This is a genomic window from Bacteroides rodentium JCM 16496, assembly GCF_000614125.1.
In the GTDB taxonomy this organism is placed as follows: Bacteria; Bacteroidota; Bacteroidia; order Bacteroidales; family Bacteroidaceae; genus Bacteroides; species Bacteroides rodentium.
The window spans coordinates 1-57671 of sequence record NZ_BAKJ01000006.1; the positions used below are offsets into that span (position 1 = coordinate 1).

At 46.5% G+C, this 57671-nt stretch carries 36 protein-coding genes and 14 pseudogenes (1 of these 50 running past the window's edge); 25 read left to right on the forward strand and 25 right to left on the reverse strand.

What is annotated here, in order from left to right:
- A pseudogene (locus JCM16496_RS03885) lies at positions 1–368 on the reverse strand (fimbrillin family protein); the annotation flags it as partial.
- 346 nt (positions 369–714) lie between these two features.
- On the opposite strand from JCM16496_RS03885, the gene JCM16496_RS03895 reads away from it, so the two are divergent.
- The 3 genes and pseudogenes from JCM16496_RS03895 to fmt all read left to right on the forward strand — a co-directional run bounded on the left by JCM16496_RS03895 (position 715) and on the right by fmt (position 4197).
- Positions 715–1278: an L-threonylcarbamoyladenylate synthase gene (locus JCM16496_RS03895; protein WP_025832443.1), complete on the forward strand. Its 564-nt coding sequence runs from the start codon at positions 715–717 to the stop codon at positions 1276–1278.
- An 8-nt stretch (positions 1279–1286) separates the two neighbouring features.
- A pseudogene (locus JCM16496_RS03900) lies at positions 1287–3075 on the forward strand (chloride channel protein).
- A gap of 150 nt (positions 3076–3225) precedes the next feature.
- Complete coding sequence (gene fmt / locus JCM16496_RS03905; protein WP_025832445.1) at positions 3226–4197, forward strand: methionyl-tRNA formyltransferase; 972 nt, start codon at positions 3226–3228, stop codon at positions 4195–4197.
- 156 nt (positions 4198–4353) lie between these two features.
- Here fmt and JCM16496_RS22630 read toward each other — a convergent pair whose 3' ends face one another.
- Complete coding sequence (locus tag JCM16496_RS22630; protein WP_025832447.1) at positions 4354–4677, reverse strand: hypothetical protein; 324 nt, start codon at positions 4675–4677, stop codon at positions 4354–4356.
- Between the two features lie 16 nt (positions 4678–4693).
- Between JCM16496_RS22630 and JCM16496_RS21380 the strand changes: the two are divergent.
- The 11 genes and pseudogenes from JCM16496_RS21380 to glmM form a co-directional block, all read left to right on the forward strand.
- Positions 4694–7802: pseudogene (locus tag JCM16496_RS21380) on the forward strand (efflux RND transporter permease subunit); the annotation flags it as partial.
- 103 nt (positions 7803–7905) lie between these two features.
- Positions 7906–8526 carry a TolC family protein gene (locus JCM16496_RS25215; RefSeq protein ID WP_244440230.1) on the forward strand — a complete coding sequence of 207 codons (621 nt, stop codon included), beginning with the start codon at positions 7906–7908 and terminating at the stop codon, positions 8524–8526.
- Positions 8493–9017, forward strand: coding sequence for a TolC family protein (locus JCM16496_RS25220; RefSeq protein ID WP_244440231.1), 525 nt, complete (start codon positions 8493–8495; stop codon positions 9015–9017). Before JCM16496_RS25215 ends, JCM16496_RS25220 begins: the two co-directional genes overlap by 34 nt.
- Before the next feature lie 19 nt (positions 9018–9036).
- Positions 9037–9936 (forward strand): efflux RND transporter periplasmic adaptor subunit, encoded by a 900-nt coding sequence (locus tag JCM16496_RS03925; protein WP_025832450.1) that lies wholly within the window; start codon positions 9037–9039, stop codon positions 9934–9936.
- Between the two features lie 45 nt (positions 9937–9981).
- Positions 9982–11043, forward strand: a complete 1062-nt coding sequence (locus JCM16496_RS03930; RefSeq protein ID WP_439644513.1) for a sensor histidine kinase — start codon at positions 9982–9984, stop codon at positions 11041–11043.
- A 13-nt stretch (positions 11044–11056) separates the two neighbouring features.
- Entirely contained in the window at positions 11057–11821 is a 765-nt protein-coding gene (locus JCM16496_RS03935) for a LytR/AlgR family response regulator transcription factor (protein WP_025832454.1), read from the forward strand.
- An 89-nt stretch (positions 11822–11910) separates the two neighbouring features.
- Complete coding sequence (rpe, locus tag JCM16496_RS03940; protein ID WP_025832457.1) at positions 11911–12561, forward strand: ribulose-phosphate 3-epimerase; 651 nt, start codon at positions 11911–11913, stop codon at positions 12559–12561.
- 58 nt (positions 12562–12619) lie between these two features.
- Positions 12620–14655: pseudogene (locus tag JCM16496_RS03945) on the forward strand (ComEC/Rec2 family competence protein).
- An 86-nt stretch (positions 14656–14741) separates the two neighbouring features.
- Positions 14742–15779 (forward strand): DHH family phosphoesterase, encoded by a 1038-nt coding sequence (locus tag JCM16496_RS03950; protein ID WP_025832458.1) that lies wholly within the window; start codon positions 14742–14744, stop codon positions 15777–15779.
- Between the two features lie 103 nt (positions 15780–15882).
- On the forward strand, positions 15883–16485 hold the full coding sequence (gene bamK, locus JCM16496_RS03955) for a BamK family beta-barrel-assembly machinery protein (RefSeq protein WP_025832460.1): 603 nt from the start codon (positions 15883–15885) through the stop codon (positions 16483–16485).
- Between the two features lie 25 nt (positions 16486–16510).
- A pseudogene (glmM, locus tag JCM16496_RS03960) lies at positions 16511–17898 on the forward strand (phosphoglucosamine mutase).
- A gap of 143 nt (positions 17899–18041) precedes the next feature.
- Here glmM and JCM16496_RS03965 read toward each other — a convergent pair.
- Complete coding sequence (locus tag JCM16496_RS03965; RefSeq protein ID WP_025832461.1) at positions 18042–18557, reverse strand: NUDIX hydrolase; 516 nt, start codon at positions 18555–18557, stop codon at positions 18042–18044.
- Positions 18558–18562: 5 nt separating this feature from the next.
- Positions 18563–19791, reverse strand: a pseudogene (locus tag JCM16496_RS03970) (S-adenosylmethionine:tRNA ribosyltransferase-isomerase).
- 126 nt (positions 19792–19917) lie between these two features.
- Here JCM16496_RS03970 and JCM16496_RS03975 point away from each other — a divergent pair.
- Positions 19918–21050, forward strand: a pseudogene (locus tag JCM16496_RS03975) (DUF2027 domain-containing protein).
- A gap of 69 nt (positions 21051–21119) precedes the next feature.
- Here JCM16496_RS03975 and JCM16496_RS03980 read toward each other — a convergent pair.
- The 14 genes from JCM16496_RS03980 to JCM16496_RS04040 all read right to left on the reverse strand — a co-directional run bounded on the left by JCM16496_RS03980 (position 21120) and on the right by JCM16496_RS04040 (position 35187).
- On the reverse strand, positions 21120–21845 hold the full coding sequence (locus JCM16496_RS03980; RefSeq protein ID WP_025832462.1) for an FHA domain-containing protein: 726 nt from the start codon (positions 21843–21845) through the stop codon (positions 21120–21122).
- 10 nt (positions 21846–21855) lie between these two features.
- Complete coding sequence (locus tag JCM16496_RS03985) at positions 21856–22578, reverse strand: hypothetical protein (protein WP_025832463.1); 723 nt, start codon at positions 22576–22578, stop codon at positions 21856–21858.
- A 5-nt stretch (positions 22579–22583) separates the two neighbouring features.
- Complete coding sequence (locus JCM16496_RS03990; RefSeq protein WP_128809437.1) at positions 22584–23105, reverse strand: hypothetical protein; 522 nt, start codon at positions 23103–23105, stop codon at positions 22584–22586.
- A 184-nt stretch (positions 23106–23289) separates the two neighbouring features.
- On the reverse strand, positions 23290–24285 hold the full coding sequence (locus tag JCM16496_RS03995) for a hypothetical protein (RefSeq protein WP_025832465.1): 996 nt from the start codon (positions 24283–24285) through the stop codon (positions 23290–23292).
- 34 nt (positions 24286–24319) lie between these two features.
- Positions 24320–24970, reverse strand: coding sequence for a porin family protein (locus JCM16496_RS04000; RefSeq protein ID WP_128809438.1), 651 nt, complete (start codon positions 24968–24970; stop codon positions 24320–24322).
- A 16-nt stretch (positions 24971–24986) separates the two neighbouring features.
- Entirely contained in the window at positions 24987–26288 is a 1302-nt protein-coding gene (locus JCM16496_RS04005; protein ID WP_159102433.1) for a WG repeat-containing protein, read from the reverse strand.
- Between the two features lie 236 nt (positions 26289–26524).
- The gene (locus JCM16496_RS04010; RefSeq protein ID WP_128809439.1) at positions 26525–28165 is read right to left on the reverse strand and encodes an FHA domain-containing protein; all 1641 of its coding nucleotides are present in this window, start codon (positions 28163–28165) and stop codon (positions 26525–26527) included.
- Positions 28166–28179: 14 nt separating this feature from the next.
- On the reverse strand, positions 28180–28755 hold the full coding sequence (locus JCM16496_RS04015) for an FHA domain-containing protein (protein ID WP_025832474.1): 576 nt from the start codon (positions 28753–28755) through the stop codon (positions 28180–28182).
- A 14-nt stretch (positions 28756–28769) separates the two neighbouring features.
- On the reverse strand, positions 28770–29852 hold the full coding sequence (locus JCM16496_RS04020) for a PP2C family protein-serine/threonine phosphatase (RefSeq protein ID WP_025832475.1): 1083 nt from the start codon (positions 29850–29852) through the stop codon (positions 28770–28772).
- 7 nt (positions 29853–29859) lie between these two features.
- A complete protein-coding gene (locus tag JCM16496_RS04025; protein WP_025832476.1) occupies positions 29860–30855 on the reverse strand; it encodes a serine/threonine-protein kinase in 996 nt (331 codons plus the stop codon).
- 2 nt (positions 30856–30857) lie between these two features.
- Positions 30858–31472 (reverse strand): tetratricopeptide repeat protein, encoded by a 615-nt coding sequence (locus tag JCM16496_RS21385; protein WP_128809440.1) that lies wholly within the window; start codon positions 31470–31472, stop codon positions 30858–30860.
- A 2-nt stretch (positions 31473–31474) separates the two neighbouring features.
- Positions 31475–32389, reverse strand: a complete 915-nt coding sequence (locus JCM16496_RS21390; RefSeq protein ID WP_128809441.1) for a serine/threonine protein kinase — start codon at positions 32387–32389, stop codon at positions 31475–31477.
- 59 nt (positions 32390–32448) lie between these two features.
- Positions 32449–33189, reverse strand: coding sequence for an FHA domain-containing protein (locus tag JCM16496_RS04035; RefSeq protein ID WP_025832477.1), 741 nt, complete (start codon positions 33187–33189; stop codon positions 32449–32451).
- Between the two features lie 777 nt (positions 33190–33966).
- Positions 33967–35187 (reverse strand): ATP-binding protein, encoded by a 1221-nt coding sequence (locus JCM16496_RS04040; RefSeq protein ID WP_025832478.1) that lies wholly within the window; start codon positions 35185–35187, stop codon positions 33967–33969.
- Between the two features lie 244 nt (positions 35188–35431).
- Between JCM16496_RS04040 and JCM16496_RS04045 the strand changes: the two genes are divergently transcribed.
- Together JCM16496_RS04045 and JCM16496_RS04050 are read left to right on the forward strand one after the other, a co-directional pair.
- Positions 35432–37459, forward strand: coding sequence for a tetratricopeptide repeat-containing sensor histidine kinase (locus JCM16496_RS04045; protein WP_025832479.1), 2028 nt, complete (start codon positions 35432–35434; stop codon positions 37457–37459).
- 132 nt (positions 37460–37591) lie between these two features.
- Positions 37592–38344: a LytR/AlgR family response regulator transcription factor gene (locus JCM16496_RS04050; protein ID WP_025832480.1), complete on the forward strand. Its 753-nt coding sequence runs from the start codon at positions 37592–37594 to the stop codon at positions 38342–38344.
- A gap of 137 nt (positions 38345–38481) precedes the next feature.
- On the opposite strand, the gene JCM16496_RS04055 is transcribed toward JCM16496_RS04050, so the two are convergent.
- The 7 genes and pseudogenes from JCM16496_RS04055 to hemW form a co-directional block, all read right to left on the reverse strand.
- Entirely contained in the window at positions 38482–38835 is a 354-nt protein-coding gene (locus tag JCM16496_RS04055; protein ID WP_025832481.1) for a hypothetical protein, read from the reverse strand.
- A gap of 291 nt (positions 38836–39126) precedes the next feature.
- Positions 39127–40269, reverse strand: a complete 1143-nt coding sequence (locus tag JCM16496_RS04060) for a DUF4249 domain-containing protein (protein ID WP_025832483.1) — start codon at positions 40267–40269, stop codon at positions 39127–39129.
- A gap of 15 nt (positions 40270–40284) precedes the next feature.
- A pseudogene (locus JCM16496_RS04065) lies at positions 40285–42962 on the reverse strand (TonB-dependent receptor).
- A gap of 63 nt (positions 42963–43025) precedes the next feature.
- Positions 43026–43538, reverse strand: a complete 513-nt coding sequence (locus JCM16496_RS04070) for a DUF4974 domain-containing protein (protein WP_128809442.1) — start codon at positions 43536–43538, stop codon at positions 43026–43028.
- A gap of 186 nt (positions 43539–43724) precedes the next feature.
- Positions 43725–43892 carry a hypothetical protein gene (locus tag JCM16496_RS22635; RefSeq protein WP_159102434.1) on the reverse strand — a complete coding sequence of 56 codons (168 nt, stop codon included), beginning with the start codon at positions 43890–43892 and terminating at the stop codon, positions 43725–43727.
- Between the two features lie 364 nt (positions 43893–44256).
- Complete coding sequence (locus JCM16496_RS04075; protein WP_025832485.1) at positions 44257–44802, reverse strand: RNA polymerase sigma-70 factor; 546 nt, start codon at positions 44800–44802, stop codon at positions 44257–44259.
- 20 nt (positions 44803–44822) lie between these two features.
- Positions 44823–45953 (reverse strand): radical SAM family heme chaperone HemW, encoded by a 1131-nt coding sequence (hemW, locus tag JCM16496_RS04080; RefSeq protein WP_025832487.1) that lies wholly within the window; start codon positions 45951–45953, stop codon positions 44823–44825.
- 666 nt (positions 45954–46619) lie between these two features.
- On the opposite strand from hemW, the gene JCM16496_RS04090 reads away from it, so the two are divergent.
- From JCM16496_RS04090 to JCM16496_RS04125, 8 genes and pseudogenes are all read left to right on the forward strand, one after another.
- Complete coding sequence (locus JCM16496_RS04090) at positions 46620–47504, forward strand: glycoside hydrolase family 16 protein (RefSeq protein WP_025832489.1); 885 nt, start codon at positions 46620–46622, stop codon at positions 47502–47504.
- Positions 47505–47609: 105 nt separating this feature from the next.
- Entirely contained in the window at positions 47610–48863 is a 1254-nt protein-coding gene (locus JCM16496_RS04095; protein WP_025832490.1) for a DUF2264 domain-containing protein, read from the forward strand.
- Positions 48856–50186: pseudogene (locus JCM16496_RS04100) on the forward strand (alpha-l-rhamnosidase). The gene JCM16496_RS04095 and the pseudogene JCM16496_RS04100 overlap by 8 nt, the downstream one beginning before the upstream one ends.
- Before the next feature lie 17 nt (positions 50187–50203).
- A pseudogene (locus JCM16496_RS04105) lies at positions 50204–51330 on the forward strand (glycoside hydrolase family 88/105 protein).
- Between the two features lie 140 nt (positions 51331–51470).
- Positions 51471–52502 (forward strand): annotated as a pseudogene (locus JCM16496_RS04110) (glycoside hydrolase family 43 protein); the annotation flags it as partial.
- A gap of 28 nt (positions 52503–52530) precedes the next feature.
- Positions 52531–54476 (forward strand): annotated as a pseudogene (locus JCM16496_RS04115) (glycoside hydrolase family 97 protein).
- Between the two features lie 228 nt (positions 54477–54704).
- A pseudogene (locus JCM16496_RS04120) lies at positions 54705–57244 on the forward strand (alpha-L-arabinofuranosidase family protein).
- Positions 57245–57360: 116 nt separating this feature from the next.
- Positions 57361–57671, forward strand: a pseudogene (locus JCM16496_RS04125) (glycoside hydrolase family 127 protein); it runs 1695 nt beyond the window's last position.

Genomic DNA, 57671 nt, shown 5'->3' on the forward strand with positions numbered 1-57671 from the left:
GACTTTAGGTTGCCGGATAATGTTCCTTGGGGATAGTATCCTTTGATATAGACTGTACTGCCGTCGGTAGGGTAATATTGCGCGGGAGTGAGCGAAAAAGCGGCAGAGGCCGTGCTCGAAGCGGTAAAGGTTCCGGTCGCTGTCCATAAGCCGGTACTATAGTCACCGCTGCTTGCAGAAGCTACAAAGTTGGCAGTGACAGATTGGCCAGTGTTTACCGGACCTTTTGTTTGGATACTCGATACACCTGCACTTACTGTGATTTCAACAGGAGCTTCGTTTTTTGGGGGAACACATTCGTTCTCTTCATCGGTGCTACAACCGGCCATAAGGGTTGCAGCCATTGTTATTAGTATAAACTTTTTCATACGTCAAGGTTTTTAATTGTTCATTAATCGTTTTAAATTGAAAGGGCTGTTATTACTAAACTTGCACTTTTGCTATTATAACAATATGGCCAAGGAGATGTTTTGCTATTTGAGTTCTTTTATTTGGAAAACTTTTCTATGTTTCGTCTTTCACCGATTTCCTTGAAGGAATGGGCATTTATGAAAGGCTGTACATTCATAGGGCGGTTCTTTAAGTCCGTTCTTTTTAGAGCCTGTTTAAATGGAAAATTTAAACAGGCTCTGAGAATATACCAAAACAAAACTTCTCACTTTCGAACAAAAACACTATTTTTGCATGCTAATCCGTGAACTTATATATCAAGAAATGATAGAAGACATTAAAAAAGCCTGCCAGGTGATGAGCGAAGGCGGGGTAATTCTGTATCCGACAGATACAATTTGGGGCATAGGTTGTGACGCAACCAATGAAGAAGCGGTGCGCCGTGTATATGAAATCAAGCAACGCTCTGACAGTAAGGCGATGCTGGTATTGGTAGATTCCCCGGTAAAGGTGGATTTCTATGTGCAGGATGTTCCGGAGGTTGCCTGGGATTTGATAGAACTGGCTGACAAGCCCCTTACTATCATTTATTCCGGAGCGCGTAATCTGGCTCCCAACTTGCTTGCCGAAGATGGCAGTGTAGGTATCCGCGTCACCGGTGAGGCATTTTCGAAGCGGCTTTGCCAGCAGTTCCGTAAGGCGATAGTCTCTACTTCTGCCAATGTCAGCGGACAACCGTCTCCCGGCAACTTCAGTGAAATAAGTGAAGACATCAAGTCGGCGGTGGATTATATAGTAGGATACCGCCAGGAGGAAACGGGACGCCCGAAACCGTCCAGCATCATCAAGTTGGGCAAGGGCGGAGTCATTAAGATTATTCGCGAATAAAAGGGAAAATGGCAGAGGACAAGAGGGGTTTGTTGCAGCGCTTCATCATATGGCGCGAAAAGAATATCAAGGAAAAGCAGTTCATACTGATTCTCAGTTTCCTTGTAGGTATCTTTACGGCATTCGCCGCACTGATACTGAAAGTCATCATACACTGGATACAGAACTTCCTGACGGACAATTTCAATGCGACGGAGGCCAACTACCTTTATCTGGTCTATCCGGTAGTGGGTATCTTCCTGACCGGATTGTTTGTACGCTACGTGGTGAAGGACGACATCAGTCATGGTGTTACCAAAATACTATATGCCATTTCGCGGCGGCAGGGACGCATCAAACGGCATAACACTTGGTCGTCCATCATAGCCAGTTCCATTACCATCGGTTTTGGTGGTTCGGTCGGGGCGGAAGCGCCTATTGTGCTGACGGGTTCGGCTATCGGTTCCAATCTGGGAACCATCTTCAAGATGGAGCATCGTACGCTGATGCTATTGGTGGGATGTGGTGCTGCCGGTGCGGTTGCAGGCATTTTCAAGGCACCGATTGCCGGTCTGGTATTTACGCTGGAGGTGCTGATGATAGATTTGACAATGTCCTCCTTGTTGCCGTTGCTGATATCTGCGGTGACGGCTGCAACTGTCTCCTATATCGTGACGGGTACGGATGCCATGTTCAAATTCCACCTGGACCAAGCTTTCGAATTGGAGCGTATTCCGTATGTCATTATGCTGGGTATCTTCTGCGGATTGGTTTCCCTTTATTTCACCCGGGCCATGAACTCTGTGGAAGGCGTGTTCGGAAGGTTGAGAACTCCCTATAAGAAGCTGATAATGGGCGGTGCCATGCTGAGTATCCTGATATTCCTTTTTCCTCCGTTGTATGGCGAAGGTTACGATACGATAGAGTTGTTGCTGAATGGGATGAGCAATGCCGAGTGGGACACGGTGATGAATAATTCCTTCTTCTACGGACACGGCAATCTGTTGCTGATATACCTCATACTGATTATTCTGTTCAAGGTCTTTGCCTCGAGTGCCACGAATGGCGGTGGTGGTTGCGGCGGTATCTTCGCACCTTCGTTGTATCTGGGGTGTATTGCCGGTTTTGTCTTTTCACATTTCAGCAATGAAATAGAGATGACGGCTTATCTGCCGAGAAGAACTTTGCTTGATGGGAATGGCAGGGGTCATGAGTGGGGTCATGCACGCTCCGCTGACCGGCGTGTTCCTCATAGCCGAGCTTACGGGAGGATACGACCTGTTCCTGCCACTGATGATTGTTTCCGTCAGTTCCTATCTTACCATCATCATGTTTGAGCCTCATAGTATCTACTCCATGCGTTTGGCCAAGAAGGGGGAGCTGCTTACACACCATAAGGACAAGGCCGTGCTTACCCTGATGAAGATGGAGAATGTGGTGGAAAAGGATTTTGTGACCGTGCATCCCGAAATGGATTTGGGTGAACTGGTAAAGGCTATTTCCGCCTCGCATCGCAATGTCTTTCCCGTGACGGACAAGGAAGGGGTGCTGATTGGCATTGTCCTGTTGGACGATATCCGGAACATTATGTTCCGCCAGGAGTTATATCATCGCTTCACGGTGGGAAAACTGATGACTTCGGCTCCGGCACGTCTGTATGATACGGACAGTATGGAGCAGGTGATGCGCACCTTTGATGATACGAAGGCGTGGAATCTGCCGGTGGTGGATGCGGAAAACAAATACTTGGGCTTCGTGTCCAAGTCGAAGATATTCAACTCGTACCGTGAAGTATTGGTACATTTCTCCGAAGACTGAGGGGATGTACAATTTACCAATTACAATGTACAATTGGCCATTCGGGGTAATGCGTGTGTGTGTGTACATTGTAAATTGTAAATGAGTAAATGGGCACCTGAGCAGCCTCGCAAATGGTACATTGTAAATGGTAAATAGTAAATAATAATGGTGTTGGAAAAGAAAGATTTAAGAATAGTCTATATGGGGACTCCCGATTTTGCGGTGGAGGCTCTTCGTTGCCTGGTAGAAGGAGGCTACAATGTGGTGGGTGTCATTACGATGCCGGACAAGCCTGCCGGACGGGGGCATAAGCTCCAATTCTCTCCGGTGAAACAGTATGCACTGGAACATAATCTTCCGCTTCTTCAGCCGGAGAAGCTGAAGGATGAGGCTTTTGTGGAGGCGTTGCGTGCATGGAAGGCCGATTTGCAGATAGTCGTTGCCTTCCGTATGTTGCCGGAGGTGGTATGGAACATGCCGCGATTGGGCACCTTCAACTTGCATGCTTCCCTGCTTCCGCAGTATCGCGGCGCAGCCCCTATCAACTGGGCGGTGATTAATGGTGATACGGAAACGGGCATCACCACTTTCTTTCTGAAACATGAGATTGATACCGGTGAGGTTATTCAGCAGGTACGGGTACCCATTGCCGATACGGACGACGTGGGTATCGTTCACGACAAACTGATGCTGTTGGGCGGTCGCCTGGTGGTAGAAACCGTAGATGCCATTCTTGCCGGTACGGTGAAAAGTATTCCTCAAGAAGAAATGGCCGTCGTGGGTGAACTGCGTCCGGCACCGAAAATCTTCAAAGATACTTGTCGTATTGACTGGAACCGCCCGGTGAAGCGTATTTACGATTTTGTACGCGGTCTTTCTCCCTATCCTGCCGCTTGGACGGAGCTGGTCCAACCCGGTGGAGAATCTGTTGTGGTAAAAATCTTCGAGACGGAAAAGATAGGGGAATCCCATCAACTGGCTCCCGGAACCTTGCAGACAGACGGGAAGACCTATATCCGCGTTGCTGCCGAAGATGGCTTTGTCGGCATCCGCTCCCTCCAGCTTCCGGGCAAGAAGAGACTGAAAACGGATGAACTGCTACGCGGCTTCCGGTTGACGGAAGAGTATAGGATGAAATAATCTTCTCAATATCCGCTCATACTGAATACAGTTTTATCATTCCACCCTCACTACCCTCACCCTTTCTCTGCACTTCCCTATTCATCGGTGTTGCAGAGGTGGGTGAGGGCAATTTTAAAGGGTGAGGGCAAAGATTGCCCTCACCCTTGTGCATAGTCAATATCTCCATACTTTGAAGTCCTGACTCCTCACTGTCAAGTTACTGTATGTCCACTGCAAAGTTGCTGCATCCTTTTTGCAGTGACGCTGCAATCTGCTTTGCAGTACGACTGCAACTGCTTTGCAGTGCCACTGTAACTGCTTTGCAGTACGACTGCAACCCGTTTGCAGTGCCACTGTAACAGGTGTGCAGTAAGTTTGCAGTAAGGGGGTGAGAGGCTGTCTTGCCTTCTTCTTTTTCTGCTTCATTTCCCATTTATTCCGCTTCACTTCTTTTTTCTGTCCCGGTACTTTGGAATTCTCTACATTTGCTTCCGTCATTTAAAACCCGATAAAAATGTTTAATGCAATAGTACGTTTTTCTGTCAGAAAGAAATTGTTCGTCGGATTGACGACACTTTTTCTCCTTATCGGAGGAATTTATGCAATGGTTACGTTACCCATTGATGCGGTACCGGATATTACCAACAATCAGGTGCAGATTGTGACTGTTTCACCCACGTTGGCACCACAGGAAGTTGAACAGTTGATTACTTTTCCCGTAGAAATTGCGATGAGCAATATTATGAATGTGGAGGAAATCCGTTCGGTCAGTCGTTTCGGTCTGTCTTTGGTGACGGTTGTTTTCAAGGAAAGTGTGCCTACTTTACAAGCACGGCAACTCATCAATGAGCAAATACAGACTGTGTCCGGGGAAATCCCCCCGGAACTGGGTACACCGGAACTGATGCCCGTGACGACCGGCTTGGGCGAAATCTATCAATACACGCTCAATGTGGCTCCCGGATATCGGGATAAGTATGATGCGATGGAATTGCGCACTATCCAGGACTGGATTGTGAAACGCCAATTGTCCGGCATTCCCGGTATTGTAGAGATTAACAGTTTCGGGGGATACCTGAAACAGTATGAAGTGGCGGTTGACCCGGATGCTCTTTATTCTTTGAATATAACTATTGGTGAAGTCTTCGAGGCGATGAACCGCAATAACCAGAACACCGGTGGAAGCTATATTGAAAAGGTGAACCGTGCCTATTATATACGTTCCGAGGGTATGATTGGCAGTCTGAAGGACATTGAACGTATTGTTGTGGCCAACCGTAACGGCATTCCTATCCATATCAGTGATGTGGCTACGGTGCGTTTGGGCAGTGCCAAGCGTTTCGGCGCCATGACTATGGACGGCACCGGCGAATGTGTGGGCGGTATAGCCATGATGCTGAAGGGAGCTAATGCCAATGTGGTGACCACAGAACTGGAAAAACGTGTGGAGAAAGTGCAGAAGATGCTTCCCGAAGGTATCAGTATCGAACCTTATTTGAACCGTTCGGAGCTGGTCAACCGTAATATCTCTACTGTTATCCGCAATTTGATAGAAGGTGCAGTCATTGTGTTTCTGGTACTTATCATTTTCTTGGGCAATGTACGTGCCGGGCTGATAGTGGCTTCGGTCATTCCGCTTGCCATGCTTTTCGCTTTTATACTGATGCGTATTTTCGGTGTCTCAGCCAATCTGATGAGTTTGGGCGCAATAGACTTTGGTATTGTAGTGGATGGCTCTATTGTTATTTTGGAAGGTATTTTGGCTCATATCTATGGTAGCCGTTTCCGGGGGCGTACATTGTCGCAAGAAGAGATGAACCGGGAAGTGGAAAATGGCGCAGGGGGTGTGATGCGTTCCGCCACTTTTGCCGTTCTCATCATCCTGATTGTGTTTTTCCCCATATTGACCTTGACGGGAATTGAAGGCAAATACTTTACTCCTATGGCAAAGACATTGGTGTTCTGTATTATAGGAGCCTTGCTGCTTTCCCTTACCTATGTACCCATGATGGCTTCCCTTTTCTTGAAGCGGACTATCAAGGACAAAAAGGTCTTTGCCGATTATTTCTTTGAAAAGCTGAACCGGGGGTATCAACGGGCGCTTGAATGGTGCCTGCATCATGTGCGTATTACGGTTTCTGCGGCTTTTCTGGCATTGGCAATCAGCTTGTTCCTATTCACTAAGCTTGGGGCAGAGTTTATCCCGACTTTGGACGAAGGTGATTTTGCCATGCAGATGACGCTTCCTGCGGGCAGTTCGTTGACCGAAAGCATTGAAGTGTCCCGTTTGGCGGAACAAGCCTTGAAGAAGGAGTTCCCCGAAATCAGACACGTGGTTGCCAAGATTGGTACGGCAGAGGTGCCTACAGACCCGATGGCGGTGGAAGATGCCGATGTGATGATTGTGATGAAACCTTTTAAGGAATGGACCAGCGCTTCGAGCCGTGCAGAGATGGTGGAGAAGATGAAAGCTGCCCTTGAACCGCTTTCGGACCGTGCCGAATTCAATTTTTCGCAACCCATCCAGCTTCGCTTCAACGAATTGATGACGGGAGCAAAAGCAGACATTGCTGTCAAACTTTATGGAGAGGACATGGAGGAACTTTATAGTAAGGCGAAGGAAGTTGCCCGGTTTGTGGAGAAGATTCCCGGTGCTTCCGATGTAATTGTGGAGCAGGCCATGGGATTGCCCCAGTTGGTGGTACAGTATAACCGTGCGAAAATAGCCCGTTACGGCATCAATATCGAAGAGTTGAATACCATTGTCCGCACGGCTTATGCGGGCGAGAGTGCCGGAGTGGTTTTTGAGAATGAACGTCGTTTCGACTTTGTGCTCCGGCTGGATAATGACAAAGTGAAGGATTTGAATCTTGACAAACTCTTTGTGCGCACTACGGACGGTATACAGATACCCGTCAGCGAGGTGGCTACCATTGACTTGGTGGACGGTCCTTTGCAGATTAACCGTGATGCGACGAAGCGTCGCATTGTGATAGGGGTAAATGTGCGTGGGGCCGATATTCAGCAGGTAGTGAACGATATTCAGCATACGCTGGAACAGAATATCAGTTTGAAGCCCGGTTATTATTTCTCCTATGGAGGGCAGTTTGAAAACCTGCAGAATGCCATTAACACCTTGTTGGTGGTGGTTCCGGTAGCTTTGTCGCTGATTCTGCTGTTGCTCTTTTTCGCATTCAAGTCAGTTACTTATACATTGGTGGTGTTCAGCACGGTACCTTTGTCGTTGATTGGCGGAATCTTGGCCTTGTGGTTGCGCGGACTGCCGTTCAGTATATCGGCGGGCGTAGGATTTATAGCCTTGTTCGGCGTGGCGGTACTCAACGGTATTCTGATGATTAATCATTTCAACGGGGTGCGTAGGAGTACACGTTATAGCATGACCACTTCGCGTATCATCCGTGAAAGTTGTTCCCATCTGCTCCGTCCGGTGTTCCTTACGGGACTGGTTGCTTCGTTGGGGTTTGTACCTATGGCAATTGCTACTTCGGCAGGGGCGGAGGTCCAACGTCCGTTGGCAACGGTGGTCATAGGAGGGTTGCTTGTTTCCACGGTGTTGACTCTGTTGATAATTCCCGTATTCTATCATATTGTAAATTCAACGGTTATGTTACGTCATGGTAAAATGAAAAAATGGTTTGGTTTTGCGGTGTCCTTCTTCTTGCTGTGTAGTTTCCCGATAGGGCCAATGCCCAGGAAGCGCAAACGATGAGCCTGGAGCATGCCATTGAGATGGCTGTACAGAATAATCCCCGCCTGCGGATTGCTGCGACGGATGTCAAACGCATACGGGCTGCTCGTGGCGAAGTTGTGGAATTGGCGTCTACCGAATTCAGTTATTCATGGGGACAACTGAACGGGACAGAACGGAAGGATAAGGAAACGGCTGTCACCCAGCCGATAGGTTCCATTTTGGCACCTTTCTACAAGAATGCACTTGTAAACAGGCAAGTGGCAACGGGCAATTATTACAAACAAATGGTAGAAAAAGAAGTGAAAGCGGAAGTGAAGCGTGCCTGGGCCTATTATTTGTATGCTTACAATCTTCGGGACATGTACCGGGAGCAGAGCATGTGGGCAGACCGTTTGCAGCAAGCCGGAGAACTGCGTTACCAACAAGGGGATATCACGTTGCTTGAGAAAAGCATGACCACTACGATTGCTGCGGACATGCGCAATAAATTGTTTCAGGCTACCGAGGAGTTGAAGCTTGCCGCATCCCGCCTGCAATGGGTATGCTATTCGGATGTTCCCGTCACACCGGACGAAACATCCGTCCGGCTTTATCCCGTTAGGTGGATAGCCTGCCGCTTTCGTCTGCCCATCTGAACTATTTCCACAGCCAGGTTGACGAAAAGCAAGCGATGCTGAACATTGCACGTAGCCGTTTCTTTCCGGAGTTGTCCGTAGGGTATGTTCGCCAGAATATTCTTCCGGACAAGGGCTTGGATTCCTGGATGGTCGGTGTGTCGTTTCCCGTTTGGTTTTTGCCGCAACGCAGTAAAATCCGTCAGGCGAAGTTTGAACGCAATATGGCGCAAACACAAGCCGATGCCAATGCCCGTGAATTGAGTAACCGGGTACAGGAATTACGTGCCACTTTGCGACGTTACGGAGAAAGTATACGCTTTTATACCACTACTGCCCTTAGGGAAGCGGACAACCTGGTAAGTACCGCCGACTTGCAGTTCCGCGAGAGTGAAACGGACATCACAGAGTATGTTCAAAGCATGAATGCGGCACGGGAGATTAAGAAAGGGTATATTGAGGCTGTGTATCAGTATAATGTGGCTGCTTTGGAATACGAATTGTATCATTAATAACACATCTATATATAATATGAAAAAGATAGATTTTCTTGTTGTTGTTTTGCTGTTGGCATCCTGCAACTCTTCGAATAAACATCCTGAAACGGTTGTTGCCAATCCGATGCCGGATACGGCTACCGTAGTGAGGGAAACAACAGATACTGTACAAGTGGACGGTATGACCTCGGCAACCGCCATTGCCAATCCTGCTTCATTCAATGGTACACTGGTCATTCCTCCCCGAAATTTAGCTACCGTGGCACTTAGTATGGGAGGGATTGTGAAAGATTTGGCATTGCTTCCGGGCACTTATGTTCGTAAAGGTACCGTATTGGGTACTTTAGAAAACCCGGATTTTATCGATTTACAGCAGGCTTATCTGGATAGTCAGGCACAACTGGAATATCTGGAGGCTGAATATCGGCGTCAACAGAATCTTTCGCGTCAGGAAGCTGCTTCACAGAAGAAGTTCCAGCAAAGCAAGGCCGATTATCTGTCTATGAAGAGCCGCCTGCAAGCTTCAGCTGCACAGTTGCGCTTGTTGGGAGTGGAGCCGGAGGAACTGTCTGCCGGCGGTATCCGTCCGTACATTGAGGTGAAGGCACCCATCAATGGCTATATAGGGAATGTGCAGGCCAATCTGGGCAAATATCTGGATGCCGGCGCCCCTATTTGCGATATTATAGATAAGAGCCAGACCATGGTACGCCTTACAGCCTATGAGAAAGACCTCGTAGGAATGAAAGTCGGCAGCCGCATGCAGTTTCGTGTGAACGGACTGGGAAAGACTACTTTCCACGCCATCCTGGTTTCCATCGGTCAGCAGGTGGACGATGCCAACCGTTCTATCGAACTTTATGCGAAGGTCTCGGACACCAGCCCTTTGTTCCGTCCCGGCATGTATGTATCTGCCAGAATGGAAAAGGAATAGAGGGAGAATGATTATCTTTGCGGAAGAATGAAAATGAAATTACGAATGGTGGAAGCGAATAAGAAGTATATCCAGCTGACGGTACTTGTATCGTTTGTCGTTGGCTTTTTGATACATTTTCCGGAGCTGGTGTCACTGACGGACGCATTGGAGCAGGAGACTTTGTTTCCTGGGATGTCTCCGGTGGATGTATTGTTTGAAGTAGGGTACACTTTTCTTTCGTTGCTGATTCTTTTTACGGTGAATACATTCTTGTTCGGGTTCAATAACCCGGCGGTACACATATCATGGTGGAAAGTGTTTGCCTCCTTTGTGCTGACATGGCTGTTGAGCAAGTTGCTGGGTGAGCTGTTTGTCTATATGCACCGTAATTTCCAGATTCCGGCGATTGATGCGATGGTGCATCACTATCTGCATCCGGTACGCGATTTCATTATTAGTCTGATTGTGACGGGAACTTGCTATATCAGTTATCTGATACGGGAGCGGCAGGAGGTGTTGTTGCAGAATGGGAAACTCGTTGCCGAGAATATTCAGAACCAGTACCAGGCACTGAAGAATCAGTTGAATCCCCATATGTTGTTCAATTCTTTGAATACGCTTCAGTCCCTGGTGCGAGAAAGTCCGGAAAAGGCCCAGGACTATATCCGTGAGTTATCCCGCGTGTTACGCTATACGCTTCAGGAGAATGATACACATACCGTTACCCTTCGCGAAGAAATGAATTTTGTGGATGCCTATATCTTCTTGATGAAGATGCGCTATGAGGACAATCTGCACTTTAAGATAGAAGTAGACGAACGTATGATGGAATATTGCCTGCCTCCGCTTTCCATACAGACGTTGGTGGAAAATGCCATCAAGCACAATGAGATAAGTAACCGCAAACCGTTGACAATAGAAATCAAGACAATGGTGTCTCCAGATGGAAAGGACATTCGCCTTTGTATAGACAATGATTTACAGCCTCGGCGTGCAACCCCTCCGGGTACGGGAGTCGGGTTGTCCAATCTTTCCAGGCGTTATTGTTTGTTGTTGGGCAAGGAGATACATATAACGGAGTCGGACGGGAAGTTCAGCGTGTGTATCCCGCTTGTAAAATCATGAAAATGGAGATGTTATGAAGGTGCTGATTATAGAAGATGAAAAGGCGGCTGTCCGCAATTTGACAGCGGTGCTGAAACTGGTCGCTCCCGACATGGAAGTGACCGGAACTTTGGATTGCGTGGTGGATGCCGTCGACTGGTTTGCTACACATCCTATGCCTGGCTTGGTATTCATGGATATTCATTTGGCTGATGGCTCGGCTTTTGAAATTTTCGAGCATGTGGATATTACATGTCCGGTTATTTTTACGACTGCCTATGATGAATACGCGTTGCGTGCATTTAAGGTGAACAGCATTGACTATCTGCTGAAACCTATTGGGCAGGAGGAAGTGGAAGCGGCACTTGCCAAATTAAAACATCTGCATAGGGAACGTTTGGATGAATTGGACTTTCTGAAACTGATACAGAACTTGAAGAGGGAGGAAAGCTATAAGACTCATTTTCTGATTCCGGTAAAAGGTGACAAGCTTTTACCTTTGTCGGTGGAGGACATTTCCTATTTCTACATAGCAGACGGAATTGTAAAGGCAGTGACTTCGGAAGGAAAGGGTTATGTTCTTACCCAGACAATGGATGAATTGGCGGAATGCCTGAATCCCTCTCTCTTTTTCCGTGCCAACCGTCAGTATTTGATATCCAGAGGTGCCGTGAAAGATATTGATTTATGGTTCAATAACCGTTTGGCCATTAATCTGTATGTGGCTGCACCCGAAAGAATTGTGGTAAGTAAGGCACGGGTAGGAGAGTTCAAAGAATGGTTTGCCGGAGAACGTTGACTATAGGTTGATGGGGGAATATTAGGATGAATGGAATCTTTTGTCTACATTTGTACAACATAAAGGTATAACCATTAGAACATAACATTATGAAACCAATCATATCCCCTTCTATTCTCTCTGCCGATTTTGGTTATCTGGCACGAGACATTGAAATGATTAACGAAAGTGAGGCGGAGTGGGTACATATCGACATCATGGACGGTGTGTTTGTCCCTAATATTTCTTTCGGATTCCCGGTACTGAAGTATGTGGCAAAACTGTCGCAGAAGCCTCTGGATGTACATCTGATGATTGTACAGCCGGAGAAGTTTATTCCGGAGGTGAAGGCTCTGGGAGCACATGTCATGAATGTGCATTACGAGGCTTGTCCGCATCTGCACCGCGTGGTGCAGCAAATCCGCGAAGCAGGAATGCAGCCGGCAGTAACGATTAATCCGGCAACTCCCGTGTCCTTGTTGAAGGATATTATTAATGATGTATACATGGTGCTGATAATGAGCGTAAATCCCGGCTTCGGTGGACAAAAGTTCATAGAGCATTCTCTTGACAAGGTGCGCGAGTTGCGTGAATTGATTACGGTTACCGGTTCGCAAGCCTTGATAGAAGTGGACGGTGGCGTAAACTTGGACACCGGTTCGCGTCTGGTAGAGGCTGGAGCAGATGTACTGGTGGCTGGCAATGCCGTTTTCTCGGCTCCCGACCCGCAGGAGGCCATCCGTGCATTAAGGAATCTGTAATCCGTCTTCTGGATTGATAATCGACAGCTGGCAACGGCATCCTTTCCTTCGACTGTTGATGCCGTTGGTAGTTGGTATTTTGTGTGGAGATGCGTTTCCACACGTGCTTTCTGCATGGGAGTATGTGGCAGGTTTTCTGCTTTTTCTCTTTATTATAGGTAGATACAAGCATACCGGATGGGTGTATGGAGCGGCGGTATACCTTTTCTTGGGTGGTACGGGGTTCTGCTTGATGAGTTGGCAGCAGGGAAAGACGGTATTTCCCTTTTCGGGCAAACCTGCTGTTTATAGGGTTTGTATCCGCGAGCATCCCGAAGAGAGGGAGCGCAGCATATTGTGCAGGGTTGCCCTGCTGGGAGAGGTAGAGCAGGATACTGTTACGGGTTGCCCCCGGAATCATCTTTTTCTGGCTTATTTTCCGAAAGATTCTGCTACGGCCACTTTGCGCCGTGGTGATGAGTTGATGGTATCTGTCCGGCTTGTTCCTCCGGCGAACAATGGTAACCCCGACGAGTTTGACTATGCTCGCTACCTGAGGCGGAAAGGCTATAGCGGCACGGCTTACGTGGCTGACGGACATTGGCGGAAGACGGGGCATGATGCCTCTCGCACTGTCAGCCAGGTGGCACTGGATTATAGGGAGAAAGTGGTTGGCTTATATCGGAGTTTGGGGTTTGAAGCTGATGAATTGGCGGTACTTGCTGCGTTGACAGTGGGGGATAAAGAGGAACTGAGCGATGATATTGTGGAGACCTACTCCGTCTCGGGAGCCAGCCATGTACTGGCACTTTCGGGGTTGCACATAGGTTTTCTGTATGCTTTGCTCTTGCTTGTACTTCGCCCTTTGTGGGGGCGATGGCGGTGGTTGAAACCTTTGTTGCTTTTGCTTCTTGTCCTTTTCCTGGTGAGTTTTGCTTTTTTCACGGGATTGTCCTCCTCGGTGGTGCGGTCGGTCGTCATGTTCTCTTTGTTGGCTTTTGCCGGTTTGCAGCCGGAAAAACCGCTGACTCTGAATACGCTGGCGGCAACTGCTTTCCTGATGCTGCTGTGCAAGTCGGTCTGGTTGTTTGATGTCGGTTTTCAGTTGTCATTCTCGGCGGTTGCAGCTATTGTACTTGTACAGCCTAAGTTATATGCCCTTTGGAAGGTCGACAATCGTTTCCTGCGATATTTGTGGGGACTTATGACAGTGTCTGTGGCAGCTCAGCTGGGTACGGCCCCTTTGGTCATTTTCTATTTTTCCCGTTTTTCCACTCATTTCCTGCTGACTAATCTTTGGGTAATTCCCATGGTGTCGCTCGTGCTGTATTCGGCGGTATTCCTGTTGCTGCTTACGCCGTTGCCTTTTGTACAACATCTGTTTGCAAGGGTCGTAGAGGCATTGGTGCATGCCAGAATGAAGTGCTTTGCCGGATAGAGCATCTTCCCGGTGCTGCTGTCGATGGCATCTGGCTGGATATATGGGGCGTTTTGCTCGTCTATCTGTTCTTGGGGATGGCATATTATGGCTTTCTGCGCCTTACGGTACGTAGAGTCTGCCTGGCGTTGCTGGCGTTGTTGGCAGTGGTTTCCTGGCATTCCCTCTCCATCATGTCCAATGCTCCCCGGCGGGGGATTGCTTTTTATAGCGTGCGAGGTTGTCCCGTTGTCCATTGTATGGCAGACAACCGTCATTCTTGGTTGGCATGTGCCGATAGCTTGCCGGATATGCCGCGTCTGTGCCGTGCCCTTTCTCCGCATTGGAACCGCCTGCGTCTGGAGACTCCCCGACTGGTTACCGGAGATTATACCACTTCCGGCTTATCCATGCGCAACCAGATTGTCTCTTACGCCGGCAAGCGCATCTGCCTTCTTTCCGACAACCGTTGGCGGAACAAGAAGTCTTCCCGTCCCCTTACTGTTGATTACCTATATATTTCCAAAGGATACCAAGGTGGGATAGAGGAACTTACTCCGCTCTTTTCCATAGGCATGGTGGCGCTCGACGCTTCTCTTTCAGACTATTATCAGAATAAGATTGCCGATGATTGCGTTCGCTTGGGTATTCCCTATCTTCTTCTTTCTCAAAAAGGTTCTTACCGCATATTGTTATAAATCACAAACTTTTCGTATTTTTGCCGCTTCAATTTGTTATAAACGCCAAATAGTAAATAGTCAATCGTCAAATAGTAAATAAATATATGTTGACCAAAGTAATAGAACAATCCAAGATAGACCATTTCACCAAATGGTTTGACCGTGCAGACAAGATAGTAATCGTTTCGCATGTGGGTCCCGACGGGGATGCCATCGGTTCTTCTCTGGGCTTGTGGCATTTCCTCAATTCGCAGGGAAAGACGGCGAATGTTATTGTGCCGAACGCCTTCCCCGACTTCTTGAAATGGATGCCCGGGAGCAAGGACGTCCTTCTGTACGACCGTTACAAGGAGTTTGCCGACAAGCTGATTGCCGAGGCGGATGTTATTTGTTGTCTGGACTTTAATGCTGTCCATCGTATAGATGCCATGGGTGACGCTGTTCTTGCATCCCCGGCAAGAAAAATACTGATAGACCATCATCTCCATCCGGAGGATTTCTGCAAGATTATCATTTCCCATCCGGAGATATCTTCCACTTCGGAACTGGTTTTCCGTCTGATTTGCCGTATGGGCTATTTCAGTGACATCTCAAAGGAAGGTGCGGAATGTATCTATACGGGCATGATGACCGATACCGGCGGGTTCACCTATAATTCCAATAACCGGGAAATCTATTTCATTATTAGCGAACTCTTGTCGAAAGGCATTGACAAAGATGCCATCTATCGCAAGGTGTTCAATACCTACTCTGAAAGCCGCTTGCGCTTGATGGGATATGTCTTGTCACAAATGAAAGTCTATCCGGACTATCATGCAGCCTTAATTTCCTTGACTAAAGCCGAACAAAGCCAGTTCGACTATGTGCGTGGAGACAGTGAGGGATTTGTGAACATTCCTTTAAGCATCAAAGGGGTGATTTTCTCTTGCTTCCTGCGTGAAGATACGGAGAAGCCGATGATAAAGATTTCTTTACGTTCGGTCGGTACATTCCCTTGCAATCAGCTGGCTGCCGAGTTCTTTGGCGGCGGCGGTCATTTGAATGCTTCCGGCGGTGAATTTTATGGAACGATGGATGAGGCCCGCAAGGTCTTTGAGCAAGCTTTGGAGAAATACAAACCGCTGCTGAATGCCAAAGGATAAAAAAAGTTCGGTTGTAAAGGTTAAAAGTTACGAACTTTCTATCCGCAGCTTTCAACTTTCAAGGAAATCAGATACTTTTGTACGAAATTACTAAATAACAGAAATGAAGAAACTTACTTTATTCTTTTTTGCCTTACTTGCAGTTTGTTTTGCCTTCCAGGCATGCGATAATTCTAAAACCTATGCCGAAATGCTTGAGGAAGAAAAAGATGCCATCAAAGCATTTATCAAAGACAGTAGCATTGTCGTTATTTCTCAAAGTGAGTTCTATGCGCAAGATTCGACAACGGATGTAAGCAGGAATGAGTATGTGCAGCTGGCAAGCGGGGTATATATGCAGATTGTGGATAAAGGTTCGACGAATCCTGCGGATACAATAAAACCGAATGATTTGGTTTTGGTGCGTTATGAAGAATATGGGCTGATAGAAGAAGCGGTGACTTCATCTAATTTGAACAATCCGACTGTTGTGGATGAATTCAGATATACGGTTACTTCTTCATCCATTGCCGGGCTTTTTACACAAGGCTATATGCTTGTATATCATGGCTCGTCTGTACCTGCAGGCTGGTTGGTTGCGTTGAATTATATTCGTGACGGAGCACATGTGAAGTTGATTGTTCCTTCCAAGATGGGGCATCAGAATGCCATGCAACAAGTATATCCCTATTATTACGACATACATAAACTCCAAATTTGGAACTAACCTATAAATTTTAAATCATTAACCTATGACTCTAATCAAATCTATCTCTGGAATCCGCGGAACTATTGGCGGTGGTGCTGGCGAGGGATTGAATCCGCTCGACATTGTGAAGTTCACTTCAGCTTATGCTACCTTGATTCGCAAGACGTGTACTGTAAAAAGTAACAAAATTGTAGTGGGACGTGATGCCCGTATTTCCGGTGAGATGGTCAAGAACGTAGTAGTCGGTACCTTGATGGGTATGGGCTGGGATGTAGTGGACATTGACTTGGCCTCTACTCCGACTACCGAGCTGGCCGTCACCATGGAAGGTGCCAGTGGAGGTATTATCCTGACTGCCTCACACAATCCCAAGCAGTGGAATGCGTTGAAACTGCTGAACGAGAAGGGCGAATTCCTGAACGCTGCCGAAGGCCAGGAAGTGCTCCGCATTGCCGCCGCCGAAGAATTCTGCTATGCCGAAGTGGACCAACTCGGCTCGTACCGTCAGGATTTAAGCTACAACCAGAAGCACATCGATAGCGTATTGGCGCTCGACCTCGTAGATGTGGAAGCCATCCGAAAGGCGAACTTCCGTGTTGCCATCGACTGCGTGAACTCTGTGGGCGGTATCATCCTGCCGCAGCTGCTCGAGCAGCTTGGTGTTCAGCACGTAGAGAAGCTCTATTGCGAACCGACCGGTAACTTCCAGCATAATCCCGAGCCTCTGGAAAAGAACTTGGGCGACATCATGAACCTGATGAAAGGTGGAAAGGCAGACGTTGCATTTGTTGTAGACCCTGATGTAGACCGCCTGGCAATGATTTGCGAAGACGGCAAGATGTACGGTGAAGAATATACGCTGGTTACTGTTGCCGACTACGTATTGAAACATACTCCGGGCAATACGGTATCCAATTTGAGTTCGACCCGTGCCTTGCGCGACGTAACCCGCAAGTATGGGCAGGAATATTACGCGTCCGCCGTAGGTGAAGTGAATGTGACTACCAAAATGAAGGAAGTAGGTGCCGTTATCGGTGGCGAAGGAAACGGTGGGGTAATCTATCCGGCCAGCCATTATGGACGTGATGCCTTGGTAGGTATTGCCTTGTTCTTGAGCCATCTGGCACACGAAGGTAAGAAGGTGAGCGAACTCCGTGCATCCTATCCTGCATACTTCATGGCAAAGAATCGTGTAGACTTGACTCCTGAAACAGATGTAGATGCTATTCTTGCCAAGGTGAAGGAGCTGTATAAGAATGAAGAAATCAATGATATAGACGGTGTGAAGATTGACTTCCCCGATAAATGGTTCATCTGCGTAAGAGCAATACGGAACCGATTATCCGTGTCTATAGCGAGGCTGCCACACCGGAGGCTGCCGAGGAGATAGGTCAGCAGATTATGAAGGTGATTGAAGATTTGGCGAAATAAAATCGTCAAGTAGATATACAATGAATGGAGGGTGGCGACACCCTCTTCATGTTTCTTTTAGGCGCGGATTACGCAGCTTTCACGGATTTGATTTGTATAATCCGCGTTTTTCTGCGTAATCCGCGCCTGATGTTATGTTTCGGTTATTGGGTAGAGATGCCGGAGATGACTTTCTCTATCTCTCCCTCAAAGTTGGGCGTGAATATTCCTTTCCCGATGTTTTCTTTTATTTCATCGATGCTCCAGAAACGTCCTCCATCCAGTTCGTCGCTGGGCTGGATTTCTCCGTCATAGACTGTTTTGTGTACAAAGACGAGTTCCCGCTCGCGGGCAGATTCAAAGAGGTAGTGTGTCACTGTTTCGGGAATAAAATCCGTGATGCCGAGTTCTTCGCGTACTTCGCGTTTCAGCGCCATCTCTACACTTTCACCTAAATCGACGTGTCCGCCTACGGCGGTGTCCCACTTCCCCGGCTGTATGTCTTTCCATTCGGGACGTTTCTGTAGATACAACTCACCTTTGGAATTGAATACATGAAGATGGATTACCGGATGCAGCAGTTTGCTACCGTTATGGCATTCGCCACGGGTGGCGGCACCTGTGATGTTGCCTTGTTCGTCGACAAGGGGGAACATTTCTTGATTGTTATCGTGGTTCATTGTGCTTAGGGTATTAATAATGATGAATCTCCATAGCTCAGGAAGCGGAAATCATGTGCCAGTGCATAGTTATAAATCTTTTGCCAGTCACCATGTACGAAAGCCGATACGAGCAGCAGCAAGGTACTTTGCGGTTGGTGGAAATTAGTCACCATCGCCTTCACGATTTTGTATTCATATCCCGGAGCGATGATGATTTGGGTGCTGGTATGCAGAGCCTCCATGCTATGTCTGTCCAGATAGGCGAGAATGGCTTGCAGGGCTTCCACAGCAGAGGGGACGGCAGCTTTGGCAGACATTTCATAAGGCTGCCATTGGCGGACGTGCAAGTCTTCCTCTGTGGCTTCCGGATTATTCAGTAAAGTGGTTCCGATGTGATAGAGGCTTTCCAATGTGCGCACTGAAGTTGTTCCTACGGCCACTGCCTTGCCGCCGTGTGCTATGAGTTTTTCCAATGTATTGCGCGAAACAGAGATGTATTCCGTATGCATTTCGTGCCCTTCTATCTCTTCGCTTTTCACCGGTTTGAAGGTTCCGGCTCCCACATGGAGTGTCAGTTCTTCCAATTCTACTCCTTTATTGCGCAATGCGTCCAATACGCGTGGGGTGAAATGCAGTCCCGCTGTAGGGGCAGCCACCGAACCTTTGATTTTGGAGTAGACGGTCTGGTAAGTCTCCTTGTCACTTTCCTGGGTCTCCCGGTTCAAGTAGGGGGGATGGGCAATTCACCGAAGACCTCGAGAATGTCGGCAAAAGTCACTTCCGGATTATTCCAGCGGAAGTCCACCCAATGGCTGGTGCCGTGGCACGCGCCCCGTTCGGCGGTCAGAGTGAGTGGCTGGCCTTTCACGGTCATCTCACGTTTCAGCATGCCTTCCTTCCACTTTTTCAGGTTGCCGACCATGCAGAGCCAGGCGGCATGCTCGGTTTGCTGGAAGTTGAGGGCGTAGTCGTTCGGCTGTATGGGTTCCAGGCAGAAGACTTCAATCAGTGCTCCCGTTTCTTTCCGGAAATGCAGGCGTGCCTGGATGACTTTGGTATTGTTGAATATCATCAGGCTTCCCGATGGCAGATACTCCGGCAGTGAAGCGAATCTGTCTTCTGAAACTTCTCCGTGGCGATACAATAACAGTTTGGACTGGTCGCGTACGGATAATGGGAACTTTGCAATGCGTTCGTCCGGCAGAGGGTAGTTGAACTCGCTGATTCTGATATGTCTGGGGTCTTCTTTCATGATGGCTTTCTCTTTATTATATCGGCTGCAAAGGTACGGATATTTGGAAGATTTGAAGAATAAGGGAAATAATTCCTAACTTTGCAGGAAGAAAGTAGGAAAAGACAAACTAAAAGATAAGTTACTATGAAGATAGGAGATAAAGTCCGTTTCCTCAGCGAAGTGGGGGGCGGCACAGTGACCGGATTTCAAGGGAAAAACATCGTGTTGGTGGAAGATGCCGACGGTTTTGATATACCGATGCCTATAAACGAATGTGTGGTGATAGAGACCGATGATTATAATATCCCCACTCCGGCAGCGAAGCTGCCGCCAAGAAGCGAAGAGAAGAGGAGCGGCAAGCACCTATTGAATCTGCCGCAGCAAGAACATCTGCCGCAGCCGCTCCAAATGTTTCCGAACCCCGACCGGGCCGTTTGGAGAAACCGCAGATATCCGTCTATCGCCAGCCTGAGATGAAAGGCGGGGATATCCTGAATGTTTTTCTGGCTTTTGTCCCGGAGGATATCAAGGCTGTCAGCACTACACCTTTTGAGGCATATTTGGTGAACGACAGTAACTATTATATGTATTACACCTATTCGAGTGCCGAAGGAAAGTCCTGGACAGTCCGTTCGCACGGCGTGATAGAGCCGAATACGAAACTTCTGCTGGAGGAGTTCGAAAAGTCCGAATTGAACGACCGCGAGCGTGTGATGGTGCAGCTGGTGGCATTCAAGGATAACCGCTCGTTTGCCATGAAACCGGCTGTCAATGTGGAACTCCGCATAGATATGGTGAAGTTCTATAAACTGCATACCTTCCAGCAGACTGATTTCTTTGAAACACCTGCCTTGATGTATGATATTGTCCGGAATGACCAGCCAGCCAAGCAGGTGTATGTTTCGGCAGAAGAACTGAAGGAGGCCTTGATACAGAAAAAAACGGCAGATACTCCGTCCAAACCGCAGACGGTCATCAAGCGTGGCGGCAAGAATGGGATTGTCGAGATTGACCTGCATATCGGCGAGTTGCTGGACGACACCCGCGGCATGAGCAACAGCGAAATATTGAATTATCAGCTGGACAAGTTCCGTGAAGTGATGGAACAGTACAAGAACAAGCGTGAACAGCGTATTGTCTTTATTCACGGAAAGGGGGATGGCGTGCTTCGTAAAGCGCTGTTGGATGAACTGAAACGTAAATATTCCAATTGCCGCCATCAGGATGCTTCGTTCCAGGAGTATGGGTTTGGGGCGACGATGGTGACGATAAAATAGGGCAATCGTGCCGGGAATAAACAAATCATTTTACATTCGTTTGTTCCCGGCATAATTGTTTCCTGATTTTTAAAAAGCCGATGCCATTGCCATCAATATTATGACAAAAAGGATGGAGAGGAATACATTCACTAAAAATATGCCTATACCCCATTTTTTCCAACTGTCTTGAACTGTTATGTAATGTTCCGGATTACGCCACTGCTTATTTTGCCAAGCCCATTTGGATCCCATGATTCCGAATATAAGGTTGGTGATAGGGAAGAGCCAGCCGAAAAAGATTGATATAAGAAAAAGCCACCACATGCCGTTGGCGAACCCCCACAGTGGATAAAGGAAGAAAGCTCCCCAATTAAATCGGGTAATTTCTACTTCTATATTTACATTATTGTCATTGTTGGTATATGCTTTTTGCTCATTTAAGATAGGAGGAGTATATGCTGCTTGTGATTGATAGGTTGGATTTATTATGGTTTTACTTTTTACATTAGGATTGTATCCCTCATTGAATTGAGTGGAATGCCTTTTCTCCTGTGGAAAAAATATCTCAATCTTTTCCCATGCCAATGGGTATTTTCCTGCCAGTAAAATGGCATCACCGTAATTGATAATCGTAGATTGGTGATGTATCTGCATGTTGTTGATAAGGGTACCATTTGTACTGGTATCTTTAAATATAAGCTGATTCCCGTTTGAATAAATCACGGCATGAGCATTGCTTACATGAACGCAATTCTGATTATATAGAATGTCACTATTCGGTGCCCTGCCTATCGTCACTTCCCTTTGTATCATTTTTTTGCGGCTATTTAATTCTGAATGGTATAATAGTTTTTCCGATGGGGTCATAAATAGCATATAATCCTTTATCGGGAATGCTGTATTCAAATCTGGTAGTCTTGTTTACACTTGTCTGTACGAGGCGTGGTTGAATATTTGTTTTTACAATATCCTCAAATGTGAATCCAAGAAAGCTTTTCTTCTTTTTCTTGTCTGTGTATTTCTTTACTTTTACTATTTCTAAAGACATATTTTGAACATTGTCCGCGAATCGTGTTTCAATAGTAATTTCGTTGACTGGCTGTTCCTTTTCCAATACAACAAGGCATGTGTCTTCAGATAAAGTGATGTACGAGCCTTCTTCTGTTGCTTTCAGTATATTTGTCTGTTGACGATTTACAACAAGTTCTCCTTCTCTTAATAAAATGTCAAACAATGGTTTGAATTTAGGATTCACTTCCTTTCTATATTCTTCTATATCTGCCAGTTTCACACTTTGAGTATTTCCGTTCTCGGTTTGTAAGAGAAGGAAATTGTCTGTGGGTATATCACTGAAGTTCTGTTCTATGATAATCCCTTTCAGTGAACCTTTGTTTTCTTTTAGCTGGATGATGTCTAACAATTCGCTTTGTTCAAATAAATCTTGATTCGGATTGATTTTGCGCATGGAGTATTTTACCACCTTACTGGTTTCAAATACTTCAACCACGCCGTTGTCACGGAACAGGCTTAATGTCTTTCCCGGCACTTCTTCTACATATTGTCCTTCATATTCCTGCCCGTTTTCAAGCTTATAGATGCGATTAATCCAGTGAGGGCTGTCTTTCCTCGTATATCGGCTTTGACTACAGCTATAGTGTCCCAATTAAGAGAGTATGAACTGTTGTTCATGTCTAAATATTTGATTTTAGCTCCTTTCTCAAGAATACGGACACGATTGATAGTATTTTTATCGGTCACAATGTCACTCAGTGTTAATATACGGTTGTCTCCAATGCCAATAAAAGCATCGTTTTCTTCTGCCCATTTTATCCAGGTCGGTGATAAATGCTTGATATTGATATCGTGGTCAACGATAGACTTCGTGTCTTTTCCAGGCATGAAAATAATGGCTTGCTCGGCAGTAAAAGAAAAGTTTTTGCCGGGACGTTGCATTGAAATATAGCCACATAATTCAGAACCATTTTTCAAAAATATTTTTTGTACAATAGTAGAGTTTACCTCTAATGCAACCAGCATCAGCGATACGAACATAAGTAATTGTTTTAGTTTCATATGAATGGTATTTATACTAAGAAAATCTATCTTGATATGATAACCGGGGTTTGTAAAAGGAGACCGGGGCAGCACTATAATTGTTGCTGGCTGGCTCTTCCAACAATGGGTTTTCATTGCTGGAAGAGCTATTGCAGGATGATAGAAATATCCCACTATAATGGAGATTTCTATTCATGCAATTTTATTTCAGAAGATTTTTTAGCTGTATTCTTTGTTTTTTATCAAAATGATTTTTAGTGAATTGAGTGCTTATAATAGACTTTGGAGCTATATTGGATTTGGTGCGTGTATTGACTAGTTCGCAACCATATTCTATTTTTCCTTTGTCATCGTTGAGGTCTAAATAAAATAAATATTCTTCACCGGCTTTGGCACTTATTACTATGGGGGCTGTTAAAACTGTATTGCCAGTTTCCGTTCCATAAACAAACCTAAACCCGACATTGTTCATAGGAAAAATGAAATAGTAGTCATAATCGTTGACAAATTCAGCGTATGATTTGCCTAACCACCAATCATAGGAACCGTTGTTGTTCTGTATAGACGATTCATAATTTCCATTATTATCAAATGTGATGTGGTCACTGCTTCTATTCATTTCAAGACCATATAGTTCTATACCTGTATAAGCATCCATGTGCATGAAGGCGGCACAAATCAGTGCACCGGCAGGAGTGATATTCATTACAATGTCTTCGCTGGATTCACCTCTGATTGTGAATTTTGAACTTGTACATCCTAAAATCTTATAATGTAATCCGATAAGACCGGCATCTGTTATTGTGGTTTCTGAGAGATTAGTATGTTCACTTAAAATCCAATATTCTGTCCCGACATTAATTCCATCATATTCTACGACATCCGAAATTGCTACAGCTGTGTAATCGCCGTTAGGGAGATTTTTTGTAGAATTCATCAGAGAGGTGTAATTAGCAAAATATTGGGTTTCCTCTTCAACTAATATTCCTTTGGAATTATATATCAGCAAACGAATCCTTAATTTATGATCATTACTGAAAGACTCTAATTCGCCGTCATTTATTTCGTATGTGAAGGGAGCAATGACACCTGCGGGATTTATTTTGAAATTTGTTCCTTGACCGATTGTTATATCATCATTAGTACAAGATGTAAGTCCCGCAATAAGGGCGAACACCATAAATATATATTTTTTCATATCAATATTTTTTTATTAATGTTTATCTCTTGATTTATTTGTTCAGGCTGAACATCCAGCCGACAGCCACCGTTACAGTGCTTACTTTTCCGTTGAAATTTCCTGCCAATTCGCTCATCCCAAGGTTGTAGCGTGCGCTTGCGGTAAACCCGCTTTTATGTTTGTAGCCAACCCCGGCTGTAATCATGCAGTCAAATCCTTTCAGCTCTCCTGTGGCTATTGTCAATTTATTGGTTTTGATTTCATCGGGCGAACTGCTTAAAGAACCGACAATGGTGGGACCTACTTCAATGCTGAGTGAGGGCATCGGGTAATACTGGAGTAAGACGGGGACTTCAAAGTAGCTTAATTTCAAGTCTTCTATATCCGTCTTGATAGTGCGTTGTGAATACATGGCTTCTACCTGAATACCAAATAGGCCGGTACCACCGGGGCTTTTGGAAGTACGGCGGCCAAAATGGACATTGGCGGCGAGTCCACCTTGATAACCGAGTCCGCTTTTGGGATTCAAGCCAAAACCTTCATCTAATCCACTCATGGAAGAGAAATTGACTCCTGCTTTAGCACCTAAATAAATTTTATAAGAAGAGTCTACAATATTGGTTTGCAGAATTTCTTCTTCCTCTTGTGCCATAAGATTGGCTGCAAATGCAGTCATAACCAAGAAAAATAAAAACTTTTTCATTATTACAAATTTTAAATTAAATAAATGGTTTCACTTTAATCACTTTATTTTGTTTTAAACCGGTAGATGTCTCTGCCGTAATTTCCAGCTGCTTGCGCTCTTTTATCGCTTCACTGACAGTCGTTACCTTTGCACTGCTTCCGGGAGTAATGGACAAATTTCTCGTTTCGCTTATTATTCCTGCTCCTTTCAGAGTAAGCGTTATGTTCAGAACTTCAGTTGACCTGTTTTCCACCATGGCATATATTTCCACCTGATTCGATTTGTCTGCCCTTACATAACCGTCTTCGTCCATTTTGAAATTTGCGCTGACAATAGGTCCGGATAAAACGGGCGGAAGGGAAGCTATGTATTCGAAAGTTATATGTTGCTCGTCTTTCCACAATTGAAGTCCGTCTGCCATCAGCCCAAAATGAAAAGTTTTATTCTTCTCCTTTCCTTGGGGGGATGGAGTGATGTTATGAATCAACCTATTTGATGTAGTCACATAATTTTCAGACTTAGGCATTCCATTTTCTTCGTCTATATGCAAAGTAATTTGTTTGCCTATATATGCAGAAGGTAAATATATTGTGTAAGTGATTTCATCGGATTTCCCGTTCTTCACTTTTACGATATTGGTGCTAAGCTGTCCGCTGTAAGTTCCTGATTCTAATTTGAGAATACCGTATTTTCCGTCTTTTTTAACTCTCGCATATCCTCCTTTGAATGGAGATACTTCTTCGAATTGTACGGGTGTTACAATGCCGTTATGGTTAGCAAAACCATACTTGCCTTGTTCACTGATGATATTGATTTCATCTTTTTGAGCCGAACTGCTTTTCATGTTTTCAAGGACAATGGACTTACGATATTCGTAGTTCTTTATTTTTGTGCCCGAATATTTGGCTTCGCGGAGTATGCGTCCATTCTTATTGATGATGCAACGTTTTACCCCCACCATGCTGGCCTTGCCTTGTACATAGGCTTCACCCTTTTCATTAAAGGATGTTCCGGTCAATAATACATAACCTTGACTTTCTAATTCTGTGGTGAGTTCGCTGCCGTCATTTTTCAGATATGCCACCTCTTCTTCGTTCTTATGTATGCACGCTAAGCCCATATAAAAAGGATATGCTTTTGCATATTGGCATCCAATGGCGAGATTACCGTTAGGTTGCAGATAACCGTATTTGTTATTGTCATCACATACGGCCAATTTCCCATCGGAGAAAAACAGGTACTTATCCACGAAATAATTGTTGTTTATTCTGGTAAACTCTCCATTATGCTCTTTTATGATTCCTTTCACTTGATATTTGTCCGTATTGTAGTCCAAAGCCAATGCTAAATGTTCATGGAAAGGGGTAATGGTATCGCAGATAACCGGAATCAATATCTTCCCGGTAATATCAGTCAATCCAACTTTCCCCTGTTCCTTGATTTTGTAAAATCCGTCGCAGCACTCCTCCAACGATTCATACGTTGGAGGAGCAGACCATGTAACGGTTTGGGCATAGGTTGAATTACATAAAATACACAGCCAGAATATTATGTATAGTTGTTTCAGCATACTTATTGATTTTCTGTTCTTTCATACAATTCTTTGGCATATTTTGCCAATACACCCATAGACATCGTTGTGTATCTGATGGATTTATTGACGATACCCACTAAACGTCCTTTTTTATCTAATATCGGCGATCCGCTTGCGCCTCCAAAGACTTCTCCCTGTAAGTCAAATTCGTATTTACCAGGAGTTTTGCTGATTTTCACTTCATTCAGTCTGGGTATCAATCCTCCATCTGTATTATTTAGGTTTAAACTAATGCCTAAAGGATAACCGATGTAATAGTAATTTTCTTCCAAAGGACTTATTTTCTTTGCATCTGTCACAGCATTAGATATACTTATTATATTCTTTACAGTATTTGGGGTTTGTTTGCTGTTCAATTGTAAAATGGCCAAATCAATTTTTTCATCTTCTGATTCGGCTAAAACTGTACAACGCTCAAATTCATCTATAGAATTGTAATTGTGGTTAGCATAGCCTACCGCTATGTAGTCATGGACTCCGGTAATTTCAATGGGAGAGTTTATAAAACGTTTTATCCAAGCATTGAGCTTGGTTAAATCGACTCCCTTTTCTAGTAAATAGTAGATGCATACGGTTACATAATTTTGCTGGGAAACCAGTTGCTCAAGGTCTCCATTAGTACGGAGTTGGTTAAGAGGCAATAGTCGTTCTCTCAAAGCCGCCATATATTGTGATATGGCATCTTTATCTTCACTTGCCATATAGAACCAAGGACAGGCAACATGCCTATTTGTCAGCATCTTTCCGTCTTTAGAGATGAAAAATGCAGTACCTTCGTAACCCATTGGATTAGCAGGACTTTCTTGTAAGGTTTGATAGACTATTTCCGGCTCAATTATTCCCCATTCTCCGGTTTTCTTTTTGCCAAAAGAGTAACTTTCCGGATAAGGTATGTCTATTCCGTAATCTTTGAGTCCTTGTATAAAAGGATCGTCAGTCAATTTTGCAACGTAATGATAATAACCATGTACATAGGTTGTTGCTTGTATATAGTCTTTGGGCTTTCCTCCACCGGAAAATGAGTCCATAAAATATTTTCCTCCGAATATCACTCCAATTACTATTGCAGCTACGGCTGCTGCTTTCAGAATCTTATCCCAAGGTCTTGGAGGAATAAACCTTTTTACATCCACAGGTATCCCTCCACAAGCTATGGCATCATTCCGTTTTATTTTGACATTCTGTCCGTGGACAATTTTAGTTCCATTTACCGTAGTTCCGTTTTTACTGTGGTCTTGGATATAAGCTTTTCCATCCTTCCCGATTTTCAGAGTTGCATGAAAACGGCTGGCTGTATTTCCCGAAATCTGTATTTCGTTACGGAAGTTGGTGCCAATGCCATAAAGAGCCTTGAAGTTGCTGTTGTTTTCCTGCATCGGTATTTGGTTCCACATCAGTTCCATGTCTGCGAAGCGGATAGCATCTCCTCGGCGTATGGATACGGATGTCCCCGGTTTGATAGGCTTATTCATCAAGAATGTACCATTCCGGCTGTTTTTGTCCTCTAGCAAAATGTCACCATTATTTAATATTGTCATTTCTGCATGGAGTGAACTGACTTTGTCGCTTTGCAATACTATATCGCATGAAGCGTCTCTTCCTATTTTAAGTAGTCTCATGATATGAATGTTTTTTATCCAATGGGTCGGTTGTTTTTGTTTTTCGTTGAATCTTTAGGAACTACAGTCTTTTGTTCTTTCTCTGTTTTTTTGTCAACCTTGGGAGATTTTTTTTGAGGCGATTTAACCGAATCTGTCTTTTGTTTGTTATTCTTTATTTCTGTTGAATCTTTTTTGTTCTCTATATCTTTCTTTACGGTTGTGGTGTCTGTGGCAACCACTTCTTGATTGCAGTTTTGTGACTGATTGTCGGAAATATGCATATAACCGAAAATACCTCCGGCTATAAGCAATATTCCCACTGCTCCCATTATGCTATAGCGCATCATGGAGCTTGAAGCAGGAACTGCATTCCAATCCAACTTAGCTACATGGGCAAAAGAAATTATGTCTTTACGAGTAACGGGTACCGGTACATTTTGTGAGATTCGGATACCGTTTACATAGGTGCCATTCCGGCTTTGGTCTACAATTGTAATTTTTCCCGAAGATGATATATTAAGGATGGCATGGCGTCTGCTGATTACATCTGTGCTATCGTTTATCACGATATCACAGCCTTGGTCTCTTCCTATGGATAGTGCTTTCATAATGTATGTCCTTTTTATTGTAATTTGATTTCTTTTTTTAGTCTTTCGATTACACTTTGATTGATTGGATCTTTTTCTAAAGTATAAATAGCTTTTTCTATATCCCTTAGTTTGCTGTTCAGATGAATTGTATCTTTTTGCAAGCTTTCGGTCATTTGTTTTAATGAGTCTATTTTCATTACTTTTGCATCGGAAAGCTTATTATGTTGTTTTATGGTTGTGGTTGCCAAGAATATATTCATCACTATGCTGATAGTGCAGATTAATCCGATAGCTGCCATTATCCGTTTTATTTTTTTGCTCATTTCTTCTTTTTTTATAGAGTTCAACTTCGTTTCTATGATTGCCAAGGACAGGTTGTCGTGCCCGCCACCTGATAAACGTCCGGCATTGTCTATTTCTGTGGCAATTCCGTCCACAATTGGACCTAAGGCAATTTTCCTGTCCGTGGCAAGTCTTATTAAACATTTTTCTTCTATTGCGCCATGAATGCCATCAGTGCAAAGCAAAAAACGGTCTCCTGCCTCATATGGACGTTCGCTTATTTCAACTTCTAAATCAGGTTTTATGCCTAAAGCCCGAGTGATGATGTTGGATTGAGCAGAAAGGCGTGCTTGCTCTTCCGTAATGACTTTCTGCTTGACCAAATCGAAAACCATAGAATGGTCGAAAGTCCGATATATTTTAGATTTCCCCCTGAATTGGTATACCCGGCTATCGCCGACATGGGCAATGGTTGCCAATTGGGAGTTAACGATAATCACTGTGCATGTGGAACCCATTCCTTGCAATTCAGGCTGTTCTACTCCTTGATTGAGAATGGCCATGTTGGCACGACGGATTGCCTTTATAAGGATATTGCTCACTTTTTCCTGTTGGTCGGCTTCCATCACGCCTGCAATGATTTCATGTACGGCAATGGATGAGGCTGTTTTTCCTCCGGGACCTCCTCCCATGCCATCGCAGACTGTGACAAGAAAGCCTATCGGAGTATCTGCATAGCCAAAAGAATCTTGGTTCTCCGTTCTTCCTCCTATTCTGGATTCCGCAAATCCGAAAATCAGCGGAGATTCTGTCTTTAACTGTGTTAAATCCATAATGTTTTTAGATTAAAATAAATATTAGCAGTGCTATAATGGTGACTAAGGCAATTCCGCTGCTTATGCAGAGTATTTTATGCTTATCCACCCATTCCTGTAATTCTTCGGAAAAAGAGGCAGGGGGAAGCATTGCCTGTTGGATGGCAGCCTTGAACTCTAAAGCTGTTTGATAACGTTTCCCTTGTTCTTTTTCTGTAGCTTTCCATATCACCTGCATCAGCCTTCGTGGTATTAAGTCATTAGGCGGGAGCGCCTCGGTCATCTGCTTCTTTAGCGTCTCTGCTTCAGTAGGAGTGTCGAAAGGGTTATTTCCTGTCAGCAATTCATAAAAAGTGATGCCTAATTCATAAATGTCCGTAGCGGCATTTATCTGTATGGAGTGATTTCTGTCGCGGGTTATCTGCTCAGGAGCCGAATATTGCGGTGTACCGATGAAACCGAAAGCGGAAAACTGGTTTCCTCCATTCATGCGCGCAATTCCCAAATCCATCAGGCGAATGTTGGATTCATTTTCAATCATGATGTTAGAAGGTTTGATGTCTCGATGAATCACTCCACGAGAATGCACATAGTCCAAAGCATCTAATATAGGATAAATGATATGGCAAACTTTCTCCACTCGTTCAGGAGAATCTTTCAGATATTCCTCCACATACTCATCTATTTGCTTTCCTGAAACGAATTTGCTAAGGATAAATATGGGACCCGAGTTCGGGGCATATTCGCAATAGCCAATCATTTCTACTAAATTTTGATGACGGAAGGCCAAGGAAGCCTCCTGTTTAGCCCGTTCGCGAATCATTTTGTTATTAGCAAAATTGTCTTTCACGCGCTTAACGGCTATCCTTTCTCCGTTTTGACAACGGTATCCCATATACACCGTTCCCATAGCTCCACTTCCCAACGGTTCCTCCGCAGGATTGTAACAATACCATTCTCCCATTACGAATAAATAGATGAACGGGTCGTTAGGCCGTTGTATTACGCATTGTCTTTGCATCGTTACCTCCCTTCTTTAATGAGATTCAGGTTATACTCTTCGCCCAATTTTTCGATGGCTTGAATCAATTTTTGGTCTTGGGTATCTTTAGCGTTTTTCAATGCATGGCTCAAATATTTTTCAGACTCTTCGGTTTTTCTGCCTTCTAATGTTTTTCTATCGCCTATTAAATATTCTATACCTAAATCATAAAGCGAGTTACAATCGTTAGGATTGATGGAAACGGCTTTTTCCAGTAACTTCTTGGATTCTTGGTAGTCGGGCTTGATATTTGATAAACCTTTCAGGATGAAAATAGAGTCGGGAATGTTGTCCCATTCCGTTTTTTGGTACTTTGGGTCGAAATAGAGCTTACTCAATAAATAGGCCGCATCATAATTACCGGATGAAGCCAATGCTTGTAGAGCTTTGATGCCTTCCGACGCAGTCTGAGTGTCATGAAGCATATTCACTGCTTTTGCATAAGATATCGTTTTATTAGGATTTGGTTCTGGCTCTGAGCTGGGCTTTAATAATAAGAATATTATTGTGCCAACAATCGCTGTAGCGCCTATTCCTCCAATTATCCATTTGATGAGGTCTGGAGTCGGATCTGGATTGGGCGGCAATTTATCCACATCTACCTGAACTCGGCAGCGCTCTGATAGCGTAATTCCTGCTTTTTGTTAGTCGCCCTTTCGATAACATTTCTAATATCTTTCCGGGGAATCATTTTCAACGGCATGCGTTTATGTAACTGCATGTCAAGTACCTCATGATTGGCTCCTTCAAATGGGCGCTGCTTCATGAAGAGCTGGAAGAACAAAATGCCGATGGCGTAAATATCGGTGGTCGAATTCTGGTGCTTGACATCTCCTAATACCAATTCGGGAGCGGCATACCAAGGCTTACCCATGAATACTCCGGCTGTAGTCAGCCCTTTGTCATGGGTATTCAAAGTATTGATAGGTTTTGCTATACCAAAGTCTATCAATTTGATGTGCCCCTGTTTGGTTATCATAATGTTTGTCGGATCAATATCGCGATGTATATAACCGGCATCATGCAAAGCCATTATGCCGGACAATACGCTTCGTATAATTGTCATGGAAAAGCTCAGGGGATTATTCAGATAATCCCTGTATAACTTTTCCGCAAACGGAATATGGTTACCCTCTTGGTCGGTGGTCTTTCCTTGCAAAAGGTCGTCAAGCATCACTCCTTCCAGTAATTCGCTAACCACATGATATCTCTTTGTCACTTCCCCCATAGCCCCCTTTTCTTCTATTTCGATAAATCCAAGCATTTCTACCAAGTTATCATTTCGCAGTTGGATGGAGGCTTCACGGCGGGCGCGTTCTATTACGTGGTCGGGCAAATCATTGAACATGAATTTGATTGCCACATCACGTGATGTCCCGCTACACTCGTCAACACAACGACCTTTATATACTTTACCCATTCCGCCTTCACCTAAAGGGGTACTCGAAGAATCGAATTCATAGTAAAGCCGCTTTTGTTTTTCTATATCACTTTGCAGTTTGACAATAGCCATATAATTAATTTCTTGTTATGTTATAGTTTGGGTACTACATTCCTATGGTACCGCCAGGTTTAATGTTTCCATTGCCGTCCATACCTACAGTACCACTTATAGTGGAACTCCCATAATTGCTGCCGTTGAATGGAGGGGGATACATGCCGTCGCCGCCCGGGGTGGGTATAACCGGGAGAATAAGGGTCAAAATCATCATCGGTGACGGACTCTTCTTGTCTGTCTATAGGAATAAATCCCTCTGAAACTTTCAGGCCTAAAGATTTTACATCTACCAGCAATAATACTAGTTCATAATTTTCGCCAATTGTAATGATGTCGCCGTTAAAACATTCTACGGCGGAAAAACCTAAACTTTCCCCATTTACCATGGTACCATTGGTTGAGCGCGCGTCGCTGATGGAGGCTATAGTCTTTTCTGGATTTTTCATTTTGCGAACTACCAGGACTCCATGCTCTCTCGATACAGTTCCTTCACGCAGGCAGATGTCGCAGTTGGGAGAACTTCCTATTGTGTTTTGTCCCAAATAGAGCGGCCAATATTCACCTATGCCTTGGCGGGAAATGGAATATAAAAAACCTGCTACCGGTTTACCGCTTTGAAGTGTAGAACGTGAAGTGTTTTGAGTGGTACTTTGAGATGTGCCGGTAGCACTGTTTGCATTATCCATACCAGGGACTACTGTCCCTTTTGCTGCGGCTTTTCCATTTCCACCTCTTGAATAAAAGTCAGAAGATTCTCCTCTTCCATAAGAGCCGCTGGCTTCCATGCCGGGAACGACAGTTTTGTTTTGTGACATAATATTACTTTTTAATGATTAATTCAAATATTAGGTGCATGTCACTTTACAATAAAATGATATGTGCACTTTAAATCCTAATTCAAAATATTATTGCCAGCAGATTCCCGAACCGGACGGTCCTTTGTTTAGATTGATGAATGCAATACATATATAAAAAAAGCGCGGGAATCTGTGCTTGTCACTCGTCCCGCTTATCAAGGCCTTCGCATTGCCCAACCAGTCTGAACGAGCAACGCAGAAGCCCACGCCGATATGTACAACAACTTCCTGCGCTTTTTGTTGAAAAGCGCAGGAAGGATATAAACATACCCCGCAGACACCTACCGCTGCTTTGCTTTGACTGGTTATAAGAAGTTGCGAAGTTCTGATAAGCCAAAAACAAAACGTCAAGTAAACGTCTTTCTTATATATGTCATGCCCTCCCGCCCACCACCTCAATTTGAGGGAATCAGCGAGGGAACATCGCAAAACTACAAAAAATAATTTTAAAATTATGAAAGGAGGACGTGATTTTTGTTATAAACGGATGTAACTAAGGATTATCAGGTCAAAAAACGGCTCTATTATTCCTTATTTTTATTGGAAACCCGTTGACAGAGCTAAAATAAAAATGTAGTATTTGGCATTTTGGCAATGCGGCATTCTCCCTACCTGCTCCCTGTCTGCTCCCTACCAACTCCGTACCTGCTCCCAATATAAGGATACGGAGATAACCCGGTTCAAGCAGGGGGCAGATAGGAAGAAGACAGCAAAGCAAGGAACCATTCGGAAAGGCTATAACTTGTTCATTTGCAGGAAGTCGAGCAGATGGATGTGGTGGATTCCTTCGTAATTGCTGCCGCTGGTCCATTCATCAAGGCTGACCACGTATTTGGGATAGTTGTCTGTTATGGAAAGCAGATTGCCGAATTCCCGTTTGCGTGTCTGTTCATCGCCCAATTGGAATGTAGCTTGTGCATAGATGCGTGAATCACCGTCCAAAGCAACAAAATCCACTTCTTTATTTTCCTGCTGGCCGATAAACACTTTGGGATATAGAGTATGTAAATGGAGGTACACGGCATTCTCAATGAGTTTGTGTATATCGTTTTGAAAAGAAAATCCAAGGTAGCAATTGCGGAGTCCCAAGTCCTCAAAATAATATTTGTCGCCCAATTCGAACTTGCGTAGTCCTGTAATGTCAATCCGTGAGACCCGGTTTACAAGAAACGCGTCACCGAGCGATTTAAGATAGTTGATGACTTGCAGAGTGGAGATATTCACACGTTGTGACTTGAGATAGCGGCTGATGTTGTTGGCAGAAAATAGATTCCCCACATTGTCTGCCACATAATAGACCAGCGATTCAAGAAAATCCACATTCCGTATGCCTTCACGCTTCACCACGTCTTTTAGCAGAATGGTAGAATATACGTTGCGAAGGTATTCAAAGCTGATGTCTGCATCGAGCGGTAGATTGCCCAAGTAAGGCAATCCTCCGAAACTCAGGTAATGCCGTAAGGTGTCCTTGTCTGGTTGCAGGTGATGGAATTGTAGGAATTCGTTGAAGGTAAGGCTATGTACATGAAATTCTATGTAACGCCCGGAGAGATAGGTTGCCAATTCACCCGAAAGCATCGTGGCGTTGCTTCCTGTGACATAGATGTCGCAAGCATCTTCGGCCAGCAAAGACCGAAGTGCATGTTCAAATCCTTGGATGTCCTGCACTTCATCAATGAACAGATAACGACCGTCTGCATCGGTGGATTGGGCGAACGTGCGTGAGACTTCTGATAACAAGTCATCGCTTGTTCGAATATGTGCGAAAGCAGCCAACTCCTTATTGATAAAGAGTATCTCTGCTGTGGGATGGCTTTCTCGGATATGGTCGCATAGTTGCTGAAGCAGGCAACTTTTGCCAACTCGACGCTGTCCTGTAAGGACTTTGATGATATTTTTGCCGATAAAAGGAGCTATCCGTTTGGTATATTCCGGGCGTTCTATTATTTTTTTCATTTATTTCTATTAGGTATGATTTATAAACCTTGCAAATATATAGCATCTTATTAATCATACCAAACGAAATAAGCCAAATAAGCACTTTTGTTAGTTATGATTAATAGACTGATTGATAGACGCAGTGCTCTCGCCCTGCAATTTTTAGGGGAAAAACTTTAGTTTACATCACTTGCATGGCTATATTTCATTAATTAATGCTAAGTTTGCGCATGAATTGCATCAACCGATAAGCATTGAAACTATGTGGAAGAAGACGAGGATTTGTGAATTGTTGTGCATTTGGCTTGCGGCTACTGTCGTTTGGGGAGCCTGCACATCCGGTGAAGAAAAGATTGACCAAAGCGAAATGCAGTCGTTCGAATCTTTTTTTGCGGCAAATAGTGATTCTGTTTCCATCGCTCCTCGAAAAGTGCGGACACGGGCATTGCAACGTATGCGGATTGTCAAGGATAGCTTGGTACGCTATAATTATATGGCATTGGCGTTGAAAACTTGCCTGGTAACTTCGGATATAGATTCCGCATGGCTGATGATACGGCAGATAGATGAATTTATCCGGAAACAGCCGTTTTCACCTCAATTGGCAGATTTGCAGTCTGAATGCTTGAATATGAAAGGGAATATCAGTGCGAAGAGCGGGCATATGGATTCTGCCGAAGTCTATTTCAAAGAGGCATACGAGTATCGGATGCGGGGAATAAAGGTTGAAGTGATACCCGATATCCTGATGAATCTGGCTGATGCCAGTAACCGTTTGGGAAAACTCGATGTGGGAGCTGCCTGGTATAGGAAGGCGTTACTTTTGTGTGATTCTTTGCAGATAGCTTCCGATAAGAGGTTCCCTATTTATTATGGTTTGGCACAGATATATGTGGCTTTGCGGGATTTTGAACAGTGTGATTACTACTATAACCTTGCTGCCCAAGACTATGCCGATATGCTTCCTTTTGAAAAACATATCTATCTGAATAACCGGGGGACTTCCTATTATTATAGAGAGGATTATGCTACTGCCATTGACTATTTCAGGAAGGTAGTACGGCTGGTACGGGATTATCCTGATATGGTTTTTGAACAGAACTTGAGTTGGTTGAACCTGGGAGACTGCTTCCTTCAACTGAACGAGGCGGATTCTGCTGCCGAATATATCAATAAATGCCTTCCTTTCTTTGAAAAAATGAAAATATCTACGGTGGACTACTATATCGATACGCAGAAAATAGAATTGGCTCTGCTTCAGAAAGACTTTCAAGAGGCACGTCGTTTATTGTCCGAGAGTGTGGTCCCTCCGGGCATCGACCCTGATATGGTACATATCCGTAATAAATACCTTCAGCAGTTTTATGAGGAAACCGGCAACTACAAGAGGGCTTATCACTATCTGCAGAGGAACAACCAGCTTGATGATTCTATCAGGAATGAGCGTGTCCGGATGCGTACGGCAGACTTGACCTTGCGTTATCAGCAGGATTCTACCTTGATGGCACATCGGGTTTTGCTTCAGGAGCAGAAAAACGAGGTGCTGGTGCTGAGGCAGACACAGTTTGTCGTGTTTGCTGTAGCTGTTGTATCTATATTGACGGCGGTTTTCCTTTATCTGTACAGCAAGAAGAAACGTGCTTTGTTGCTTGCACGGAATCATCGCACGGTCTCTACACTTCGTCTGGAGAATATCCGTAACCGCCTGTCCCCTCATTTCATCTTCAATGTGCTGAACCGGGAGATGGTGGAGCGGAATGTGGAAGAAAAGCAAGAGCTTTCGTCGCTGGTAAAACTGATGCGTCGCAATCTGGAATTGGCGGAACAACTGTGTGTAACCTTGGCAGAGGAGCTGGATTTTGTGAAAACATATATCGACCTGGAACGCCGTTCTTTAGGTCCGGATTTTCATTCGGAACTGAGGATAGAAAAGGATGTGCAGCCGGAGCAAATAAGGATTCCGTCTATGATGATTCAAATTCCGGTTGAAAATGCAGTGAAGCATGCGTTGCGCGAGAAGGAAGGACGGCGTAACCTTTGGGTTTCGGTCTGCCGCCGGGGAAACGGTATCTGTATAAAGATAACGGATAATGGTGGCGGTTATCGTCCGGACAGCCGGAACCGGGGCACGGGGACAGGAATGAAAGTCATTATGCAGACCATTCAGATCCTCAACAATAAGAACAAGGAGGCCATTGATGTTTCAGTACACAATGTCTCCCTGCAGAGTGGCGAGATGGGCTGTGAGGTGACTTTCCGGTTGCCCGACAACTACGATTACAGAATTTAAAAGAACCGTTTAATCTTGTTTTTTGCAAGGATAGGCATACTTACGGACAAATAGTCCGTAAATGGTCTTCTATTGCTTTGTATGGGAGTAGGATTATGTATATATTCGCGAAAAGAATAACATAAAAGGGACATGGATAGATATAAGGTTGCGATAGTTGACGACGATGAGGTGGCTCTTGAGAATCTGAGTTTTGAATTGGGAAAGGATGCACGCTTCTTCTTGAAAGGAACTGCCCGTAATGGTAAACAAGGGAAAAAGCTCATTGCCAAGGTACAGCCGGATTTGTTGTTCTTGGATGTGGAACTGCCGGACATGACTGGAATGGAATTACTGCAGGAAATACGTGACAGTGTTTCGTGGAACATGCGGATTGTTTTCTATACGGCTTATGACAAGTACATGATTCAGGCTATCCGGGAGGCTGCGTTCGACTATCTGTTGAAACCTTTTGAAGAGCAGGAGTTGCGGGATATTCTTGCGCGTTTTGTAGAGCAGGCAGAGGCTGGGCAGAGAATGTCATATCCCATTGGTGCACCGTTGCATACCGGACAGACATTTATCGTATTTACGCCAACCAATGATATGCGTGCGTTGCGTCCGGCTGAAATCGGTTTTTTTCGCTATTGTTCCGAGCGTAAACAATGGGAGGTGATACTGAACAACCAGCCGCCGTTGGTGTTGCGTCGCGGAATGACTGCTGAGCAGATTACTCAATATTCATCCAGTTTCGTGCAGATACATCAATCGTATATTATCAACATTGATTATCTGATGATTATAAAGGATAGTAAATGCATGCTTTATCCACCATTTGACAAAGTGACGGAACTGCTGGTTTCCAGAAAGTATAAGAAAGAACTGCAAGACAGATTCTGCTTGTAAAGTGATAAGAATTATTTGGTTAGGGAGTTGACGCCGCAGGCTTTGGTGGCGTTGACGTAAAGAAAAGGCATTGAACCTCTAAAGTCCAATGCCTTTTTATTTATCAATACTATTTTCGTATCTATCAGAAGCGAAGTTTATTTCACTTCTATACCTTTGTTCTGCAGCGTGACGTTCAATACTCTGGCATAATCAGCATATTGCTTTTCATTCAAAGTCTTTTTCATCAACTTCAGATTACCATAAACTGCATTACGGAGTAACTTCTCCTGATTCTTCTTGGAATTTGTGGCGCGTTCCATCTGTTCTGTAAAATATTCGCAGATGTTTGCCACTTCTTCATGCTGGTTGGCATTCAGCTTCAGATACTTACTCAACTTTGTTATATTGATGTTACCTTCCCATTTTGCAGTTGTAGGTTGGTTTCCTGCTGCAAATGTTGTAGCAGTCAGGCAGACTGCTGCCACTAATGTTAATCCTAAACGTTTCATAATACCTACTTTTTAATTGTTATTCCTAAAAACTAATCTCAATCTAATACCTATTGAAAACTCTCTAAGCGCTTAGCTTTTTCTTTTTACCTATGCAAATGTAGGTATATGTTTTATAACACAAAAATGAATAAAGGAAAAAATATAGTTTATACCTCCATTTCTTGATTTAAATCAATTTTGTAGTGTGAAAATGCTTTGTTTGGATGCTTTTTGTAATACGAATGTAATGTAGGTTAAATGAAATTCAGTTTATTATAATGGATAAAAGGATTTTTATTAGTCAAAATGTTATCGCCAAACAGTTTCGGGCAATTCTATGATTACTCTGTTTTCCGAGCAGACTCCCACAAAGCCTAATCCACCTACGACGTTGCAAGGCAGACTGATAGGTTCCATTAAAGTATCGTCGTAATCCCCATCATCCAGGCAGTTTAAGGCTTTCAGATAGCGGTATTCGGCTTCAGTGATGCTAAGCAGCCGTACGGTGATGGTTTGTTTGCGGGATATATGGTCGTAGTAGTGTCCCTCTACCGGATAATATTCTTGGTAGAGAGGGGTATATACTTTCAAAGTGGCATAGGAGTCACGGAAAGTGTTATCATTGAATATATTGTATTTGTTATTGATGGTGGGAAACAATTCATTTTCTTCATCATCATAGTTTCCGGGGTGGCCGTCAGTCAGTATAACATCTTCCCGGTTAATGATTTCGTTCTGCCGGGGAGCAAGGATGGTAGTGTCTCTGGGTATGAAGGCCCAATGCCAAGAGCCGTCCTCGTCTTCCACTTTGATAGGATTGCCGTTTTCATCATTCAGGTATTCTGTCCATTTGCAATAGTAACTACGGTCATTCCAAATGTCCAGCCGGTAGTAGTTCTTCTCGTTGGGGCGGTCTTGCAATGTAATTTTGTATTGGCGGTAAAGGGTTTGTCCGCTGTACTCGCGCAGGTAGGCCAGGCAAGTGTCCACGTGCAGGCTCTCTATCGGTTGCGGTACAGTGGCCTCGGCACTGACATGGTATTTCCCGTTTTCGGCAGTGGCTTCCAGACGTATGTTGTCACCGGGATGTAGTGTGCTGGTCAGACGATATTTCTTGAAACGTATACTTTTCAGTAATGATTCATAAACGTCCTTATCAAGTTCTCCTTCCAGATGCCCATAAATTTCTTCCGGGGAAACCGCTTTCGGAGTTTCTGCTATTTTGCCATTGATGTAGAGGGAAAGAGTTGCTTCGTTCAAATGTTCAATACTATAGCCCTCGCTTAAATGGAGATAGACATCATTCTCAGCTTGTCCGGTTTCGAGCAAGGCGTTCATGATGATTTGCGGATCTTGTTGTCCGGGATTGTAAGGAATCTCGTTTTCGCAGGCTGTTAGGAAGCCTACAATAGTTATATATATAATAAGGTGTAATTTCATTTTTGTTTTCATATGCCGGATTTGTGTTTAAAATCTGTAAGTATAGGTAACTGAAGGGATGCAGGGCAGGATGGTCAGTTTTTTGATACTGATTTTCCCTTCCTCTTTATGTTCTATGAATCCTCCATTACCATCCGGTTGGTATAGATAACTGCTTTTCTTGTATTTGCTGTAAACGATGTTCGGATTCATGGCATTATATGCATTGTAGATACTGATATTCCAGGTACGCATACCATGTTTGGTCTTCTTGTTGAAGTTGACGCCTAGGTTCAAACGATGGCTGGCAGGCAGGCGATAGTTGTTGCGTCCGGAGATGTAGCCAGTCTCTTCGATGACTCCATCGGGGCTGACGATAATAGTTGCCTTTTCGGGGATAGTGATACATCCACCGGTATTGAATATCCAGGAAGCTCCTGCATCAATGCGGTCGCTGAACTTATGGCTGAGATTGAGGCTGATGCTGTGGCGGCGGTCATATTTGTAGGGGAACCATCGGCCTTGGTTGATGGTACCGTTCTTAAAACGGTGATCGGTCTTGGATAGGGTATATGCCAGCCAGCCGGTAGTCTTGCCCAATGTTTTCTGTGCCATCAGTTCCAGACCGAAGGAGCGGCCTTCGCCCATTTCTACTTTTTCTTCCCAGTTGGTGGAGGTGCCGAAGAAGGATACACCGTCTTGATATTCAAGTATGTGTTTCATCTGTTTATAATACCCCTCGACGGAGAACTCCCAACCCGTCAGTCCGGAATAGTAGCCTCCTATGGAGAACTGGTTGGCATACATCGGACTGATGTCTTTGGTAATGGGCACCCAGAGGTCGGTAGGCATAGACAGCGGAGTGGAGGACAGCATATGCACATACTGTGCCATGCACGTATAGGATGCTTTGGCAGAATATCCTTGTCCGAGGTCATAGCGGGCGGAAAGGCGGGGCTGCAGCGAATAGTAGCTTTTTCCTTGTGTGTGGAACAGCGATGTGCGTACACCTGCATTCAGACTGAGCCTGGCGTTTACATTGAAATTGTCTTCGGCGTAAAGGGAGATTTCTTGTCCGCGCATGGCATGGCTGTTGCTGGTATTGTAAACCGTATCTTCCTGGAGGGCGCCATTATCTATATCTTGTATTTTCGAGGTAGCTATTCCCGGACGGAACGTATGGTGGATGTACTCTGCACCGAACTTGATGTGGTGCTGCGGCATGGGGGTGTAGTCAAAGTCCATACGTGCACTCCAGTCACGGATACCGGAGCTGAACTTGGAGGAGTAATAGTATCTGTCTTGTACTTTATTGGCTACAGTATAGGTATCTTCCGTGTCTGCGTCCAGCCCCATCTCATATTTGTTGTATGAGACGGTGGTGTTGCAAAACAGCTTGCTGTTGAATACATAGTTCCAGCGACCGTAGGCGATGGTGTTCCCCCAATTCAGATGGCTGTTGTCCTTGGAATAATTCTTAATGCTGTTGTCGTAATGGTCACCGTGGTAGTAACTGTCATAATGATAGTGGTCCTTCCCCTTGTAGAAACTGAGGAAGATGCGGCTACGGTCGCTGAACTTATGGTTGACCTTTGCATTGACGTCGTAAAAATAGTAGTTGTATTTGTCGGAATAGGTGTCGTCTTTGTCTACAATGAGATTTTTGAAGAATAGGGTGGGGATGGCCCGTGCGCTGAAGCTGAACGAAGTCCTCCCTTTCCTGATAGGCCCTTCCAGATGCAGCTTGTCCGTCAGCAGCCCGATGCTGAGTGCCCCGTGGTATTTGTGCATATCCCCGTCGTTGGTACGCACATCCACGATGGACGAAAGGCGCCCGCCGTAGCGGGCGGGAAAGGAGCTTTTGAAGAGTGTGGTGTTCTTCACTGCTTCGGGCGTGAAGATGGAGAAGACACCCATCAGGTGGTCGGCGTTGTAGACAGGGATGCCGTCCAGCATCACCAGATTCTGGTCGGAGCTTCCGCCGCGCACGTACATGCCGGCAAAGCCCTCCATGCCGGCTTGCACGCCGGGCATCAGCTGGATGGTCTTCAGCAGGTCAGCCTCCCCGAGTATGGCGGGGGTGTGCTTGATTTGTGCCATCGGTATCTCATGTGCTCCCATGGCTGTACTTTCTATGCCGGCTTCCCGCTTGTCCGAGAGCACTACGACCTCTGCCAGCTGGTTATGGCTGTCCAATCTGACGTTGAGCAAGGTGTCTTTCGCCAGCCTGAACCGGCTGTGCCGGCTTTTGTAGCCAGGTAGGAGAAAACCAGTTCCGTTTCCCCTTCCGGCAGGGTGAGGGAATAGAAACCGAAAGGATTGGTGGCAGTACCTGTGGAACGACGACTCTCAAGGATATTGGCACCAATCAGCGTCTCGGAAGACGCTCCGTCGGTCACGTATCCGCTGATAGTGAACTTACGGCTAACGGGTTTCTGCGGCACGGGCCGCTTATGGAGCAGAATGTGCTTTCCGGATATCTCGAACGTGATGGGTTCGTTTTCAAAGGCACGTTGCAATATCTCACTGATGTTCTTTTGTTTCACCTCCAGTGTGATGCGGTGCGTGAGCTTTACTTCTTCCCCATAGATGAAGGAGAATCCGGTTGCGTTTTCCAAGTGCTTCACGAAGCTCTCCAGGGTTGCGTTTCGGATGCTTAGGTCCATGCGTGTTTCCTTGCTTTGTGCCTGCGCGTGGAGCGGGGCGCTTAAAAGAACCACGCACATCAGGAGCAAGGTTCTGATGTGGTGGCGTGAACAGATAGTAGAATCAGTCATTGTCAGTTAAGTTTAGTGGTAAAGCATAATGATGTTGTTCTCTTTCTTATAGTCGAAGCCTCCGGCATCGCGCAGCAGGTCGAGGATTTCTGTAAGACTCTCCCCTTCGCGGAAGGTTGCCGTCATGCGGTATGCCTTCAGGCTGTCTCCCTCGATACGTATCTCGGTATGGAACGTTTCTTCCAGCCGACGGGCGATTTCCTGCAAGGGTTGTTGCTCAAATGTCATTACGCTGTGGGTCACTGCCGCTTCTTCGATGGTGCGCACATCTTCTGTGGGCATGGCTTTCCGTTGCGGCGCCACATATAGGTAGTGATATGCCGCCCAGCTCGTGACGCATAGCAACACTACGGCGGCGGCGCTTGCGGCACGCATCCAGAGGCGCTTCATGCTGTGGCGGCGTTTGTGCAGGCGGCTTTCCAGCAGTTTCCAGCTCTCATCTGCCGCAAAGCGTCCGCGCGGCGAGCGGGTGGAGGCAACCAGCCTGTCCAGTACTTTGTCGAAGTTTTCGTTGTTTATCTTCATCTTTTCTTTTTAGCTATATCTTAAAGAGCCAATCACTCTTTTTCTGCTGATAAAGACAGCTGCTTTTCAGGAACTCCCTACGAAGGTATGGTAAAAGAATGTTAATGATGGGTGGACGCCCGTTTATGAATGACATCCCAGGTTTTATAGTCAAACAAAATTGGTTTGCGAAAAATACGGAGTAACTTACTTCTCCTCCTCCGGGGAGGAGGAGTACCCGTAGGGGGAGGTGGTAGCGATACACACTGTACTGCTTTTCACTGCTTTATGCTCCCTACCACCCCGCCCGTTGGGCACCCCTCCTCCGGAGGAGGGGAAGTAAGATACTCTCTCTATTCGCTTCTCTTTTCGCAAATCATTTCTGTTCTACTATAAGAATATCAGTCCGCTCCCTACCTGCTCCCTGTCTGTCCGGTGCTATCTCCGTATCTATATGTACGGACCAAGTACAGACCAGGTAAGGAGCGGGTGGTAAGATGTCTCATTTTTTAGGTTTCGCGCATGATTTAATTCTGCCAACAGGTAAAGTATTAATAAAAAACATGCTGAGTATTAAGGATAAAGTTTCCCGGTATATGGATGGAGGGTTTTCCTCAGCCTTGTTTTTTCTATCCCAAGCCTTGGGATAGAAAAACCAAGGCTCGGGATACATATCCCCAAACTTAGGACAGACAGTCTGAAGCTGCACTTCAGGAGAGGCTCTAAGAGAGGGGGCGGTTCATTCCGTCAGCAACGCTTCTTTGAGCCTTGTCAGTGCCTTTTGCAGTTGCGCATCTACCGTTTTTGTGCTGATATTCAGCTCTTCCGCCACTTGTGCATAGCTCTGTTTCTCTTCGCGCAGGCGGATGAAGACTTCGCGGCAGCGCTCCGGAAGGCGGTCCAGTGCTTTGACATAGCGGGCAAACAGTTCTTCGCTGATAAGCACCTCTTCGGGAGAATCGTTCTGTGCAGAGGGTTCGGGCAGCTGTTCCGAAGCCCATACCGGTTGTCGGTTCTCCTTCTCCAGATAGTTGAGTGAGGCGTTTTTGGTAAGGATAAAGCAGTAATCCTCTATATTGTTCACTTCCGGCAGCCGGGCGCGTTGTTCCCAAAGCTTCATGAAGACGTCGAGCACAATCTCCTGCGCCCACTCCTCGTGCTTTACGAAATAGCAGGCAATGCGGAACAGACGGTCGTAGCACAGATTGTAGAAACTGTGGAAAGCCCGTTCCGAGTCTTCTTCCTTCATTTGGCGCAAGTAGCGTCTGATTTCTTGTTCGGTCATGCAGTCTCCCGGTTTTGTTGTTATTCAATGAACATCAGGTCGCTTATTATGCCGTCCGAAACAAAGATGCCTTCCCGGGTCAGGCGTAGGCGGTCTGCCTGCATCTCCAGTCTGTGGCTTTGGAGGTAGGGGGCTGCCATCTTCGTGCAATATTGGCGCAACTCTGTGCCGAAGGCTTCTTCCGTATATGTCAGGGAGACTCCCCACATGGTACGCAGGGAAGTCATGATGTATTCATTGTAACGGGTCACTTTATCCAGGATTTCTGTTTCCGAGGAACGCTGTCCCTCTTCCATGGACTTTATGTATCCTTCCAGAGAAGCTGTGTTCCATTCCCTTGTCTCCGCATTGAAGGAGTGGGCGGAAGGACCGCAGCCCAAATACGGGATGCCTTTCCAGTAAGCAGTGTTGTGGCGTGAGTACATGCCGGGCTTGCAGAAGTTGGATATTTCATAATGCTCATACCCTGCGGCTCCCAGGGTGTCCATGAGCGCCGAGAAGAAGCGCACGCTACTCTCTTCATCTACTTCGCTGATACGGTGGTTTTGCAGCATTTCGTAGATGCGGGTGCCTTTTTCGTAAGTCAGATGATAAGCGGAGATATGCTCTACATCAAGGCCGACGGCTTGTTGCAGGTCGCGTTCCCACCGTTGGTCTGTTTCACCCGGCAGTCCATAGATAAGGTCGATGCTGATATTCCGGAAGCCGGCTTGGCGGAGGCGGTGTACGGCTGCGATGGCTTGCGCGGCACTGTGCCGGCGGTTCAATAGTTTCAGGGTGGGGTCGTCGAATGTCTGTATCCCCATGCTTATGCGGTTGAAGGGGAGGGTGCGCAGCATGGACACATATTCTTCCGTCAGGTCGTCGGGATTGGCCTCGAGGGTGATTTCTTCGGCGTGTTCTGTTCCATACACCTCTTTGATAGTCCGGAATATTTGCTCGAAATCTTCGTGAGCAAGCTGTGAGGGAGTTCCTCCACCCAAGTAGATGGTCTCTATCGGTTCTCCCTTCAGATAGCCCTTGCGGGTTTTCAGTTCAGTGCACAAGGCACGGATGTACTGCTGCTTCAATTCGCTGCGAGTGGTGGAATAGAAATCGCAATAGATGCAGCGTGTCTTGCAAAAAGGTATATGGATATAGATGCCTGCCATGGTATGCTTCTGGATATTTGTTGCAAAAATAGTCTTTTGGCAGGAGAATACGCCGGTTTTCAGGACATTTATAGTAGAACAGAAATGATTTGCGAAAAAAAAAGCGAATAGAGAGAGTATCTTACTTCCCCTCCCCGGAGGAGGAGAAGTAAGTTACTCCGTATTTTTTCGCAAACCAATTCTGTTCGACTATAATGCAATTGCGGGTGTAATTGGTGTATAGGATCTTTTTAGAATATTCCTAATCCACCCAACCTCTATGCCGGTCGGCTAAAGGCGTGCGTCGTGAAAATTCCAGACAAAGAACACTGTAATCCGGGTGAAAGGTGAAAGAGGTGAAAGATAAAAACAACAACAAAAAATCAGGCAACTATCCGATGAATTGAACAGATGTATGCACCGGCTTCATTTTATTCTGTTTTTCAGATTCCGTCCTGTCCGCTCCTTGCCAAAACCCTGTCATCTCCCTGTCTATACAGAGGGACCTGGTAGGGAGCTGGTAGGGAGCAGATTTGCTTCTGCCGACGGGCTGTTTCGGCACTTGCTTTTTAATTTATGACTGATAATTCACCTATTTTGAATTATTTGTAGTATATGGAGTTGCTTTTAATGGGATATATTTGCAACGATGGAATATTATTTTAAAATGTCATAAAAGAGTAACTTATGGTACTGAAACGATTTTATAAAAAACTGCTTGTATCCATACTTTTGGGATGGGGAAGCCCGGTGCTTGTTTCTGCCCAAGAATGGAAATTGGTGTGGAGTGATGAATTCGATCGGAACGGTCGCCTGGACACAGCCGCCTGGAACTATGAGAATGGCTTTGCCCGTAATGAAGAGGCCCAGTGGTATCAATCGGACAATGCTTGTTGCAAGGGAGGAAAATTGATTATCGAGGCACGGAAAGAGGAAGGACGCAGAAATCCTTTATACAAGCCGGGTAGTCAGGATTGGCGTAAAAGACGTGAATTTGTAGAATACACTTCCTCCTCCGTTACAACAGCCGGAAAGAAGGAGTTCTTGTATGGACGCTTTGAAGTCCGTGCCCGGATTCCGGTAGGTGGCGGTGCATGGCCTGCCATCTGGCTGCTAGGCACTGGAATGGAATGGCCTTCGTGTGGTGAGATTGATGTGATGGAATATTATCGCATAAACGGCATTCCCCATATTCTGGCTAATGCTTGTTGGGGAAACGACCGGTCGTATGATGCCGTGTGGAACAGCAGGAAGATTCCTTTTACTCACTTTACAGACCGTGACCCGGAGTGGGCGGATAAATTCCATATCTGGCGTATGGATTGGGATGAAACTGCCATTAAACTTTATCTGGACGATGAACTGCTGAATGAAATCCCGTTGAGTGAAACGGTGAACGGCAGTATCGGCTCCGGTACAAACCCTTTTCGCAGGCCACAATATCTTTTGTTGAATCTTGCTGTCGGAGGACTCAACGGCGGTATGATTGATGATAAGGAAATGCCAATGAGGTATGAGATTGATTACGTCCGTGTTTATCAGCGGAATTCTTCGGGGGATTCTGCTCTTTAGAGTATCTAATGACCGATATTTACCCCTTTTTGAAACAATAGTGCCCCCGAAATTACCGGGAATAGAGTAATTTTGCAGTATTGAAAAACAAACTTAAATAATATCATGAGAAAAAGTAACTACTTATGGCTGCTGCTGGTGGCAGTTTTATTGCTGCCCGCTCAGGAAATGGCTGCCAAGAAGAAAAAAGAGAAGGAAGTGACAGACCGCGAACTTTGGGCCGGGGTGTTGTATCAAATGGCTGCTCCGGTACTGAGCAATATGAGTGAAGGGAAGCTCCAGGAAAATATGCAGGTGGAGCTTAGCCCCACTTGGGATGGACGCGACAAACGGGTGACTTATATGGAATGCTTCGGCCGTCTGATGGCGGGGTTGGCGCCCTGGCTCTCTTTGCCGGACGATGACACTGCCGAAGGCAAGCAGCGCAGGCAGCTCCGCGAGTGGGCATTGAAAAGTTATGCGCAGGCGGTAGACCCTGAAAGCCTGGATTACCTGCTTTGGCGGAAAGAGGGGCAGCCGCTGGTCGATGCCGCTTATGTTGCTGAAAGTTTCCTGCGAGGATACGATGCTTTGTGGGTGCCTCTGGATAGTTTGACTAAACGGCGTTATATTGAAGAGTTCACCCAGTTGCGCCGTGTGGACCCTCCTTATACCAACTGGCTGCTGTTCTCGTCTACGGTAGAATGCTTTCTGCGCAAGGCAGGTGCCAAGAGTGATGCTTACCGTATTGTCTCCGCTCTGCGCAAGGTGGAAGAGTGGTATGTAGGTGACGGCTTCTATAGCGACGGACCGGGATTTGCCTTTGACTATTACAACAGCTTCGTGCTCCATCCCATGTATGTGGAGTGTCTGGAAGTCTTTACGAACAGTGGAAAAAATAAGATATGGAATGCGCCGGATTGCAATTTCCAGCGTGCCCAGAAGCGCATGCAGCGTTTCGGCATGATTCTGGAACGTTTCATCTCTCCCGAGGGGGCCTTCCCCGTATTCGGGCGTTCCATTACCTACCGCACCGGTACCCTCCAGCCATTGGCTTTGTTGGCATGGCGTGGATGGTTGCCCAAGGAATTGTCGAACGGACAGGTACGTGCTGCCATGACGGCTGTCATCAACCGTATGTTCGGTGACAACCGGAACTTCAACGAGAAAGGTTTTCTGACATTGGGATTCAATGGTTCCCAGCCTCATATCTCCGACTGGTATACTAACAACGGCAGCCTTTACATGGCTTCCCTGGCATTCTTGCCCCTGGGCTTACCCGCCGACCATCCGTTCTGGACAGATGCTCCGCAGGCATGGACCTCGAAAAAGGCGTGGGGTGGTGAAGAATTCCCCAAAGACCATGCCTATTATGAGTAAGACTGATTCATTTTTTATAGTATTTATATTAATTGTTTGGGGGATTGGTGGATTTCCGGTGGCACTCTGTGCGCAGGGTGCTGCCGGTGTCCTTCCCGAAATGCATCTGGTGGAAGTGGGGAAAGGATACAGCCAGACTTCCGTCAACACCGCCGTATTCCGTAATAATTCGCTGGTGACGCAAGGTGACGAGCAATACATCAGTTACTATGATGCGGAAGGTTCCTGACTCTTGGAAAACGGAACCTCCATGCCGGACAGTGGACACTGCACCGCACACAGTATAAAGGGAATGTGAAGGATGCCCATAACGTCATCAGCATGATGCTGGACGGTGACGGGTATATTCATGTAGCCTTCGACCATCACGGACAGCCCTTGAACTACTGTCGCAGCATTGCACCCCATTCGCTGGAATTGGGTGAGAAGGAGCCCATGACGGGCGTGGACGAAGGCAATGTAACCTATCCGGAGTTTTATCTGCTGTCCGGAGGCGACCTGCTGTTTGCATACCGTTCCGGTTCTTCCGGCCGGGGCAACCTGGTGATGAACCGCTATTCCTTGAAGGAGAAGAAATGGAGCCGTGTGCAGGATGTGCTGATTGATGGCGAGAACAAGCGCAATGCTTACTGGCAGCTATATGTAGATGAGCTTGGAACCATTCATCTGTCGTGGGTCTGGCGCGAGACTTGGCATGTGGAGACCAACCACGACCTATGCTACGCCCGTTCCTTTGACAATGGCGTAACATGGTATAAGGCAAATGGCAAGAAATATGATTTGCCCATCCGTCTGGGTAATGCAGAGTATGCCTGCCGCATTCCTCAGAATTCGGAACTGATAAACCAGACCAGCATGAGTGCCGATGCAGGCGGCAATCCGTACATTGCTTCCTATTGGCGCGACCCGGACAGTGACGTCCCGCAATACCGGATTGTCTGGCATGACGGGCAGATGTGGCACAGCCGCCAGGTATCCGAGCGTACCACTCCGTTTTCTCTGAAAGGTGGAGGCACGAAGATGATTCCGATAGCTCGTCCGCGTATCGTAGTAGATGGCGGGGAGATATTTTATGTATTCAGGGATGAAGAACGGGGGAGCAAAGTCTCCTTGGCACATGCTACGGATGTGGCAAACAGTAAGTGGAGCATCAGCGATTTGACCGATTTCGCTGTCGATGCCTGGGAACCGTCTCACGACACGGAATTATGGAAGAGCAGGAAGCGGCTGCATCTGTTTGTGCAGCATGCCAAGCAAGGGGACGGAGAGCGGGTTGTGGAGTTTGCACCGCAACCGGTATATGTATTGGAAGTGATAAGATAAAAGAACAGTATTAGTATATGAAAACGACATGCTTATTTTTATTGGGTTTGGCTTTTTGCTGGGGAGTGTCCTCATGCACCGCCCGGCAACCGAAACCGGAAGAAGTGATTGAGATTGTCAATCGGGTGAACAACTATTGGCAGGAGACCCATCCGCAACATGGGCGCTCTTTCTGGGACAATGCCGCCTATCATACGGGAAACATGGAGGTGTTCTTCCTGACCGGCAATCCGGAATGCTATGCCTATTCCGAGGCGTGGGCAGAACATAATGAATGGAAAGGCGCGAAGAGCGACAACAAGGAAGAGTGGAAGTACAGCTATGGGGAGAGTGATGACTATGTGCTTTTCGGTGATTACCAGATTTGTTTCCAGACTTATGCGGATTTGTATGCCGTGAAGCCGGATTCCGGGAAGATAGCCCGTGCACGCGAAGTGATGGAATACCAGATGAGTACGGACAAGGACGATTATTGGTGGTGGGCGGACGGACTTTACATGGTAATGCCCGTTATGACAAAGATGTACAAGCTGACCGGCAATCCGTTATATCTGGAGAAACTGCATGAATACTGGACCTATGCCAACAGCATCATGTACGATGCGGAGGAAGGCCTATACTATCGCGACGGCAAATATATTTATCCAAAACATAAAAGTGTGAATGGTAAGAAAGACTTCTGGGCGCGTGGCGACGGTTGGGTGCTGGCTGCCTTGGCAAAGGTACTGAAAGACCTGCCCGAAACAGACCAATACCGCCAGGAGTACATAGACCGCTTCCAGACGATGGCCAAATCCGTGGCTGCCTGCCAGCAGCCGGAAGGCTACTGGACACGCAGCATGCTCGACCCTGAGCATGCTCCCGGTCCTGAAACCAGCGGTACTGCTTTCTTTACCTATGGTCTGTTGTGGGGGATGAACAATGGCTTGCTGGACAAGGCTGCTTATCGCCCCGTAGTGATGAAGGCGTGGAATTATCTGACTACTGTAGCCTTGCAGCCCGATGGCCGCATAGGGTATGTACAGCCGATTGGCGAGAAAGCCATTCCCGGACAAGTGGTAGATGCCAACTCTACTGCCAACTTTGGGTAGGGGCATTTCTACTGGCAGCTTGTGAGATGGTGCGTTTTTTGAATGCCGACTGATTGGAGAGATTAAATAAGTGTATATGTTACACAACATATACACTTTCTTTGTATTATAATGTATATAGTGTTAATTTTACACCAGTTAAAAGGTTTAATATAAAAAGATTATGATTGTACGGATGAAAAATACTTTCCGAATGGTTTTGGCGGCAATGTTATTGTCGTTGTTTGCACTTCCGGGATATTCCTGGCAAAAATCCTTTCCCGAAAAAGATTATGTAGCTTATTTGTTCACTTATTTCACCGGGAATAGTGGCGATGAAGAAGCTGTGCGCTATGCTGTAAGCATGGACGGTTATACCTATTGGGCATTGAATGATAATGAACCGGTAATCGACTCGAAAGTCATCAGCTCCACCGGGGGAGTCCGCGACCCGCATATCCTCCGTTGCGAGGATGGCAAGACTTTCTATATGGTAGTGACAGATATGGTTTCGGCCAATGGATGGAGTTCCAACCGTGCCATGGTTTTGCTGAAATCTACCGACTTGGTCAACTGGTCCCACTCCATTATCAATATACAGAAACGTTATTCCGGTCAGGAGGATTTGAAGCGTGTATGGGCTCCGCAGACTATCTACGACCCGGAGGCGGGAAAGTACATGGTGTATTGGTCCATGCTGCATGGCGATGGAGCCGATGTCATATATTATGCTTATGCCAATGCGGAGTTTACAGATTTGGAGGGAGAGCCCAAGCCATTGTTTCTGCCGGAGAACGGGAAATCGTGCATCGATGGAGACATTGTCTATAAAGATGGTGTTTTCCACCTTTTCTATAAGACGGAAGGGCATGGAAACGGCATAAAGGTGGCCACCACCCGTTCTCTGACCTCCGGGGAATGGACGGAAGAGCCCGATTACAAGCAACAGACTAAGGAAGCCGTAGAGGGTGCGGGCACTTTCAAGCTGATAGGGCAGGATAAATATATCCTGATGTACGACGTCTATATGAAAGGAAGCTATCAGTTTACGGAAACCACTGACTTGAAGAATTTTAAGGTAATAGACAGCGAGGTGAAGATGAACTTCCATCCCCGCCATGGGACCATTATTCCCATTACCCGCAATGAGCTGTTGCGCATTACCGATGAATGGGGCAAGCCGGCAGAGCTGGGCGCATTGTCCAATAATTCCGTATTGCCGGGTTCCCATGCCGTCCCTTTGATTTAATGATGTAACATAATAATTTAATACCATGAAGAATAGATTGAAATTACTGGTTTGGTTGTTTGCCCTCTCAGGTCCGCTGGCAGCACAGAGTGTATCTGTCAATGGTCCGGATGGAAAATTGCAGCTTACGGTATCCTGCCCGTCAGCCAATGGCGAAGTGTCTTACGCAGTCACCTACAATGGAAAGCAAATGCTGGAATCTTCTCCCCTGGGGATGGAGACAAATGTGGGTGATTTCTATAGAGGATTGCAGTTGAAGGAACATAAAGTCACAGCTCTCGATACGGTTTATGAACAATCCCGAATCAAAGCTTCGCGCATCCATTACCGGGCAAACGAATTGCTTTGTTCATTCGTCAACGGTGAGGGGAAGAATGTGCAGATAACTTTCCGTGTCAGCAACAATGATGTGGCCTTCCGTTACACCCTGCCGAGGGAGCAGGGAAAAGGAAGCGTCACGGTGAACAGCGAACGGACCGGCTTCCGCTTCCCGTCGCAGACCACCACTTTCCTTTGTCCGCAGAGCGACGCCATGATAGGGTGGAAGCGTACCAAACCCAGTTACGAAGAAGAATATAAGGCAGATGCCCCGATGAATGAGCGTTCGGGCTATGGACACGGATATACATTTCCCTGCTTGTTCAAGGTGGGGGATGACGGCTGGGTACTGCTCAGTGAAACCGGAGTGGACAGCCGTTATTGTGGCTCGCGTTTGAGCGATTGGGACAACGGCGTGTATCGCATTGCTTTCCCCATGCCGGAAGAGAATAACGGTAACGGAACGGTATCGCCTGCCTTTTCCCTGCCGGGCTCCACGCCGTGGCGTACTGTGACGGTGGGCGAAACCTTGAAGCCGATTGTGGAAACCACCGTCCCCTGGGATGTAGTGGAACCACGCTATACCACCACCCATGATTATAAGCCGGGCCGTGGCACCTGGAGCTGGATTCTCTGGCAGGACGGCAGCATCAACTACGACGACCAGGTGCGCTATGTTGACTTGGCGGCTGCCATGGGATACGAATATGTATTGATTGACAACTGGTGGGACAACAACATCGGTCGCGACCGCATGGAACAGTTTATCAAGTATGCCCGTAGCAAGGGTGTGGAGGTATTCTTGTGGTATAGCTCCAGTGGTTACTGGAACGATATAGAGCAGAGTCCCGTCAACCGGATGGATAACTCCATTGCCCGCAAGCAGGAGATGCGCTGGTTGCAAAGCCTGGGTGTGAAGGGTATTAAGGTAGACTTTTTCGGCGGTGACAAGCAGGAGACCCTGCGTTTGTACGAGGAGATTCTGAGCGATGCCGACGACCACGGTCTGATGGTTATTTTCCACGGCTGTACCTTGCCTCGCGGCTGGGAACGGATGTATCCCAATTATGTAGGCAGCGAGGCGGTGCTGGCTTCCGAGAATCTGGTTTTCGACCAGCACTTCTGTGACAACGAGGCGTTCAATGCCACGCTGCACCCTTTCATCCGCAATGCTGTGGGATGCATGGAGTTTGGCGGTGTGTTCCTGAACAAGCGTCTGAACCGCGGCAACGATGGCGGAACTATTCGCCGCACCACGGACATCTTTCAGCTGGCAACGGCAGTGCTGTTCCAAAATCCTATCCAGAACTTCGCCTTGGCACCTAATAACCTGACGGATGCTCCGCAAATCTGTCTCGACTTTATGAAACAAGTGTCCACTACTTGGGACGAGACCCGTTTTATTGACGGCTATCCGGGGAGATATATTGTTCTTGCCCGCCGTCATGGAAACACGTGTACATAGCCGCTGCCAATGCAACGGCGGAACCGTTGAAACTGAAGCTTGACCTTCCTATGCTGGCAGGACAAGAGGTGTCTCTGTATAGTGATGACAAGAAGATGCAGCCCCAATTAAAGCTACAGAAAATAAAGACTGACGGCTCTCTGCAACTCACGGTTCAGCCGCATGGAGGGGCGGTAATCGTGAAGTGAGCAAATTCGATGGCAGGCAGTATGCTTTGTAGAAATATATTACCAAAAGCGTGCTTGTTTGTAAACACTTGATTATCAAGGTGTATATAAAAGGGTACTCTCAGTATACGACAGATGTACCCTAAGTATACGACAGAGGTACCCTAAGTATACGACTGAGATACCCTAAGTATGGAACTTAGCTCCGTTTTGACTTTAAATGTAAATTATTAATACCAACTTAATACCATGAATGGATTTTTGAAATTATTGTCCTTGTGTCTGTTCTTGACACTGACCGTTCCTTTGCAGGCTATAACGAACGGTGTGGCGAACGAACCCGATTCAGTCTACCTCTTTTCCTACTCCCATGTCGACGGTAGTGGCGGTCTGAAACTTGCCTGGAGTCCCGATGGCAACCGGTGGTTCAGCGTGGCAGACGGCAACTCCTTTGTCAACTCGGACTTTGGTCCCTGGGGGCAAATGAAGCGGATGCTGAAACCGCACTTGATGCAGACCCGTGCCGACGACCGCTGGCACTGCATCTGGGAACTGACGGAAAGTGGAAACTCCCTTGCCTACGTCGAGTCTCCCGACTTGCTGCAATGGAAAGCGCAGAAATACTTTGACCGTTCCCGCCTTGCCGAATATCAGCCAGTGGAGGTCTATCCCACCGTGCGGAAGGAGGTTCTGCTGAACGGTGCCATGCAGCAGGGCTGGACGCAGCGTGTGCCGTATGCCACGGTGCAGCGCATCATCTCCTTTGCAGAGCATAAGAAGTACCGCCAGGCACTTCACGCCGAACGTACCGAGCAAGACCTCGTTCGTTTTGCCGGACTGAAACCGGTGGAGGCGACTATCGAGGTGGAGACGGAATGTGCAAAACCCATCAGCAAGCACTTGATAGGTATCTTCTTCGAAGACATCAACTATGCTGCGGATGGAGGACTGTATGCCGAGCTGGTACAGAACCGCGACTTCGAGTATTCGTCCAAGGACGGTTCACACCAAGGTTGGGACGGCACATATGCCTGGGCGGTGAAAGAGGGCGATGCTGCGGCTGCCGTAACCATTGCCACTGCCGACCCCATTCATCCCAATAACCCTCATTATGCCGTATTGGAGGCGCGTCCCGGAGTGGCATTGCAGAACGACGGTTTCGACGGTATCAGCCTGAAGAAAGGGGAGAAGTACGATTTCTCTCTCTTCGCCCGTGTGGCACCGGGCAGCAAGGGAGGCGAGGTGGTTGTTTGCCTGCTCGACCAGACGGGCCGTGAGATTGCCCGCTCTTCCGTCAATGTGTCCTCCAAAGAGTGGAAGAAACAGCAGACGGTGCTGACGGCAAACGCCGATGTGCGTGCCGCCGTGCTCTCGCTTCAGCCGCAGACGGTGGGGACACTGCATCTTGATATGATTTCCCTTTTCCCGCAAAATACATTCAAGGGCCATAAGAACGGCTTGCGTGCCGACCTGGCACAGACGCTTGCCGACTTGCATCCGCGCTTCGTCCGCTTCCCCGGCGGCTGCGTGGCTCATGGCGACGGCATCGATAATATCTATGACTGGAAAGGTTCTATCGGACCGCTCGAAGCCCGCAAGCCGTTGCGCAATCTGTGGGGCTATCATCAGACACGCGGACTGGGCTACTTCGAGTACTTTCGCTTCTGCGAAGATATGGGTGCCGAACCTCTGCCGGTATTGGCAGCGGGCGTGCCGTGCCAGAACTCGGGCACACACTCGCACTATGCCGACAACTGTCCGCAGGGTGCCAATGCGGAACTGATGCGCTACGGCCAGCAGGGAGGCATCCCGATGGAGGATATGCCGGCCTACATTCAGGATGTGCTGGACCTGATAGAGTATGCCAATGGCGATGCGCGCCGCACCGTGTGGGGGAGGAAGCGTGCCGAGGCAGGTCATCCCAAGCCTTTCAACCTGAAGTACATCGGCATAGGCAACGAGGACATGATTACCGAAGTTTTCGAAGAGCGCTTTGCCATGATATACAAGGCTGTCAGGGAGAAGCATCCCGAAATTACGGTTGTCGGCACCGTAGGTCCCTTTTACGAAGGTACGGACTATGCGGAGGGCTGGCGGCTTGCCACGGAACTGGGTGTGCCCATGGTGGACGAACACTATTACGTAGACCCGGGTTGGATGATTCACAACCAGGACTATTACGACCGCTACGACCGCACCAAGTCCAAGGTCTATCTGGGCGAATATGCCGCCCACCTGCCCGGACGTCCCAACAACATAGAGACAGCACTGGCAGAAGCCTCTATCTGACTTCGGTGGAACGTAATGCCGATGTGGTGGAGATGACCTCGTACGCCCCGCTGCTGGCGAAGGAAGGCCATACGCAGTGGAATCCCGACTTGATTTATTTCAATAATACGGAGGTGAAACCCACCGTGGGCTACTACACGCAGCAGATGTATGGCCGGAATGCGGGTACGCACTATATCACCTCGCACGTGGCGCTGAGCAACGGGCAGGAGGCTGTCCGCAAACGCATCGGCGTGTCGGTGGTGAAGGATGAGGCCACGGGCGACCATATCGTGAAGCTGGTGAATCTGCTTCCGGTGGAGGTTTCCTCTACAGTGAAGCTGAAGGGCATCGACTTGCAGAACCCCTCGGCGGTGAAGACGCTGCTGACGGGTGACCCGAAGGACAAGCAGGCACGTTCCGTGACTTCCGCCTTCGACATCGGCGGCGCGGAGTTTCCTTACGTCCTGCCCGCCTATTCGTTTACGGTGATACGCATCCATCAGAATAAGGGAAAATAAGGATAAAGGATTAGGGATTAGAGATTGAAAACTCTGTGCTTTTGTGGCGCTGTGTTGAAATTGAGAATCCGTGTAATTCGTGCCTGAAAACATAATAACTCAATACCTTGAAAGATATGAAGCAATTATTGACATTGGCATTTGTTGTAGCCATAGCCGGCAATGTATCGGCACAAAAGCAGCAGACTTTGCACTCGGGTTATCCCATCGACCCGGTGCCTTTCACTTCGGTCAAGGTGACCGATGGCTTCTGGGGACAACGCTTGAAGGCGAGCCGCGAGGTAACCATTCCGCTGGCCTTCAGCAAATGCGAGGAGACGGGGCGCTATGAGAACTTCGTGAAGGCGGCGCATCCCAGCGAGGACTACAAGGTGGGCGGTCTGTCTTTTGACGACACAGACGTCTACAAGACCATCGAAGGCGCGAG

Coding starts and splice junctions, on each gene's coding strand:
- JCM16496_RS03895 (WP_025832443.1), top strand. CDS start 715: ATGATAGAAGACATTAAAAAAGCCTGCCAGGTGATGAGCGAAGGCGGG.
- JCM16496_RS22630 (WP_025832447.1), bottom strand. CDS start 4,677: ATGACGGAAGCAAATGTAGAGAATTCCAAAGTACCGGGACAGAAAAAA.
- JCM16496_RS25215 (WP_244440230.1), top strand. CDS start 7,906: ATGAGCCTGGAGCATGCCATTGAGATGGCTGTACAGAATAATCCCCGC.
- JCM16496_RS03925 (WP_025832450.1), top strand. CDS start 9,037: ATGAAAAAGATAGATTTTCTTGTTGTTGTTTTGCTGTTGGCATCCTGC.
- JCM16496_RS03930 (WP_439644513.1), top strand. CDS start 9,982: ATGGTGGAAGCGAATAAGAAGTATATCCAGCTGACGGTACTTGTATCG.
- JCM16496_RS03935 (WP_025832454.1), top strand. CDS start 11,057: ATGAAGGTGCTGATTATAGAAGATGAAAAGGCGGCTGTCCGCAATTTG.
- rpe (WP_025832457.1), top strand. CDS start 11,911: ATGAAACCAATCATATCCCCTTCTATTCTCTCTGCCGATTTTGGTTAT.
- JCM16496_RS03950 (WP_025832458.1), top strand. CDS start 14,742: ATGTTGACCAAAGTAATAGAACAATCCAAGATAGACCATTTCACCAAA.
- bamK (WP_025832460.1), top strand. CDS start 15,883: ATGAAGAAACTTACTTTATTCTTTTTTGCCTTACTTGCAGTTTGTTTT.
- JCM16496_RS03965 (WP_025832461.1), bottom strand. CDS start 18,557: ATGAACCACGATAACAATCAAGAAATGTTCCCCCTTGTCGACGAACAA.
- JCM16496_RS03980 (WP_025832462.1), bottom strand. CDS start 21,845: ATGATACAAAGGGAAGTGACGATAGGCAGGGCACCGAATAGTGACATT.
- JCM16496_RS03990 (WP_128809437.1), bottom strand. CDS start 23,105: ATGAAACTAAAACAATTACTTATGTTCGTATCGCTGATGCTGGTTGCA.
- JCM16496_RS03995 (WP_025832465.1), bottom strand. CDS start 24,285: ATGAAAAAATATATATTTATGGTGTTCGCCCTTATTGCGGGACTTACA.
- JCM16496_RS04000 (WP_128809438.1), bottom strand. CDS start 24,970: ATGAAAAAGTTTTTATTTTTCTTGGTTATGACTGCATTTGCAGCCAAT.
- JCM16496_RS04010 (WP_128809439.1), bottom strand. CDS start 28,165: ATGAGACTACTTAAAATAGGAAGAGACGCTTCATGCGATATAGTATTG.
- JCM16496_RS04015 (WP_025832474.1), bottom strand. CDS start 28,755: ATGAAAGCACTATCCATAGGAAGAGACCAAGGCTGTGATATCGTGATA.
- JCM16496_RS04020 (WP_025832475.1), bottom strand. CDS start 29,852: ATGGATTTAACACAGTTAAAGACAGAATCTCCGCTGATTTTCGGATTT.
- JCM16496_RS04025 (WP_025832476.1), bottom strand. CDS start 30,855: ATGCAAAGACAATGCGTAATACAACGGCCTAACGACCCGTTCATCTAT.
- JCM16496_RS21390 (WP_128809441.1), bottom strand. CDS start 32,389: ATGGCTATTGTCAAACTGCAAAGTGATATAGAAAAACAAAAGCGGCTT.
- JCM16496_RS04035 (WP_025832477.1), bottom strand. CDS start 33,189: ATGTCACAAAACAAAACTGTCGTTCCCGGCATGGAAGCCAGCGGCTCT.
- JCM16496_RS04040 (WP_025832478.1), bottom strand. CDS start 35,187: ATGAAAAAAATAATAGAACGCCCGGAATATACCAAACGGATAGCTCCT.
- JCM16496_RS04045 (WP_025832479.1), top strand. CDS start 35,432: ATGTGGAAGAAGACGAGGATTTGTGAATTGTTGTGCATTTGGCTTGCG.
- JCM16496_RS04050 (WP_025832480.1), top strand. CDS start 37,592: ATGGATAGATATAAGGTTGCGATAGTTGACGACGATGAGGTGGCTCTT.
- JCM16496_RS04055 (WP_025832481.1), bottom strand. CDS start 38,835: ATGAAACGTTTAGGATTAACATTAGTGGCAGCAGTCTGCCTGACTGCT.
- JCM16496_RS04060 (WP_025832483.1), bottom strand. CDS start 40,269: ATGAAAACAAAAATGAAATTACACCTTATTATATATATAACTATTGTA.
- JCM16496_RS04070 (WP_128809442.1), bottom strand. CDS start 43,538: ATGAAGATAAACAACGAAAACTTCGACAAAGTACTGGACAGGCTGGTT.
- JCM16496_RS04075 (WP_025832485.1), bottom strand. CDS start 44,802: ATGACCGAACAAGAAATCAGACGCTACTTGCGCCAAATGAAGGAAGAA.
- hemW (WP_025832487.1), bottom strand. CDS start 45,953: ATGGCAGGCATCTATATCCATATACCTTTTTGCAAGACACGCTGCATC.
- JCM16496_RS04090 (WP_025832489.1), top strand. CDS start 46,620: ATGGTACTGAAACGATTTTATAAAAAACTGCTTGTATCCATACTTTTG.
- JCM16496_RS04095 (WP_025832490.1), top strand. CDS start 47,610: ATGAGAAAAAGTAACTACTTATGGCTGCTGCTGGTGGCAGTTTTATTG.